Source organism: Bacillus sp. AFS023182, assembly GCF_002560575.1.
GTDB lineage: Bacteria > Bacillota > Bacilli > Bacillales > Bacillaceae_G > Bacillus_A > Bacillus_A arachidis.
The window spans coordinates 1-50,256 of record NZ_NTRO01000065.1; the positions used below are offsets into that span (position 1 = coordinate 1).

General features: G+C 33.5%; 54 protein-coding genes, 6 pseudogenes and 1 other annotated feature. Of the genes and pseudogenes, 9 read left to right on the forward strand and 51 right to left on the reverse strand.

Annotated features, from left to right (window positions below; all coding sequences use genetic code 11):
- Positions 1–77: 77 nt before the first annotated feature.
- From CN288_RS22760 to CN288_RS22770, 3 genes are all read right to left on the reverse strand, one after another.
- Positions 78–509 (reverse strand): deaminase domain-containing protein, encoded by a 432-nt coding sequence (locus CN288_RS22760; RefSeq protein WP_098303151.1) that lies wholly within the window; start codon positions 507–509, stop codon positions 78–80.
- A gap of 20 nt (positions 510–529) precedes the next feature.
- On the reverse strand, positions 530–1,555 hold the full coding sequence (locus tag CN288_RS22765; protein WP_098303152.1) for an ADP-ribosylglycohydrolase family protein: 1,026 nt from the start codon (positions 1,553–1,555) through the stop codon (positions 530–532).
- 366 nt (positions 1,556–1,921) lie between these two features.
- Positions 1,922–2,260: a hypothetical protein gene (locus CN288_RS22770; RefSeq protein WP_090689055.1), complete on the reverse strand. Its 339-nt coding sequence runs from the start codon at positions 2,258–2,260 to the stop codon at positions 1,922–1,924.
- 333 nt (positions 2,261–2,593) lie between these two features.
- Between CN288_RS22770 and CN288_RS22780 the strand changes: the two genes are divergently transcribed.
- From CN288_RS22780 to CN288_RS22790, 4 genes are all read left to right on the forward strand, one after another.
- Positions 2,594–2,899 (forward strand): hypothetical protein, encoded by a 306-nt coding sequence (locus tag CN288_RS22780; protein ID WP_098303153.1) that lies wholly within the window; start codon positions 2,594–2,596, stop codon positions 2,897–2,899.
- Positions 2,900–3,051: 152 nt separating this feature from the next.
- Positions 3,052–3,309: a hypothetical protein gene (locus CN288_RS22785; protein WP_098303154.1), complete on the forward strand. Its 258-nt coding sequence runs from the start codon at positions 3,052–3,054 to the stop codon at positions 3,307–3,309.
- A 197-nt stretch (positions 3,310–3,506) separates the two neighbouring features.
- Positions 3,507–3,629 (forward strand): hypothetical protein, encoded by a 123-nt coding sequence (locus CN288_RS29800; RefSeq protein ID WP_255260035.1) that lies wholly within the window; start codon positions 3,507–3,509, stop codon positions 3,627–3,629.
- Positions 3,626–3,982: an SMI1/KNR4 family protein gene (locus CN288_RS22790; RefSeq protein WP_098303155.1), complete on the forward strand. Its 357-nt coding sequence runs from the start codon at positions 3,626–3,628 to the stop codon at positions 3,980–3,982. Before CN288_RS29800 ends, CN288_RS22790 begins: the two co-directional genes overlap by 4 nt.
- A gap of 230 nt (positions 3,983–4,212) precedes the next feature.
- Here CN288_RS22790 and CN288_RS22795 read toward each other — a convergent pair whose 3' ends face one another.
- From CN288_RS22795 to CN288_RS22840, 9 genes and pseudogenes are all read right to left on the reverse strand, one after another.
- Positions 4,213–4,761 carry a suppressor of fused domain protein gene (locus CN288_RS22795; protein ID WP_098303156.1) on the reverse strand — a complete coding sequence of 183 codons (549 nt, stop codon included), beginning with the start codon at positions 4,759–4,761 and terminating at the stop codon, positions 4,213–4,215.
- A gap of 2 nt (positions 4,762–4,763) precedes the next feature.
- Positions 4,764–5,063 carry a hypothetical protein gene (locus tag CN288_RS22800; protein ID WP_098303157.1) on the reverse strand — a complete coding sequence of 100 codons (300 nt, stop codon included), beginning with the start codon at positions 5,061–5,063 and terminating at the stop codon, positions 4,764–4,766.
- Positions 5,064–5,790: 727 nt separating this feature from the next.
- Positions 5,791–6,426, reverse strand: a complete 636-nt coding sequence (locus tag CN288_RS22810; RefSeq protein WP_255260036.1) for a hypothetical protein — start codon at positions 6,424–6,426, stop codon at positions 5,791–5,793.
- An 11-nt stretch (positions 6,427–6,437) separates the two neighbouring features.
- Positions 6,438–6,677: a hypothetical protein gene (locus CN288_RS22815; protein WP_026593059.1), complete on the reverse strand. Its 240-nt coding sequence runs from the start codon at positions 6,675–6,677 to the stop codon at positions 6,438–6,440.
- A pseudogene (locus CN288_RS22820) lies at positions 6,641–6,820 on the reverse strand (FAD-dependent oxidoreductase); the annotation flags it as partial. The gene CN288_RS22815 and the pseudogene CN288_RS22820, both read right to left, overlap by 37 nt.
- 170 nt (positions 6,821–6,990) lie before the next feature.
- On the reverse strand, positions 6,991–8,286 hold the full coding sequence (locus tag CN288_RS22825) for an MFS transporter (RefSeq protein WP_098303159.1): 1,296 nt from the start codon (positions 8,284–8,286) through the stop codon (positions 6,991–6,993).
- A 118-nt stretch (positions 8,287–8,404) separates the two neighbouring features.
- Positions 8,405–9,621, reverse strand: a pseudogene (locus CN288_RS22830) (MerR family transcriptional regulator).
- 70 nt (positions 9,622–9,691) lie between these two features.
- Positions 9,692–9,955: pseudogene (locus CN288_RS22835) on the reverse strand (amidase); the annotation flags it as partial.
- 171 nt (positions 9,956–10,126) lie between these two features.
- Positions 10,127–10,594, reverse strand: coding sequence for a GNAT family N-acetyltransferase (locus tag CN288_RS22840; protein ID WP_098303160.1), 468 nt, complete (start codon positions 10,592–10,594; stop codon positions 10,127–10,129).
- A gap of 235 nt (positions 10,595–10,829) precedes the next feature.
- Between CN288_RS22840 and tnpA the strand changes: the two genes are divergently transcribed.
- Together tnpA and CN288_RS22850 are read left to right on the forward strand one after the other, a co-directional pair.
- Positions 10,830–11,228, forward strand: a complete 399-nt coding sequence (gene tnpA / locus CN288_RS22845) for an IS200/IS605 family transposase (protein WP_098303161.1) — start codon at positions 10,830–10,832, stop codon at positions 11,226–11,228.
- Positions 11,229–11,239: 11 nt separating this feature from the next.
- Positions 11,240–11,628: pseudogene (locus CN288_RS22850) on the forward strand (helix-turn-helix domain-containing protein); the annotation flags it as partial.
- A 599-nt stretch (positions 11,629–12,227) separates the two neighbouring features.
- Here the strand turns inward: CN288_RS22850 and CN288_RS22855 are convergent.
- The 24 genes and pseudogenes from CN288_RS22855 to CN288_RS22950 all read right to left on the reverse strand — a co-directional run bounded on the left by CN288_RS22855 (position 12,228) and on the right by CN288_RS22950 (position 27,285).
- A complete protein-coding gene (locus CN288_RS22855) occupies positions 12,228–12,587 on the reverse strand; it encodes a hypothetical protein (protein ID WP_026593065.1) in 360 nt (119 codons plus the stop codon).
- A gap of 359 nt (positions 12,588–12,946) precedes the next feature.
- Positions 12,947–13,366 (reverse strand): glutamate ligase domain-containing protein, encoded by a 420-nt coding sequence (locus CN288_RS22860; RefSeq protein ID WP_098303162.1) that lies wholly within the window; start codon positions 13,364–13,366, stop codon positions 12,947–12,949.
- 20 nt (positions 13,367–13,386) lie between these two features.
- Positions 13,387–14,046 carry a Mur ligase family protein gene (locus CN288_RS22865; protein WP_176527721.1) on the reverse strand — a complete coding sequence of 220 codons (660 nt, stop codon included), beginning with the start codon at positions 14,044–14,046 and terminating at the stop codon, positions 13,387–13,389.
- A gap of 415 nt (positions 14,047–14,461) precedes the next feature.
- Entirely contained in the window at positions 14,462–14,620 is a 159-nt protein-coding gene (locus CN288_RS28995) for a hypothetical protein (protein WP_176527722.1), read from the reverse strand.
- 665 nt (positions 14,621–15,285) lie between these two features.
- Positions 15,286–15,504, reverse strand: a complete 219-nt coding sequence (locus tag CN288_RS22870; protein WP_098303164.1) for an alpha/beta-type small acid-soluble spore protein — start codon at positions 15,502–15,504, stop codon at positions 15,286–15,288.
- A gap of 159 nt (positions 15,505–15,663) precedes the next feature.
- The gene (locus tag CN288_RS22875; protein WP_098303165.1) at positions 15,664–16,035 is read right to left on the reverse strand and encodes an Imm3 family immunity protein; all 372 of its coding nucleotides are present in this window, start codon (positions 16,033–16,035) and stop codon (positions 15,664–15,666) included.
- Between the two features lie 11 nt (positions 16,036–16,046).
- Positions 16,047–16,562: pseudogene (locus CN288_RS22880) on the reverse strand (deaminase domain-containing protein); the annotation flags it as partial.
- A gap of 1,059 nt (positions 16,563–17,621) precedes the next feature.
- Positions 17,622–18,077 (reverse strand): DUF6630 family protein, encoded by a 456-nt coding sequence (locus CN288_RS22885; RefSeq protein ID WP_018782240.1) that lies wholly within the window; start codon positions 18,075–18,077, stop codon positions 17,622–17,624.
- A gap of 16 nt (positions 18,078–18,093) precedes the next feature.
- Positions 18,094–19,068, reverse strand: coding sequence for a hypothetical protein (locus CN288_RS22890; RefSeq protein WP_098303166.1), 975 nt, complete (start codon positions 19,066–19,068; stop codon positions 18,094–18,096).
- Between the two features lie 17 nt (positions 19,069–19,085).
- Positions 19,086–19,529, reverse strand: a complete 444-nt coding sequence (locus CN288_RS29005; RefSeq protein WP_243765333.1) for a hypothetical protein — start codon at positions 19,527–19,529, stop codon at positions 19,086–19,088.
- Positions 19,530–19,986: 457 nt separating this feature from the next.
- A complete protein-coding gene (locus CN288_RS22900; RefSeq protein WP_098303167.1) occupies positions 19,987–20,343 on the reverse strand; it encodes a hypothetical protein in 357 nt (118 codons plus the stop codon).
- Positions 20,344–20,361: 18 nt separating this feature from the next.
- A complete protein-coding gene (locus CN288_RS29010; protein WP_098962601.1) occupies positions 20,362–20,550 on the reverse strand; it encodes a hypothetical protein in 189 nt (62 codons plus the stop codon).
- Between the two features lie 94 nt (positions 20,551–20,644).
- Positions 20,645–21,112, reverse strand: a complete 468-nt coding sequence (locus CN288_RS22905; protein WP_098303168.1) for a DUF6985 domain-containing protein — start codon at positions 21,110–21,112, stop codon at positions 20,645–20,647.
- Between the two features lie 17 nt (positions 21,113–21,129).
- Positions 21,130–21,748 (reverse strand): annotated as a pseudogene (locus CN288_RS29805) (HNH endonuclease).
- A gap of 713 nt (positions 21,749–22,461) precedes the next feature.
- A complete protein-coding gene (locus tag CN288_RS22915) occupies positions 22,462–22,917 on the reverse strand; it encodes an SMI1/KNR4 family protein (RefSeq protein WP_098303169.1) in 456 nt (151 codons plus the stop codon).
- Between the two features lie 18 nt (positions 22,918–22,935).
- Positions 22,936–23,376, reverse strand: a complete 441-nt coding sequence (locus CN288_RS22920) for an SMI1/KNR4 family protein (RefSeq protein WP_090688999.1) — start codon at positions 23,374–23,376, stop codon at positions 22,936–22,938.
- The gene (locus CN288_RS29810; protein WP_255260038.1) at positions 23,373–23,510 is read right to left on the reverse strand and encodes a hypothetical protein; all 138 of its coding nucleotides are present in this window, start codon (positions 23,508–23,510) and stop codon (positions 23,373–23,375) included. The genes CN288_RS22920 and CN288_RS29810 overlap by 4 nt, the downstream gene beginning before the upstream one ends.
- A 59-nt stretch (positions 23,511–23,569) precedes the next feature.
- Positions 23,570–23,818 carry an HNH endonuclease gene (locus CN288_RS29815; protein WP_255260039.1) on the reverse strand — a complete coding sequence of 83 codons (249 nt, stop codon included), beginning with the start codon at positions 23,816–23,818 and terminating at the stop codon, positions 23,570–23,572.
- Complete coding sequence (locus CN288_RS29820; protein ID WP_255260040.1) at positions 23,779–24,279, reverse strand: hypothetical protein; 501 nt, start codon at positions 24,277–24,279, stop codon at positions 23,779–23,781. The genes CN288_RS29815 and CN288_RS29820 overlap by 40 nt, the downstream gene beginning before the upstream one ends.
- A 423-nt stretch (positions 24,280–24,702) precedes the next feature.
- The gene (locus CN288_RS22930; protein ID WP_098303170.1) at positions 24,703–25,260 is read right to left on the reverse strand and encodes an RNA 2'-phosphotransferase; all 558 of its coding nucleotides are present in this window, start codon (positions 25,258–25,260) and stop codon (positions 24,703–24,705) included.
- Positions 25,253–25,612, reverse strand: a complete 360-nt coding sequence (locus CN288_RS22935; RefSeq protein WP_098303171.1) for a hypothetical protein — start codon at positions 25,610–25,612, stop codon at positions 25,253–25,255. The genes CN288_RS22930 and CN288_RS22935 overlap by 8 nt, the downstream gene beginning before the upstream one ends.
- An 18-nt stretch (positions 25,613–25,630) precedes the next feature.
- Positions 25,631–26,143, reverse strand: a complete 513-nt coding sequence (locus CN288_RS29825; protein ID WP_244525363.1) for a hypothetical protein — start codon at positions 26,141–26,143, stop codon at positions 25,631–25,633.
- Positions 26,144–26,319: 176 nt separating this feature from the next.
- Complete coding sequence (locus tag CN288_RS29830) at positions 26,320–26,526, reverse strand: pre-toxin TG domain-containing protein (RefSeq protein ID WP_255260041.1); 207 nt, start codon at positions 26,524–26,526, stop codon at positions 26,320–26,322.
- Between the two features lie 336 nt (positions 26,527–26,862).
- The gene (locus tag CN288_RS22950; RefSeq protein WP_090689970.1) at positions 26,863–27,285 is read right to left on the reverse strand and encodes a hypothetical protein; all 423 of its coding nucleotides are present in this window, start codon (positions 27,283–27,285) and stop codon (positions 26,863–26,865) included.
- A 78-nt stretch (positions 27,286–27,363) separates the two neighbouring features.
- On the opposite strand from CN288_RS22950, the gene CN288_RS29835 reads away from it, so the two are divergent.
- Positions 27,364–27,492 carry a hypothetical protein gene (locus CN288_RS29835; RefSeq protein WP_255260042.1) on the forward strand — a complete coding sequence of 43 codons (129 nt, stop codon included), beginning with the start codon at positions 27,364–27,366 and terminating at the stop codon, positions 27,490–27,492.
- On the opposite strand, the gene CN288_RS29840 is transcribed toward CN288_RS29835, so the two are convergent.
- The 15 genes from CN288_RS29840 to aspS form a co-directional block, all read right to left on the reverse strand.
- Positions 27,489–27,764, reverse strand: a complete 276-nt coding sequence (locus CN288_RS29840; protein WP_255260043.1) for a hypothetical protein — start codon at positions 27,762–27,764, stop codon at positions 27,489–27,491. The genes CN288_RS29835 and CN288_RS29840 overlap by 4 nt on opposite strands.
- Complete coding sequence (locus CN288_RS29025; RefSeq protein WP_098303172.1) at positions 27,739–28,008, reverse strand: hypothetical protein; 270 nt, start codon at positions 28,006–28,008, stop codon at positions 27,739–27,741. The genes CN288_RS29840 and CN288_RS29025 overlap by 26 nt, the downstream gene beginning before the upstream one ends.
- A gap of 590 nt (positions 28,009–28,598) precedes the next feature.
- Positions 28,599–29,831 carry a PoNi-like cognate immunity protein gene (locus CN288_RS22965; protein WP_098303173.1) on the reverse strand — a complete coding sequence of 411 codons (1,233 nt, stop codon included), beginning with the start codon at positions 29,829–29,831 and terminating at the stop codon, positions 28,599–28,601.
- 27 nt (positions 29,832–29,858) lie between these two features.
- Positions 29,859–30,716, reverse strand: a complete 858-nt coding sequence (locus CN288_RS29845; protein WP_255260044.1) for a hypothetical protein — start codon at positions 30,714–30,716, stop codon at positions 29,859–29,861.
- 661 nt (positions 30,717–31,377) lie between these two features.
- Entirely contained in the window at positions 31,378–31,818 is a 441-nt protein-coding gene (locus CN288_RS22980) for a hypothetical protein (protein ID WP_098303174.1), read from the reverse strand.
- A gap of 12 nt (positions 31,819–31,830) precedes the next feature.
- Positions 31,831–33,264: a WXG100 family type VII secretion target gene (locus tag CN288_RS22985; RefSeq protein ID WP_098303175.1), complete on the reverse strand. Its 1,434-nt coding sequence runs from the start codon at positions 33,262–33,264 to the stop codon at positions 31,831–31,833.
- 60 nt (positions 33,265–33,324) lie between these two features.
- Positions 33,325–33,759, reverse strand: coding sequence for an SseB family protein (locus CN288_RS22990; protein WP_098303176.1), 435 nt, complete (start codon positions 33,757–33,759; stop codon positions 33,325–33,327).
- Positions 33,760–33,829: 70 nt separating this feature from the next.
- Entirely contained in the window at positions 33,830–36,616 is a 2,787-nt protein-coding gene (locus tag CN288_RS22995; RefSeq protein ID WP_141528001.1) for a hypothetical protein, read from the reverse strand.
- Between the two features lie 26 nt (positions 36,617–36,642).
- A complete protein-coding gene (locus CN288_RS23005) occupies positions 36,643–39,315 on the reverse strand; it encodes a tetratricopeptide repeat protein (RefSeq protein ID WP_026593077.1) in 2,673 nt (890 codons plus the stop codon).
- A gap of 82 nt (positions 39,316–39,397) precedes the next feature.
- On the reverse strand, positions 39,398–39,667 hold the full coding sequence (locus tag CN288_RS23010) for a WXG100 family type VII secretion target (protein WP_026593078.1): 270 nt from the start codon (positions 39,665–39,667) through the stop codon (positions 39,398–39,400).
- Between the two features lie 119 nt (positions 39,668–39,786).
- The gene (gene essC, locus CN288_RS23015) at positions 39,787–43,797 is read right to left on the reverse strand and encodes a type VII secretion protein EssC (protein WP_026593079.1); all 4,011 of its coding nucleotides are present in this window, start codon (positions 43,795–43,797) and stop codon (positions 39,787–39,789) included.
- 33 nt (positions 43,798–43,830) lie between these two features.
- A complete protein-coding gene (locus tag CN288_RS23020) occupies positions 43,831–44,196 on the reverse strand; it encodes an EsaB/YukD family protein (RefSeq protein ID WP_026593080.1) in 366 nt (121 codons plus the stop codon).
- Between the two features lie 26 nt (positions 44,197–44,222).
- Positions 44,223–44,993: a protein phosphatase 2C domain-containing protein gene (locus tag CN288_RS23025; protein ID WP_098303178.1), complete on the reverse strand. Its 771-nt coding sequence runs from the start codon at positions 44,991–44,993 to the stop codon at positions 44,223–44,225.
- 15 nt (positions 44,994–45,008) lie between these two features.
- The gene (locus CN288_RS23030; protein WP_098303179.1) at positions 45,009–45,773 is read right to left on the reverse strand and encodes a vWA domain-containing protein; all 765 of its coding nucleotides are present in this window, start codon (positions 45,771–45,773) and stop codon (positions 45,009–45,011) included.
- A gap of 236 nt (positions 45,774–46,009) precedes the next feature.
- Positions 46,010–47,308: an aspartate--tRNA(Asn) ligase gene (aspS, locus tag CN288_RS23035; RefSeq protein WP_098303180.1), complete on the reverse strand. Its 1,299-nt coding sequence runs from the start codon at positions 47,306–47,308 to the stop codon at positions 46,010–46,012.
- A gap of 105 nt (positions 47,309–47,413) precedes the next feature.
- Positions 47,414–47,625 (reverse strand) — a binding site (T-box leader).
- A 273-nt stretch (positions 47,626–47,898) separates the two neighbouring features.
- On the opposite strand from aspS, the gene CN288_RS23040 reads away from it, so the two are divergent.
- Both CN288_RS23040 and CN288_RS23045 read left to right on the forward strand, forming a co-directional pair.
- Positions 47,899–48,378 (forward strand): hypothetical protein, encoded by a 480-nt coding sequence (locus tag CN288_RS23040; protein WP_098303181.1) that lies wholly within the window; start codon positions 47,899–47,901, stop codon positions 48,376–48,378.
- Positions 48,379–48,659: 281 nt separating this feature from the next.
- A complete protein-coding gene (locus tag CN288_RS23045; RefSeq protein WP_098303182.1) occupies positions 48,660–50,153 on the forward strand; it encodes an NAD(P)/FAD-dependent oxidoreductase in 1,494 nt (497 codons plus the stop codon).
- Positions 50,154–50,256: the final 103 nt, after the last annotated feature.

The following is a 50,256-nucleotide window of genomic DNA, read 5'->3' on the forward strand; positions in this document are numbered from 1 at the left end:
TTTCAGGGTTCACTTCATTTGGTAAACAAGTGCTTTAAATTCATGTATTTTTTAGTTTGTATATAACCAATTTATACTTACAATATGATACTAAATAACTTTATTTTACCTTTTGTCTCAGTATTATTTCCAAATTTGTTAGCTATATCATTTAGAATTTTATACTCAGTATCAGACTCTCTTGGGTACTCAATTCCATTCTTATCTGCTGCTATTGAAGCTTTAAAAGTTGTGTTATTAGGCTTTAATATAATATCCGCCACTCTTTCCTCTAACACACCACTTAATTCATTTATACTACTTTGAGCATAAAATTCTTTCCTATTTAGCCCCATGACATCTACTTCTACCAAAGCAAAGTTCCCAGACTTTTTATATCCATTAGTTAATTTCCCTCTTAGCTCTTTCACTCTAACAATTATATGTGCTTCTGCTACTGGATCAATTTGTTTTGTAGGATATACTTTACCTGTCCTTCTATCCACCCCCCTCTCCCCAGTCTCTTTCATAAACTGATACACATCATCTTTCAGAGACTGCTATATTCCTCAATAATCGCTTTGTCTGCACAATATTTATTGAATCTATTTATCAATTCATCAACATCTTGTTTTCTTACTATTTTCCCTAACCATTCTTCTGGAATTTCATCCATTTTATAGTACATACCTGCTAAAGTTCCTGTTATTGCAGCTATAGTATCTGTATCTTCCCCTAAATTTACCGCTTTTAAAACAGCCTCTTTAAAGGTTGTTGAATTTCCAAAACACCAAATTGCAGCTTCTAAAGTATGTACTACATATCCATCCGACAATATTTCATTTTTAGGTAATCTAAAAAAATCATTTTCAAAAAGCCTTGAATAATGCTTTAGTTCTTCTTGATATTTATGACTTTTATCAAAATTTTTATCAAATAATCTCTTAACTACTTCTAAGGATTCTTGAGGAGTATTATTATGATAAAGTCTTACCAAACATTCAATATAAATAATAGAACCTACTATAGCACGAGGATGTGCATGAGTAATCTCGGTATATTTTTTTATCATTTCTACTTTTTTGATAAAATCAAACTCATTGTATAGTACAAAGGCTAGTGGTGCTATCCTCATTATAGCGCCATTTCCATTATCAAACTCAGCTTTGCCACCACATTTTTCTAACGGATACCCTTCCTCAAAACGAATAATAGCCTCATCTGTACTTCTTCCAATATCGAACATTTTTCCAAAAGGAGTCCAATACCCCTCCTCTTTATATTTAATAAATTTGTTCATTAAACAAAATATACTTTCTTCTTTTATTAAATTTTCCATTAAGCACAAAGTCAATGAAGTATCATCTGACCATGTTCCAGGTGGTTGATTATAGGTTCCGTAGCCACTAACATTGTCTATGTAAAAAGTATCCCTTTTCCTAAATTCAACTGGAACACCTAATAGATCCCCAATAATCCCTCCATATATTGTGGGTAAAACTCTTTGGTGAATACTCAAACTAAGAAAAGACTTGTTATCATCTTCCCATCTATCTACCATTCTTCTACCAACCATTTCTGTCACCTACCCTAATAAATCTAAAACAAAATGTATTTTTCTAATACTACCAATACTTACACTCTTTATAACCATTTCTTTTCCTGAATTTAATAGTAATTCTACTTCACAAGGGAACTGACTAATTTTACGTACGAGTACCTTTAAAGACATTAATTCCCCAGTGACATTCTTTATAAGCATAATATATCTATTAATTTTCAACCTTTTTTATTAAAAACTCTAACTTTAAGATATATGGGTGCGACTCGTTATTTAGTTCCTGCAAGTCTTGTGCATACATCTTAGATTTCTCTAACAATTCATTTCTAAAGTCTTCCAATGGTACAAGTTTAGAATTCCAACTAGGATAAGTTATTCCAACTATATTACTACATTCGACTGCATGGCTTCCTTCTGGTTTATTTGCATAAGCTTTGCTAATAGAAATATAATCACTATTAGTTTTTTTAGCTCAATCCAAACTTGTGGAGTTTCTATATCACTTATATACACTTGCTTTTCATTTTTTAGTAGTTCTGTTGCTTCTAAAAAATAATAAAACCACCAATATACCGATACAGAAAACACATCTAGTTCCTCTGAAAGAAATAATCCATAGTTTCCATTGTCCACTTGTATTTGAAAATAACCGTCTGCTCCTTTTAATTCATGATCATCATATATTTCATCAAAAAATACTTTATAACGTATAGAGAACAAAGCAGATTCCTCCTTATATGTTCATACTTTTAACTGTTTGAACTATAAAAGTTTGCTTACCATAAACAGCCCCCAATTTTTTATCGATATATAAATAGATGTTAGCAAGTTCATTTGCAAGCTTGTTAGCATTTTTTTATGTTTTAAAGCTTATTTTAATTTACATACATATATTTTTTACTTTATTTATATATTTACGTATTTATCCTCTCGGTTCATAATGTTATTGGGGAGACCTTGGAACGCTCCTGATACAGAACCTATGAGTCCGCTTGATGAACATTTTAAAATCCCTTTAGCTAAAGCATTTGATTAATCAAGGAGTGTATTAGAATGGGAAGATATCCTGCGATTGTAATAACAAAAGAGCTAGATAATTGTGATTATGCCATTTATAGTTTTGGTCCTAGTATTGAAATGTGTAATGAGTATCCAGAAATGTGTGAAAGATGGCGTTTTAAGCTATTAAAAGATAAGCTTACTGTAGAAGAAGGTTATGTTTTACTTGATTACATACCTAAAAAACATATTTCATTGTTCTATAAGTGTATCATTAAAATCCATAAACAAATTGAAAATGATGGTGGAATGAAAAATTTAAAAAATATTGATCTTCCAAATGACATTTCATTTTCTTAAATACTATATTACTTTATTTAGCTTAGCTTCAATATGTGGGAAGTAACTAAATTAAAACAACGTATAGAGAAGCACATGATGCCACTGTGAGATCTGGTAGACCATAGGATGTGCCCAAAATAGATAAAGAATAAATAAGGAGGTCTTTATATATGGCAGTATGTTTATTAATGACTAAAGAATTGGAAGATGAAGAAATTGTTGTTTATCAATACTACCCTTCTGAATCCCCTGATAAAATAGGAAAAATGTATTATAATAAAAAAGAACGAATGTTTTATGACTTAAAGCAAGCTCCAGTGGATTCAGAAACAATGAGAGGACATTATTTTAATTGTGCATGTACTAGGATTGTGCGATGTCTCAAAAGAAACGAAGACTTTCCTGATAGCATGGCATATGAAGCATAATTAAATGAACAAATATATAAGCCGGTTCCTTGAAGTTCACCTCATTTGTTAAAACGCTATCTCTCTAAAACATAATTAGTATTTTCATATTCACCACCTCTTCTCTTTCCTATATAATTTTAAAATATTATTCGTAGGTCGGATAGTCCGGCTAGAGAAATTCCCCTAGGAAGATAGATTAAAAAAGGAGAAAAAATATGAGTAATTTTCATTTTCTAAAACAATATGTGATTTTACCTGGAACAGAAATATCTTCTGATGATAAACATGTATTTTATCCAACTGGAACAGACGAAATAAAATCAATCGAAAATGAATGAGGGGGAAAAAATTCCCAAGAGAGCTTAAGCAATTTTATAATGAGATAGGTTATGGTTTTGTATGTAAATCTATTGAATCGCGTTTTAATAGAATAATGGGACCTGGTAGTGTACTTGATTTTATTAATGGTGAAGACATTTATCTGGATGATATTCGATTAGATCATTATACAGATGAAAATGAATTAGTATTTTATGAAGTATCAGAACTTTCTTGTTTAGTAATGAATTTAGATGAAGAAGATACAGATGGTTGTTGTCCGATTTACTATGAGGGAGATTTAATAGCGAATTCTCTTGAAGATTTTTTAAGAAAAATGAATAGAAATCCAAATTATTATCTTAAAAAGTAGTTATATGATAGCTTCAAAATAACTTTTTGATAAATATAATAAAGTAACACTTTCCTTGAAATAGCAACCAAAGACGATTCTTAGTTTGAATCGTCTTTGGTTATTTAATTTTTAATGTTCTCTTTCACATATACATATGCAATATAGCTACAGTGCATATTTGTTAATCCATTTTTCTAAATTCTTCAGGTGTGTATTGAATTTCTCCCTCATGATCACAGAAAACATATTTATACTAATTTTTTTCTCTTTACATTATATAAATCAAAACCTTCCCTTTGCCAAAACTGCTCCAACCCTATCGTTTGATATAATTTAATCTCTTCACTATAGATTGGATACATACCAACTAAATGTATTGATCCCTCAGGTGTTTTGATTTCCGAGTATTCTTTACTTAGAATTGAAGGAGCAAAGACAAAGAACCCAACCATTTCAGATTCTTTTGAAATAGGAGTATCTAAAGTAAACAGTGAACCGTAAGAGAAACTTTTTTCTCCTTTAAATTGTGACGCAAAATACGCTGTTGCTAATCCCCAACTTTCATCTTGAGTCTCCAGTGTTAGAATAATTTCTGGTTTTCCGTTTTTCCAATTTGGATGGTTTGCTTCTGATAGTCCATAAGTAATAGATGTCATCATACCTTCTTCAGGTAAATCACGATAAAAAAACACATGAATTGGTGTATCTCCATTTTTAGTATTAATCTTTTTTATTGCATCTGCTTCTCCAAACAACTCTTCTAATCTCTCTATAAAAACTTTGGTATTGCTCTTCATAATTATCCTCCAATAAAATTATCTAGTTTATTTAAAATCTGCAATTGTTGCTCTGTAGTTAGTTTCTCAAACTCTTCCATACTGTCAATTTTATCCATCGATACAATGTGGTTTGCTTCTAATTTTTTGGTTATAATTTCTCCTAGTGCAGAATCAGTTTTTCCCTTCATATCATTAATATCTTTATTAACTAATTCTCTTAACTCCTCTGTTGGTGTTTGCTTACGTAGTTCGTCGTACAGCTCATCCGATATTCTTCTATCTCCATATCTAAGAGCTCCACTACCAAAAACCCTCTCCACAGTCTCTTTCGTATACTGATAAGCATCTTTCAGAAAGTGTGATCCTCCGCCTGTTAGTGAGAGAGAAGGTTATCCTCCAGGAATCCACTTATAATCCAGTAAGGCTTTAATCGCATGTTTTATCTGTTTATATGCTTGTACAAAGGCATTTTTAACTGTTGTTTTTCATTTGTTCCACAGATCTCCTATTTTATTTGCAAAGCCCTGTGCTTTTGATTCACCAAAGGATACCCTTCTTCTAGCTTACTTGACACTTTATTCGCCCCATCAAGAAGGATTTTACCAGCTACTTCTCCTACTTGATGAAACTTTTGAATGGAGTTTCTTAACTTTTCTAAATGTTTTATATTTCCTTCTGTTAATTATATCTATTTTTTTGTTAAATAAAAAAGGGTATGCATAGCATACCCTTTAAAATATCAAAGTAGTGATAATATAAATTATTCATGTCATACACAAACATTATTAAAACAAAAAATTCTGTCATCCTATATGCCAGAGATAAGTGTAACCAAATGAAATTTCTTGATTTAATATTGATCACATAAAAAAACAGAAGATTAGTTATACCTTACAATTCCATTTGTTATTTCCCACTCACCCAATTGGACGAGCTCTTACCACCTTAAAAACATATCACATCGAATTATCTTTAACTATAAAACTATAAAATTATTTTAGTTATAAAAAACTTAAAGATACATGACGATTCAAAGTATTAAAACGACTATTTAATTAAGTTCTTTACTTTTTTGCAAACGATTTCGGCATCATGTTTGTGTTTAGAATTAAGTAGAAGATTATCCAAGAAATTCTCAATAAAACATTTAACAGTATGATTAAACATTTCAATTGATATATATTCAATTCCATTAGAATGAATGAAAATGATTCCTTCCGAAGAATACGTCGATTCATTATTCCATGCAACCTCTATATTACCGTTAACCCCTCTGAAAAATACATCGGGTAAAAAAGATCCACCTCTACTTGAAAACCAAGAGTGTTGAAACTCCCATTCTTGCTTTTTATCAAACCATGCATCAAATTCATCATCATTGTCTGAATCAAACAACAAGCAATTATCTATAAGCTCAAGAGAATTTTTCCCTTCAACAGGAAGAGGGAATGGTTTATCACTCAAAATATACTTAAGATTTTCACTAAACCATTCAACAATATAAAGCAAATTCCATTGAAAAGTCATTACAATGTTCTCTCTTTCATATTGGCAAAGATCTTTTCCATGAACAAATAATTTAAAACTCCCCCATGTCTCACCAATCAGTCTATTTTCATGAAATGGATTCTCTTCAAATTCATATTGAATAGCAAATATATTCTTATCTCCATATATCCCCAAAAAAATGCACCTCATTTATTTTTTAATAGTCTTTTGTATTCTGCTTTCGTAAGCTTCTCATCTTTAAGTAACTGTCTTAATACATCAGCAGGTACTTCTTTAGCAGGATTCATAACTTCATATGGATGCCGGCCAATTTCTCCATCTGGTTGAAATTTTATAAGCTTTCCATCATAAATATTGTAAAGCTGCTTATTTTTAGAAGATGAATACGCCGTATCCAATAATTTTTGTACATCAGTGATAGCCAAGGACAGACAATCCCCGCTGCAGCATTCGTTGCTTGCCCTAAATCTTGACGATCAACCAATGTAACTCGAACTCCTGCTTTTGCAAGATGATAAGCAGTAGATGCCCCGAGAATTCCAGCCCCAATTACAATATACGTTTTCATTTCTAACACTTTTTCCTTTTTCATTCTTTCATACGTTCCAAAAATTTGATCTATAAATGATCAAATACACTTTTATCTTTCAGATAAATTTCTTTATTAAGTATACTGAAAGGGGATTTTTTCAACTATAACACTACTTTTATTACACAATAATCCGGCGTTATAGCAAATTAAATACTTATATTTTTTGAAATTAGTTCAAAGTTCACCTTATTCGCTAAACGCATATTTAATAGAAGGAATAACACTCCTCCTGCAATAGGCATGACATAAGAAGGAAGGATATTTAATAGAGCTCCTGATGAAATCATCGCTATAGGAAGCATGATTTTCGCGATACTAATGCCAATGCTTAGGACTCTACCTCTATATTCATCTGGAATCTCTTTTTGCATAAAATAAGCGAGAGGGATATCAATTAGCGCTATGAATAACCCAAACAAGAACAAGACAGCAATGAAATAACAGGTAAAAACGATGGAGTTCAGTTGTAAGCTTTTCAGCATAACTGGAACTCCTAATAAAATCATAAGAATCGATAAAGCGATGCTTATATATTTTAAAAGAATGGAATAGGAAATTCTTTCTGTGATTTTCTTTACTAATAAAGCTCCTATAATCATCCCTAGCGGAAAGGCCCCTTGGATCATACCAAACTCCTTTGCTCCAAACTTTAGAACTGTATTAATCATATACGGTAGTGGAACAGTCACAGCAAAGCCGAGAAAAAAATTAATTAATATTAAGAGCATAAACATGTTTTTAATACTCTTTCTTTCAAATATATAGTTAAATCCATCCTTCATATCTCTAATCAAATGAATTTTCCCAATTAAATGATCTTCATTTAATTGGTGATTGAAAAGCTTGAAATGAATAAACATCATCGATAATCCAGAAAAGAGAAAAGAAACTCCATTTATGATAATAAAAGTTCTCATATCAAAGATAGCAAAAACAATTCCGCCTAACATAGGTCCCATAATTGAAGAGATTGAGTCGATTATTTTACTAATGGAATTAATATTCATCAACATTTTTTCAGATACAATGTTTGGCTTCGCAGCTTCTAAACCTATTCCAAAGAAAGTAGTAAACACCGTCAACAGGAACGTAGTGACATAAATGATAAGTAAATTCAATTCATATTTCATACATAATATATAAACGGAAACCAACAAGATTCCGCTAAGAAGATCCATACAAATAACTAATGTCTTTTTATTGATCTTATCCGCAATCACCCCAGCAAACGGATTGATGATAACCATCGGAATAATTCCTAGTATAAGAGTAACTGCAAAGCTTAACGCCGAGCCCGTCTGCTTTAAAACGTATAATCCTAGCGCAAAGTTATAAATAGCCGTACCAAATATCGAGATAGTTTTTCCTGTAGAATAGAGAAATAGGTTTTTCATTTCTTTTTTGTTCTTTTCATTACTTACACTCATTTGTAGTGCTTCCATTAATCCTCCACCTCACTTAACTTTTTATACAACAAATGTTAAGCTGCCGGGTGAACCCAATATCAATAGGTGTAATCCATAAATTTTTAGGAAAAAATGAAAAAAGATAGGGTTAACCCTATCTTTTTCCCAAAAATGAATATGAATAAATTTCTTCCCCCGCACAAAGAAATTTTCGTACTTTCCACCTCGATTAATATATTCAGAAGTCCTTTCCTCAAGAGGAATATACTTTAAATCAGTGATGTTTCCCCTAATTTTTCTAGCTATAAAGTTATCTCTAAATCTAGCTTCGATTTTGCTTTTGGTGCTAAAATTTTTAAAAGCAATATATGATCCCAATATGTAACAATTAGGCTTAAATAGAAAATCCACTTCGCGAAGCAAAAACTCCTCATGTTCGAAGCTGTAATTACTAGTACCTGAATGATCAATCACGACATCGACAGATTGATCCTGTATAGGTATATGTAAAAAATCAGCGCAAATAAAGAGCATGTTTCTATTTAAACCTGTTCTCTCTAATACACCTTTTAAAAATCGATGCCGCTCTAAGTTGCGATCAACAGCAATATACAAGCAATTTTCCGGTAATTCCCGAAAAACATTTCGCAGAAAAAAACCAACTACGGATCCTAACTCAAGTAATACTTTATTATTTAAGTCTAATTGACCTAGTTTCCTCATTGACCATTCTCCAACTTTTTTCATATTTTCCAAATAAGCTGGATCAGTTTCATGTATATATTCAAGAACAAATTCTTCAAGATGGGGGCCAGAAGTTGCTTGAAATGCATTACCAATTTTTAAAATACCTGATTCAACAAGATATTCTTCACCACAATCGCAAATCAACTTTCCTTCCATAATTTGATTTCTATGAATGATCCCATCTTGAAGAATAAGTTTTTCGCTACACCTTAAACATTTCAGCAAATCAAGTACTTTTAAATCAATTCCCATCATTAAGCTTGGACCTTTAGATTCCGCTAATATTTCATCTAATTTCGCCTTTAAATTGTCCTTTATTTCTACTAAATTATTTATTTCCTGCTCAACCTGCTTATATTTATCCATAAACAAAGATTGATAGTACGTATCATTTTCATAATCCGTGAATTTACCAAAATTTTTATATGGAAAAAATTGTTTAATTTCGTTTAAACTAAATCCCATCCCTTTAAATTCCAAAATAATCTCTAAATCGTTTTGACAACTCTCATCAAAAAAATAATGCCCTCCCTTCTTTTCAGGTACAATCAATCCTAAGTCCATATAATGCCTAATTGTATTAATACTTAATTTATTGACCTCTCCAAATTTACCAATCTTCACTTTACCACTACCCATACATATTTTTTATTCATCAGTTCTGCTTTTCTTACATCAAAAACAACTATACTTTCTATATTAAACTAGGAGGTTTCCGAAATTTTATTGTTTGCTCAAAGGCATAACCAATCTTCATTAAAGTTCTCTCACTAAATGCCGTCCCAGCAAAAGTAATACCAAATGGACGCTCGTTTTCCATATATCCTGCTGGTAAAGCAATTGATGGATAACCTGCTTCTGCAGAAAGAGTAGACTCTACATATGCCGGGAATAAAATGGCATCTAGGTTATATGTTTGAAGCGCAAAATCTATTCCTTCATTTTGTGAGTAATAAAGTAAACGTCAAGTAACTCCAAAATCAACTTTTATTGTATATTTGGGAGTTACTCGACTTTTACACAAAAAGCACCTTTTAGTCTATAAATATTTTATAATGAGTGTAGTTTATTTAGAAAACACTAAACTACACTGTTTAATTTGGTTGTCGAATCTTTCACAATATCTCTCTTATAAATAATAGCTCATAATAATAAGTTCGCCTTTTTTCCCTATTTTTCGTACACCTTCATCAATAAAACCACATTTTTTATATAATAACTGTGCAGTAATGTTTTTCACATTTACCGCTAATACAATTTCATTAATATATGGATATTCTTTGCGTACAAAGTCAGGTAGTAACAATAATGATTGTTTGGCATATCCCTTTCCTTGATAATAATAATCCGTTGAAAACGCTCGTAATAACATAGCTTTTGGATTTTTAGAGTAAGGATTTACACCTGCATTTTCATGAAGCACGAAAAATGTTACAAGCTCATTATTTGCAAGAAATAATATAGAATGTCTGTCAGTATCAGCTTTTGATAATTCTACACATTTTTTTGGTGTACCTGTAAATTGTAACTGTTCCTCAGATAATTCATAGCTTTCTACTTGTTTTTTAAATCGTTCTTCATATTCAAATAATTCCATAATGCCCTCCCATTTATTCTCCCCGTTTGTTGAATAACTCTACCCCAAATATTAGTATAAGTAAAATAATTTGGCAGTATATCTAAAGTGATCTCTTTTATTAAATTTAACGCTTTATCCGAAAGAATTCTCCTTCCTCAAGCGTGTGCAGGGCGATAGCCAAAAAGTATTTGCTATTCTTTTTATTTTTACTCCGATATAATCAGTCTTATAAAGTATAAAGGCTGGTATATCAATGGATTTAGATAGTAATAATCATTCAGTATTCTCGCTTTATTATCATCTTATATTAGTTGTGAAATATAGAAGAAATGTATTTGATGATAATATGTCTAACTATGCAAAAGATATGTTTATAAGGCTCTCAGAAAGCTATAACATAACTTTAGTTGAGTGGAATCATGACAATGACCATGTCCATATTTTATTCAAAGCACATCCTAATATAGAAATAACAAAGTTCATCAATGCGTATAAAAGTGCTAGTTCTCGACTCATCAAGAGAGACTTTCCACAAGTGAAAAAGAAACTTCGGAAAGAGATGTTTTGGTCAAGAAGTTTTTACTTACTCACTACTAGTGGTTCACCAATAGAAATAGTAAAAAAGTATATCGAAAAGCAAGGGGAAAAGTGAGGTGAAATGATATGACAACACATAATAAAGCATATAAATTTCGTTTGTATCCAACAGAACAACAAGCGCATCTTATTCGTAAAACTTTTGGGTGTGTGCGATTTGTATATAATAAGATGTTGGCTGAACGAAAAGAAGTGTATGAGAAACACAAAGGGAATAAGGAAGAACTAAGAAAGCAAAAATTCCCTACTCCTGCAAAGTACAAAGAAGGGTTTGAATGGTTGAAGGAAGTGGATTCATTAGCATTAGCGAATGCTCAATTAAACTTGCAAACTGCCTATAAAATTTCTTTCGTGGTCAAAATGACTTCCCAACGTTCAAAAGTAAAAAGGATAGAAAATCTTATACAACGAATAGGGTCAACGGAAATATTATGTTGCTGAATGGTCATATCAAATGTAGTGTAGTGCTATCCTAAGGGGGAGTAAAAAATCCCTCTTGGTAATAGCACTATTTTTATACCGTAAACAGTTGTTTTTTATCTTTTAAAACACTTATTATTTGATTGAAAAAATGTTTTAGACTATAGAAAAAAGTATTAGACTACGGAGGTGTTTTCATAAAAGAAAACACCTCTTGTTCTTTTTCCCTCCGTTAATGTGGATTTAAAATACAGTTTAATCGTTTATTTCAAAGATTAACTGTTTATAAAAAAGATGCACCGTTTTATTCCTTTGGATTTACTTATCTATGGGGATATTTTTATTAAGAAAAGAAATAAAATATATGGTGAGGTTAATATGTGTAATTTTAATCAAACATTTTTATAAAAACCAATCTTAAATCTACTGGAAAAGAATCTATTTTGATTAATCTTTTTTCAAATTAGATTCTTTTTATATTCCGTAGAGTAAGGGTGGGAGTAAATATTTTTAATCAAACTTTATTTCCAACCAACAATATTACTAATATGTATCACCGTAAAAATTACTTAAATAATTCCAAACAAAAAACTCTGTAAAATTATTACAGAGTTTTTTCTCGACTTTTCATTTACTATTTACTTGGTGATAACGTCAAATCTCCAAATTTCTTTTTAATAGCTGGAGTTGTTGCCTTAAATTTATATTCATCACCATCTTTTTTAACTTCAAATACAATTGGCTCTTTCCCATCTTCTTCTAAACTAATTTCATCTTTGTTAATTTTATATGTAAACCCTCTTGTGAAAGCTCCTATCTTGAAAGAAACCGTATTTTTAGCGAATTCTGCTGTATATGATTCGCCATTGGTAGCAACGACATTCCACTTTTTAGATTGCAAATCGTCTGATGGATCTTTACCACAAGCACTTAACCCCATAATTGCTATAACTATTAATAAAACATAAATACTTTTTCTTTTTAAATCCTTCATACTTTTTTCTTTCTCCCCCTTTAAATAACAAAAAGGATATGCTTTAGCCCTTTAAAAGCTGAAAGACATACTCTTTCCATATTTTCCCTAAAACACCTTCCTATGTATATTATTTTACAATAAATTACAAAAACAGTCAAAGATATTCATATATTGTTGTAGTAAGTTTTATAAAAAAATTGGTCAACCTTTTTTATAATATTTGTACACTAATTCACAACAATGAATCTATTTTTGACCAATCTTTTTTCAAAATATGAAGAGTTCTTCTTTAATAAAAACAACATTTTTAGCATACTTTGAATCAAACTTTATTCAAAACCAACAGTTAACGGAGATAATTTATTGAGATTGAAATGTCATATTAATTCTTGGACTACTTCTTCTAATGCCATTCCTCTTGAGCCTTTTACTAGGACTGCATCTTCCAGATTACATACAGAGAGAATTTCTGTAATAGCTTCTTCTTTTGTAAGAAATGCTTTTACTTTTCCTTTTGTATATCTAAATTTTGCTTCTTGTACAATCATTTTTGCGCGTTCCCCAATTGTAAAAATATAATCTATTGTATTTGGATTTAGTATTTGACCAATATCCCGGTGATACTTTTCTTCTTCTTGACCTAACTCCAACATGTCACCTAACACAATAATTTTCTTCTTATATCCTACAAGTTGGTCAAATGTTTCTATTGCTGCCTTAACGGAAGAAGGACTAGCATTCCAAGCGTCATTAATAATCGTAGTTCCTGATTTTCCTTTTAACATTTGAAAACGCATTTCTGTTATTTCTACTTGTTTTAACCCTTTTTAATGCTTTGTTGATCTAAATTGAATTGCTGACCGACTTTTATAGCAATTATAGCGTTGTAAACATTATATTTTCCATGGAGAGGTATGAAATAAATTACTTCATCGTTTAATGTAAAATCAATCCCTGTTGAATGTTCTTTCATGGACACAGGATAAATGTCATTTGAAGAAGATTCACCAAATCTAATAAATTCAATGTGATTAGCATTAGGCAATGTGTGAATTCTTTCTTTTAAAAGTGGTTCATCCCCATTGTAGATAAGTAGCCCTTGTTCCTTTAAGTTCATTACTATTTCCAGCTTTGCATCTGCAATTGCTTCTCTTAAACCTAATGTTTGTATGTGCGATTGTCCAATCATTGTGATAACAGCTAAATTTGGCTCAGCAATTTCTGACAAACGTTGAATTTGCCCATGTTCACTCATCCCCATTTCTAATACTACTATTTCACAATCCTCTTCAATCTCTAGAATTGTTAACGGTAAACCGATTTGGCTATTCAAACTTCCTTGTGTTTTATGAACCTTGTAAGTTGTACCGAGTACAGAGTTAATTAAATCTTTTGTTGTTGTCTTTCCGTTACTTCCTGTAACACCAATTACATCAACAGACAGTTGCTTTCTGTAAGAACGTGCTAAGTGTTGCAAAGCTATCAACGTATCTCCATTGCTGATCACCTCTTATCTAATTTGGTCAATAAACCCTTTAAAAGTTCCATCCATATTTAAGCGAATTCAAAGTTTTAAAACAACTATTTAATTATGTTCTTTACTTTTTTGCAAACGAATTCGGCATCATTTTTGTGTCTAAAATTAAGTAGAAGATTATCCAGGAAATTCTCAATAAAACAATTAACAGTATAATTAAACATTTCAATTGATATATTCAATTCCAATAGGATGAATATAAGTGATTCCTTCCGTAGAATACGTCGATTCATTATTCCATGCTACCTCTATGTTACCGTTAACCCTTCTGAAAAATATATTGGGTAAAAAAGATCCACCTTATATAAATTACTAAAAACAAAACTAGTTTTTCTTACACTATCACCAGCACCACTTACTTCCCTACCAACATTCTTCTTACCGTTACAAAAAAACTCTCCACATTCTCTTTCGTATATTGATACGCATCTTTCAGAGAATGTGATCCTCCGATTTTACCTACGCCTGCTGCCGAAAAGGCATGCCCTCTAGGAATCCACTTATATTCTAGCAATGTTTAAATTGCATGTCGGATTTTCTTATCTGCTTCTATAAAAAACATTTTTAAATGAAGTAAAAGAAATCATACAAGTTACTATTACTATAGTTTATTAATTCTGCGCAAGACTCCTAGTCTACTACTCCTGCAAAAAGATGATGCACTTTTATTATCTTTTTATTAGGCTTTAATCTATATAAATAGAAATAGTTTCATATTGTGTTTATTCGCACTTGGTAATTAATCTTTTATCTGAAGATAATCGTTGCGTTACAGTTCATAAATTTGATTTTGGGCTAAAGTCACACAAATAAAATTCACAATCCATCAACTAATCCGATCACCCTTATAATTATTGTAGATAAAATTGAAATATTTTCAAATTCACTATATTCTTTCTTAATAGATAAATGAAGAATTTTATGACAAATTTACCTTTTGGCTCTAAATTAAACCTACACACGAATAACAGCACACCAAACCGCTCATTTTTCTCATAGATGAATTTTAATCATTTAGATACCTATGGTGTTATTCGTAGATTAAAAGTTCCGCACAAATAAATCTACGCATTCAATTTCCGGACTGGATGTTATATTTTTGAATTTAATGTAAAAATAAAGAAAAAAGTATCCATTAACGAAGTAAAGGATACTCTTTTTAATTGGATATGTACCATTTTAATGTAATCTATATTGTCCCATTAATTGTTCTTCACCCATTCGAACAAGACGCTTTGTAATTTCCCCACCTACGGAACCATTAGCACGTGCAGATGTCTCTGGACCCAGTGTAACTCCTAATTCACGAGCAATTTCATATTTCATCTGCTCGATTGCACTTGTAGCACCAGAAATTAGAATTTCATTATAATTATTATCATGCCTTTGAATATTCATAATTACACCTCCATTATATTTGTATATAACATGTGCTTAATTATGATATTTATACATAAAAGGAAATCATTTTATTAAACACGATTGAAACTACATGAATGCATTTCTCTCTTTACATATTCCCTTTCAACATTCTATTAATAATACTAACTCTATTTATTAATAATTATCAGCATTAGAATCATAGTCCTGTATTACGTTTTTAAGTTTATGATTGACATTACTTATTCTGGTCAAAAGATCCTCAACCTCTTCAGATACCAATTCCTTCTCTAATTCCTTCCTATCAATGTTTCCTAGCTCTTTTTTTATAGTATCAACTACACCCACAAAAACTTTTGGATGCGTCACTATTATCTCTCCAATGGCTAAGTGTACTAGTAAATTTTCTGTTTCACCCTCATTGCAGACTGTTTCGAATTCATAAAATGTTCTTGCAGTAGCATATTTATATCCTCTATCTTCATTTAACATATTATCATACACTTCTTTAACAGCCTCAATCAATTCATTATATTCCCAATCTTCCATTTATATCCCTCTTATAGACGTTTTAATCTGTTTCCGTTATTATGGATAACCTCTAATTCTATATTTTTATATTTTCCAGAAAACACCATCACCCTACTACAACTATCGCAAGTACCTAATTCTGTAAATAACTTTATTTTTCCTTTTGCCTCAGTATTGTTTCCAAGTCTGTTAGCTATATCATTTAGAATTTTATACTCAGTATCTGAATCTCTTGGGTACTCAATTCCATTCTTATCGGCTGCCATTGAAGCTTTAAAAGTTGGATTATTAGGCTTTAATGAAATATCGGCTACCCTTTCCTCTAACACACCATTTAATTCATTTATACTACTTTGAGCAAAAAACTCTGATTTATCAATATCCTTAACATCTACTTCTGCTAAAGAAAAGTTCCCAGACTTTTTATATCCACTAGTTAATTTCCCTCTTAGCTCTTTCACTCTATCTATTATATGCGCTTCTGCTACTGGATCAATTTATCTTGCAGGATATACTTTACCGGTACCCTTAGCAAGCGAAGCCTCAAACCCATGAATCTTACCATCCATAAACTTAGTACTCTCTGCATGGCGCGTATTAACCCACTCAGTAACCCTTGCCTTGCTTTGTTGCCAATGCACCGTTTCTAGCTACTTCAACACCTTTGAAGGTAGCTGTTACGTCATCTGCACCCTCGGCCATTTTTCCGCCGAGCTAATACATTTTGTCATTTCCGTATTTCTCCACTTTTAGGCCTGCTAGTTTCACGCAGTCAAGGGTAATATTTTTGCCGTCTCGCAATGATTGTACTATATTTAAATGAAAAGTAGTTTCTCCACTTCATCTTTTTGCTTATACTCCTAGGTTAATTATTATTTAAATCCTGTTTACAATTCTGCTCTACGGCCGTCATACACTGTACATAGCTGTTACAAGCCATAAAAATTACTATAAAAATTTAACACTTGGTGCATTTATAAAATTGTAATGAACCCTTTAAATGCTATGATTAAACGCAAAAAAGCACTCGTTATCTAATAGATAATGAAGTGCTTTAAGTTCATTTGTTTTTAAGTAGCATTAAATTTGTAAGTTTTATTGTAACAGTATGACACCATTATGCCATGACAACTACTACGTTAAAACTTACAAGCTTGTACGAATTCATTAGTTTTAAGTCCATTCCATGTCTTTTCAATAAAATGTCATCTCGCCTAATTCTCACGCTTTTCTTTCTAGCCCAGTTGTAAAAATAAAAAAGTCGATAGCCACTACGTTCTCCTAACGTCGCTATTGACTTCCTTTATTGAGCATATACCTTTGCCAGTGTTCAGGTAACCCACAAAATAGGCACATTTCTCAACTTATTTTTCTATTTCTAGTATCAAGCCTTCCAAATTCAAAACATCTTTATTATTTTGACTAATGTTCATGCGAAAAGTTTTAAATAAATTTGCAAGAACATGAACGATCACCGTAACACATTGGGTTTTTACAATTGTACATGGCCAAAAATAGCACATTCTAGGTAGCTATGCAATCTTGATATTAACTTATAAGAAAACCTTGACCGGAGTCAAGGTTGAAGACGTACAATCTTAGGTCTATCTATAATACTTGATACACCTTTCTTGAAAAGGGATTCTATCATCGAGCAACACTTCTTCTTGCAGCAATTTTGTTATATTCTCTATTTTTACAATGAATAGTGCGAAGAAGTCGCCCGAATTTGGATATGAAAATAGTCCATACCCCTTTGGTGACAGTATTTTGTTGGCCTCCTTGATCTTTTCAGGTAAAAATTCATAATGAAATGCTTCTAGTTTCTCGAGTTCTTCTTGTGTTGCTAATTCAATTTGGTGGGCAAATTCGTAATCAAGAATAAAATTGACAATTTCTTGGTATTGCTCACCTTTATAGTCAACGTATAAAAACTGTTTCGTCGTCAATCCATATTTTAATAGGTCTTCATGTAAGTCATAACTTCCTTGTTCCTTCAAAAACGTTTCCAAATCCTTGCTATCAGGAAATATAATCTGCGCTATCCCTTGATCAGGCATATTAGCTTCCTCCCTTTTATTGAAATAATTCTCCATGCTTGTTAGGAACATATTCTGGGTAGTTTTTACGATAAAATTGATCGATCATCTGAAGCACGGGATCCCATTCTGGGTATGGCTCACGTTCTCCAAATACCATTTTCGCTTCTGGAGTATTCATCAGAAAATTATCGATTTGAGTAGGTATTGGCAACCCTAGTTGTTTCCTTACATAGATCAAGAATAAGATTTCAAAAGGATAAAATCCGAATCCGAAATCACCAAATTCACCTAGCTGTCCGATTTCAGAAGCTAATGCAGAATGATACTGAGACATGATCGAAATTAGATGTTCTATTTCTTCTAAATCACCAGTCGACCAACGTCCCAGCACTTCATCATAAATGTTCAGGTCTTCAGGGATTAAATCGTACCGTAGTTCAGCTTCCTTAAACTTATTTATCACGGCTAGATGCAATTTTTCATTCGTTCCCATGATGGTTTTATTTTTATACTGCAAGTACAGCTCTAGCAAAAACCAAATATGTCTATCCTCTTCATTGGCATCCATTAAATGTCCACCGAAGTGATGAGCCATAAAATCATATAATATATTTTCTTCTTTCTCCCATCCATACATTGCAAAATGAACTAATGTGAAGACGACTTCGCTAAACGAATATTCCAACATCATCCCAGGATACCTGATTGTATAGAGATCCTGTCCCATGCACTGGTAAAATAAGACCTTCTGCATGTTCTTTAATCCTTCTACATTGTTTCCACCGCTGATCAATACATCACTTTTCCATAGTGACAAGTGATATGAAGAAATTGGGCTTAGATTTATTAATAGTATGTGATCTTTCTCTGTTTCATTTTGCTCAACGATTTCCTCAATCTCTCTTCTACTAACATTATATTCATCTTTAACATCTTCAAATTTGATTCCATCCACAAAATTTTTGCTATATCTTTTAAAAGCCATTTCTAACTTTTTTTGGTTTATCATTGTATCCTCCCTATGAATTAATCTATTTTCTTATTCCAGTCCTTTACCTGTAACTCATCAACGCCGAATCCAATATCAGTGATCTTGATATCTGTTTCAACTCTAATAAAATCGAATTGTAGACCAGGATTCTTCTTCCTCAGTTCCGCTAAGTTACCTCTGAAACTGGCATACCTAGGATCTTTGCTTTTAACCATGTCTTGGAAGTACGTATCTCCACCCTTTTTCTGTTTATCTGAGTAACTAAAACTAGCGGAATCTGATGCCTTCGATTCAATAATCGTTAACTTTGGCGGCGGCCCTTCCGATAGGAACGCTGCATCTATGCCGTTTCTCCCCACTTGGAATAGATCGGAAACGTCTTTACCTAAATTATTTTGTCTAGCTAAGATTTTTGTCACTTCTTCCCCAAAATCACCTTTATCATAAGAGAAACATTTAGAATTATCGATTTTTTTCATACTCCTTTGCAACCTCCAAGTCATAATGATCACTAATAACATCTTTCGTATCCAACTTGTTGTCCAATTTATTTCTTTCTCGCGTTAATCTTTTGACTTCTTTGTCATTTTCCTCTTTTTTCAATCTATTTATTTCTTTATCTAACTTTTTAATTTCTTTTGAGATACTGTCTGAAATATTACTGCCAGGGCCACCCTTACTCGTACCCTATGTTGTAATCTTAAACCCTCACAATAAAAAAGCAAACCATGTAAAACCTTATTAAACTACTTCTTTTTCTTTCCACCTCAAAAATACATTCTTTTTCATTCATTTGTCTTATGTGCTTTTGTATTTTCAGTTTTAGAACCATGAGCTTTATCACCCGCTTATGTTACTTTACTAACACAAGCTCCTAACATATATTTTCACAATAATAATTATTAAACCCAATTCATAGCATTTAATTTTTTTAAATTAAACTTCGTTAGACAAAGCATCATCATAATCCTGTAATTCTCCCATAATTTCTTTTAATCGGTCAATATTATTAATAAATTCGTCGTAAGAAATTTCTTGATAATTAAAAATCCCTTCGCCATATTCATCACTGGCAAATATTTTTACTTCTGCACCTAACTTCAACAAATTATCAACTAACCCTTTTAAATTCTCCATATCATCAATATCATTCGTATCCGTTCCGGCAAAAAAATCTTTGTTTTCAACTTTATTTTTTATTTCTGTAACTCCTAAACCAGTATACTTCCTTAAGGATACTGCATATTTATTAAATGGACCATTAGGGCTTATTTTAATTGCTATTTTACTCATCTATTATTCTCCTTTCCATTAAAATTCTTCTAAATAATTTAGATGAACAGTTCTTTTATGTATGATGCTTACTGACCTACGCTGAACCACTACTAATATATCGTTTCCAGCTGGTTCATAACCCTTAAAGGGAGGTAATACACGGCTCCCACCCTCGGCCATTTTTCCGATAGAAATAACCTTCAAGATTAATTTTTCCGTTTGCATATAAAAAAATAGCAGAGATTTCTAGTATTTATCTCTACTGTTTTTTTCCGTTAACTTCCAAAACGAACTAATCTTTTATGTGTAATAGTGATATTTAAATTGCAGCGTCTTGGTATCCTACCCTAGCTACTTCTTCATTTATTAGACGAATGCCTACCCCATTTTCCATGTCCCATGTACAGTCAAATGTTAGTCCAATATATCTGCCTTCAAAGCGTCTAACAGATAGGACATAAATCCCCACAAGCCTGATCTTTTCAAGAAGTTGATCAATCGTTTCAATTAAAGGATAATTTTCATTATATGAAACATCATACCCAAGCTCATGTCGTTTTTGTTTGTAATAATATAGAATTGGTTGCAAAATACTTTGTTGAAGATGTCCCCAATTTTGTATTAAAGAATTATACGAAGCATACTGTTTTTCACTAAATTCTCCATCTTCTTCACCATCTATCATCAAAGCAATATCGGCTTCTTTTCCACAAAACTCAATGGTAGTATCTCTACTCCAGACATAATCATATTCAAGCTCACCAAAAACTGCATCATTTATTTTCATTTTGAATTTCCCCCTTTCTATTTATTGACAAATCCTCCTAACTTAAACGCTCCTGCATTTATCTCTCCTACGCCGCCAAGATGCCCAAATTTGCCATTTATTTCTGTACAAGTTGGATAGTCTTCACATCATTTAATTCATGCCACGTAAACCTGTATTCTTCTCGATAATCTGCAATGTCTCCTGCTTTAATTTTCCCAGAAGTCATTCCAAACTTGCTTACCAACTCTGGTGAATTGTTAAGTTGTTCAGCCAACTTTTGATCTGCTTGTTTAAAATTAATAGTTCTAGCTTTTGTTCCGTTCTTGCCGGTCTTGCTAACATGTATTCAATCTCAATTTGCGCTTTTGCTACAGGTGGAATATCAGCATCTCTATTACCCGTACCCTTAGCAAGCGAAGCCTCAATCCCCTGAATCTCATCATTGATTTTGTTACTGCTGCCTGCATGATGCTTATTAACCCACTCAGTAATTTTCCCTGGGCCAACTTGCTTCCCTATCACTGTACCGTCTCCAGCTACTTCAACACCTTTGAAGGTAGCTATTACGTCATCTGCACCCTCGGCCATTTTTCCGCCGAGCTGATACATTTTTTCATTTCCGTATTTTTCTACTTTTAGGCTTGCTAGTCTCATACGGTCGAGCATAATATTTTTGCTGTCTCGCAATGATTATACTAAACTTGAATGAAAAATAGTTTCTCTATCTCATCTTTTTACTAATAATCCGAGGTTTGTTGTTATTCTGCTCTTTTTTACAATTGTTTCTCTACTATCACCATTACAATCTATTAAAACAGTAATAACAATTCAACACTGAGCGCACTTATAAAACTATAGTTCTCTTTCAATGTTTTTCATTTCCTATTATCCCCCTTGTAACCTGTTGGAATCCACGTGAACTTGTGGGTTTTTTCCGCTATTCATAAGTTCATGTCATATGCCATACTTAGTTGTTTCCCATGATTGGTCATTTTGTTGTATTCCATTGTAACAGTCAAATTTTCCTCCTTTGTTTTTAGCCATGAAAAAAAGCTCATTCCTCCTCATCGTTCAGTTGGAATAAGCCTTTGAAAGCTTAGCAAGCGTATTTATCAAATTATAAAGGGTTTGATTTGCTGATTGTATGTTCTTGTTGTCATGATGTAAATCCGGTCTATTTTTTCTGTACTTTACAAAGAGGTTATATGTGTTATTGGTTGAGTGATGGGTTCATTCGATACCAATAATGTTGTTTAACTTTGATTCAAATAATGGATTGTACAATCCGTCACTGTTCTTTTTCTACCTACTCAACCAAGGGTACCTAATGTCGGTATTTTAGAAATTCGCCCTCTGACAATACAATTCTATTTCTCAGAAAGTTTATTAATAAATTCCGTAAAGCTAGAAGTTATTTCCCTAATAAACTTTGCTTCTAATTCCTCTTCATTTTTTATCTGATAGGTATGACAGTGATAAACACTACCTATATCGCTACCTTGGATTGACATACATATAATGTTATCAGCTGGATCTTTTCCTATTGGAATAAGTCTAGAAGGCAATTTATTTCCCTTAATATAATAATTCAAATAATTTTGTAGATTATTTTCTGTTTCCTCTGATAGTGGAAAGAACATCATAATTGATGACGTAACTACATCATCTTTCGTAGTAAATCTTCTTCTATTAGATTTACCACCATTATCTCTTAATAAGAAACTCTTATAGTCCTCTGGTAGTTCTAATCCATTAAGTCTTTCAAAGATTTCTATATCTTCGGCTTTAATTTGTTTGAAAGTATATTCAAAATTAAGATTCATAATTCATCGACCTCCGACTCATTCGTTTTCACTAAAATGCAACGAATCTATTAAATTTGTAAAAGTACTGCAAATATATTCAATTGCTTGTTCATCACACTCATCGCTATCATAAAAAACTATTGTTGGTGAGTGTTTATCATTTCTAAAATCAAAACATATTTTATTACCGAATGGATCCGTAGCAAAGGGTATTATTCCCTTTGGGATGTATGGCGAGATAATATCATAAGTAACTGTTATGCTAATATATTCATTCGTGTAACTTAGTAGGCAATCAAAAACTCCTTCTCCTCCATCTTCAAAGAAGAATATATTCGGTACTGGATGACTACCGTTATATTTCATTACACAATTTTTGTAATCTTGAGGAAAAATCACATTAAACTTCTCTTCAACTTCTGAAATTATCTGCTCAGTAATAGGGTCATGTGTACGCTCCCATTTTATTCTTCTCATGAAAACAACTCCCTAATTCGATTTGCTATGTCTCTCTTTATTTTACCGCTTCTTCCATTCTTTCCTCCACCCCAATATGCTCTACCTACAGTATGTTTCGCTGCTTCATGCTCAAAGTAGTCGACTAATTGCATTTTACCTATATCTTGATGATGCCATGTATAAGTTACTTGGCTTTTTTACCTTCCTTGAATCACTCTAACTCTTCCTCTGTAAATTTTGATTTTAACTTAGGATCCTTCATCGCCTTATCGAACAGGGCTTTATTACAGAAAGTAAATTGTTCTGAATCACTGGATAAATATTTTGATTCAGGAAACGTTGTATCGAATTGAGCATTAAATATCGGATGTCCATTTTTGTCATACGTAACTTTGTATTCTTTACCGTTACTTTTAGAAACTACGGTATAAGTTGTCGTTCCATCTTCATTAATTTCCATTTTTTATAGTCTCTTGGTTGGATGGGCTTTCTATTATACTCTGGTTGATTTCGTCCAGCCCCTTCCATTGCTTTATCTACTTCCCTATCAAAATCCGTTTTTGAAAGTTTACCGGTACCCTTACCAAAAACCTTCTCCCTAGTCTCCTTCACATACTGATACGCATCTTTCAGCAGGTTCTTTCCTCCACTAGGAATCTTGCCTGCACCTTCCATTACAGGAGTAGGGCCTCCACCAAATTTCGGCACATACTCTCCCAATTTTTTCATAACATAACGGAATGCTTTATCTGCTTCTAGAAAATCGTTTTTAACTTTCGTTTTTCCTTTATTCCACAGGTCTCCTACTTTATCAGCAAGACTTTTCGTTTTAGAAGCAACGAAAGATACACCTTCTTTTACTTTACTTGGTACTTTCTTCGCTCCATCAAGAAGGGCTTTTCCAATCGGAATAATGTCCAAAAGCGTACAGCCTGCCGCAATGAGTCTTTCTTTGGTGGCGGGTTCTTTTACCTGTATATCCCCTGATATTGGTGTTTACATGTAAAAAATTATTTGCTATTTAAAACTTCTAAACAAATTTTCATCATTTTTCTAACTATCTTATATTTCTTTTTAATTATATCTATTTTTTTAGTTCAATAAAAAACTGGAAGACCAGTTACATCTTCCAGTTCAGATCGTATAGACAAAGGCTTCATTAAATAACGTTATAAAGTGGATATGTTTTCTTACCGGTGATTGAGAAACTCACCAAATAGCTCACACCTTGGCTGGTTCCTCAAACACTTTCAGCTTAACATGTTCACCGTTTGCTTTAACGATTTATCTTACTCTTCTAAAAATTACTTTCTTCATCCCCAGAATCTAGCAAAATAGGCTAAATCAATCCTTGTAAATTTTGATAAATTCACTAGGAATTCTGTCTGCTAACCAAACTTTTTCATTTCCTAAGTAAAACTTAATATCTTTCTCTCTAGCTTTTTCAGTATCTACTACCAGAATAACAGGATGATTATCTTTCCTTTTTCCTACCAAGTTTGCAGTTTCAACATCCTCGGAAAGATGAACATACTGCCGAGACATGGGAGATAACCCATTCAATTCAATAGAATTTATAAATCGAGAAGAAGTTCCATGATAAAGAAATCTAGGCGGTATAGCTTCTTCTTTTACTATTTTCATAGGAATAGAATGTCCATACATCGCACAGATTTTATTTCCTTCTATCTTATGTCTTTTTTTCTCTGATTTATCTATCATCGTCTTTAAATCCTCTACACTTACACCTTTCCATTTAATTGATTGATGCAGTGCATGTAGTAACTGGTCTACAGATACCCAACCATTTTCGTCTAACTCTAATTCATATTCCCATGGTGCATGACGTAGAGCGTATGAAATTTCTTTGCTCAAATTTGTATAGAATTTTTCTTCATTCAATTTCTTCACCCCGATTATAATCAATCATTTCTTTCATAGCAACTTCAACCCACTCCCAAAAATCACTAAATTCTTTTCTTTGTTCAAAACCTTCAGAAGTAAAATCGTGAATAAGTTGAACCTTGCTTCCTTTACCAATTTCAAAACAAGCAATATCATCACTATCATCTCTTCTAGCGAAAGGAATCAAACTTCGATTAGGATATCTTTCCTTCAAATCATAGTATCTTCTAGTAGCTTGTCCTGATTCAATTAAATACCATACATCAAAGTCAACTATGTTTAACTCAATTAACTTTTCATAAGATTCAGGATATTTATAAATAGATTCATCAATATAAAAAGTTTTCATGGTAGTCATCACTTCTTTCTATTTCATTTTTTCTAAGTCATATGATCCCATTGGATTGTTATTTCTAAAACTTGACTTTTGTTTTTGAATTCTTAAATCTAATGCTTCTCCCCATGTTTTAGGAACACCTTTTTGGGTTGTAAGTCTATCAACCATGTTTGCTGGAAGTGGATCATTATAATTTCTAATCGTTGCTTGAACTTCTATTCCAGCTTCTCTAGCCGCAGCAACCCTAGTATTATCAATAGTCGTAAGATTTCCATCTGTCATTCTAACAACATCAATCGGGTCTCCTTTCCAGCCATTAACTTTCATACTAGCGATAATCTCTTCTGAACCATTTACAGAAGTTTGACTGCATCTAATTTCTGAAGGATTAACATTCTTAACAATACTATTAAGTCCGCTAGCTCCCTTAACAACATCCTTCTCACCACTACCAAAAATCTTCTCACCAGTATCCTTCATATACTGATAAGCATCTTTCAACAGGTTCTTTCCTCCATTAGGAATCTTGCCTGCACCTTCCATTACAGGATAGGGCCTCCACTAAATTTCGGCACATACTTTCCCATTTTTTCATCGCATAACGGAATGCCTTATCTGCTTCTATAAAATCGTTTTTAACTTTTGTTTTTCCTTTATTCCACAGGTCCCCTATTTTATTACTTAGCCCTTTTGCTTTTGATGCCAAGAAAGATACGCCTTCATGTAGCTTTACTTAATACTTTCTTCGCTCCAACAAGAAGGGCTTTTCCAACCGGAATAATGTCCAAAAGCGTACAGCCTGCCGCAATGAGTCTTTCTTTTGTCGATAGCTCTTTTCCAGTGCTAGGGTCTTTTCCTGTAACTGCTCTGATATCACCATACACACTAAAACTCCAACTATTTGATAAAGATTTTGATAATATCACAGCTTTCCTAACAGATTTAAATCTCCTGCTATTCTTTTTTCATGTCAATAAAAAAAGAAGACTAAATAAGCCTTCCAACTGATTTTATTTTCCTCTTTTTTATCTAAATACAAAATACATCTTCAAATTGAGCAACCATTCAACCTCTAAACCTCTCAAAAGCCTAACTCGTAGGAAAACGTTCTGTGTAAAATAATTCTGCTAGTTTCCTAGGGAATGATTGCTTTTCAAATTATACCATAAAATAATCTTACAAAAATCATACAAGAACTCTACTTGTAAAGATCTATAACTTATATCTTATCGCCTAATTTTATACAAAATCCTTTGAGATCTTTATTTATACCTTTCTAGATTATAATATGGATTCGATATATTATCTCCAACCTCATCAATCGTTTCTAATATTTCTTTTAATATTAGATTATCTATATTTTTATCTTGATTTATACAATCCTTAATTTTTTGAAAACAATTCTTCAATCCTAGATTTACAACAAGTGAAAGAATTATATCCACATCATCATAAGAATCTGTATTCCATAATTCACTAAGAACCATGTCTATATGGTTTCTTACTTCACTTTCTAATAGCTCATAGGTCATAACTTGCCTATCCATCAATTCACTAAGAATGAGCAAAAAGTTTTTTGTATCTATTTTCTTTTGTTCAAAATCATTCAATACCCCTTGAAACATTGACACTAATGTTTCAACTGGTAATACATCAGGTAAATTTTCGTACTCTTCTAGATTCATTATCATTTCCCCCTTATTGGAATATGAACTTCATTTAAAGATTGATTTTTCGTCCAAGTCCCATCTATTTTTAATTGTTTGTTACCTATTTTTACTTGCGCTGTCCAGCGAGTACCTGATGCTGATCCTGGATACTTACTGGCAGCTACAGGGTCTGGTGCATGCCATCGTATTATTGCCTTTTGTCCATCGGCAAGTGTAAACTAATACTTCGCTCCATCTACAATTGTACCTGTGGATACAAATGAGTCTGGAATGCCTGAAGGAATCATTGATTTTAAATCAGATAGACTAATTTCTCCCCTCTCCAATAAATTTTCTGCCACTTGTCTGGCTTGGTCCCTTGTTAAAGTTTCAATCGAATTACTTGTAATCTTAGCACCACTACCCAGGAGACTCTCCCCAGTATCTTTCACATACTGATAAGCATCTTTCAGCAGGTTCTTTCCTCCACTAGGAATCTTGCCTGCACCTTCCATTACAGGATAGGGCCTCCACTAAATTTCGGCACATACTCTCCCATTTTTTCATCGCATAACGGAATGCCTTATCTGCTTCTATAAAATCGTTTTTAACTTTTGTTTTTCCTTTATTCCACAGATCCCCTATTTTATTACTTAGTCCTTTTGCTTTTGATGCCAAGAAAGATACGCCTTCATGTAGCTTACTTGATACTTTCTTCGCTCTATCAAGAAGGCCTTTTCTAACCAGAATAACGTTCAAAAGCGTCTAGCCTGTCGCAATGAGCATTTCTTTTATGGATAGCTCTTTACCTTTACAAGGATTTTCCCCATAATTCCTCTGATTTCATCATCCACACTAAAGATTCAGCTGTTTGATGTAGCTTTTAAACGATATTTCGTTATTTTTTCTAGCTTTTTATATTTTTCTTCTATTAATTATATCTATCTTTTCATTCAAATAAAAAACCGGAAGATATAACCAATCTTCCGGTTCAAATTATAAAGATAAACCAACAAGTAACACAATAAAACTGCTAACAGTCACTTCACTGTTCTAACACTACTGTTAATTTATTTTATTGGCATATGAATCAGATAGTTTAGTTCTTACGACTCTAGACCTATCTTCTAAAACTTTTCCAATAAGGTTACCCGTACCCTAAATTATAAAGTCAAGCCCACTAAAAAAATAGTGGTAGTCGGATTTTCCAAATACCCCCATTTTATCATTCATTCAATTTAACTTAGTTTACACACATTTATTAATATATCCCTTAACAGTACTCGATTGATTGAAAAGTTACTCATTAAAACCAACAAAATAGATCTTTTACTGGTTTTTAAATACATTTACTTTACATCTTTAACAATAACCTCATACATATTCCCAATATTTCCATCTATCGGTACCAATGCATAATAATTCTGATCATTATTTAATATAAATTGAACTAACTTTGTTTTTGAATCATTCCAGAAATTTTTGATACTATCAACGTAGTCCTCTAATTCCTCTTTATAGTCCAATTGTAAAATATAATCTCTTTCTGCAAGGGCAAAAACAATTAAACTTCCCAAGAGATTTTTTTGCTCATTTTCTTTTTTGTACTCTTGTAATAAAAACCAAATTTGATCTAGTCCTATCAGCTTTTTGTATTTTTCATAAAACTCACTATCATCTAGAATCTCATAATCATGTATCAATTCATTGACAAACGAATGCCATCTTGAAGGAATAATTTTTTCCAATAAAGGATTATTTTCAATTCCTTCTATTATTTCATCTATCTCTTCCATCTCATCCTCATTGTTATATTCACTTAAGGAGATGTGTTTGAATTTCATTGAATTCTTGTAATGCGCCAATTCATATGGATAGTGATTATTATTTACTAGGCTTGTATCATCAAGTTCTAATATCTTTGCCAGTGCTGCTGTCTCGAAGCTCCAAAACCCTACATATCCAGGTTCTTTGTGCGCATTTTTCCATTCATAATCATAATGTCCTTTAAACCATTCTTTTTCCATATACGTTTTCAATCTTTTAGATGCTTCTTTCTTATCTGATTGCGCAAGTTCTATAATCTCTCTTGTTTTTGCATATGGATTTTCTTTAAAATAAACATTGGTGATTTTTGTGTATCCGATATCACTAGCACATAATAAAAAATCAATCACTGAATCATTAATATTTTCCTTCTCAACTATCTTGGCTAAACTTACAATATTCTTTTTATCCGTTTCTAATAAAATTCCTAAAGATATCATCCAAATCAGATTTATATATCCAACTTCTCTTTTCCCTATATGCTCCAAATCAATAACGGCATTCTCAAAATCTACTTCCATTGTATTGATAGCTTCCCCTAAAGAGTATTTTGCATTAATATCCTCCAACTCATAAATAAAATTTGATAGATATCTTCCTTCTATAATACTTTTATTATCTTTAGGTTTTCTTTGAATACCATTTTTTTCATCTTCTTCTAAACTTTTAATATCCTCTCTATTTTCTTCAATAAATTCTTTATTATATTCAATTCCTTCTCTACATTTTTCTTCTATACATAAATGATCTCTCATTTCATTTGATTCCTCCTAGCTTCTAAATTATGGCCATTCTCCAATAATATCTCCCTTTGCATCTATTCTATATGTTTTCACATTTCCACTACTATCGACTTTTGATAGTACTCTTTCAACTTCATCATCTTCCAATGCTTTCGTAATCTTATCTGCTAATCGCTTATCTCCATCAACAGCTTTCAATATTCTACTTTTTTTAGTTTTCGTACCTCTCAACCAATCATTTGACATTTGTGATCCATCTTTAGTTTTTCCTAATTGTGAACTACCAAACTTAGATTCATCAATAACATATTTGATCTTTGATTCTGCACTTGTATTTTCGTATAATCCATCAATCCCTTTTACTATTTTATCATCTATGGTTGATGGTAAATCCCTGCCTATTACCTTTAAGTCATATCCAGCATCTTTTATACTTTGATTGTTTAATAAATTATCACCTGATTTTATTTCACCAAAATTACCTTTTTGTTTAGCTGTAGCTGTTTCCGCATTAAAGTCATCCACATTTGTTTTTTTACTTCCACCAGAACCAAAAAACCTCTCCCCAGTATCTTTCACATACTGATAAGCATCTTTCAGCAGGTTCTTTCCTCCACTAGGAATCTTGCCTGCACCTTCCATTACAGGAGTAGGGCCTCCACCAAATTTCGGCACATACTCTCCCAATTTTTTCAGCCCATAACGGAATGCCTTATCTGCTTCTATAAAATCGTTTTTAACTTTCGTTTTTCCTTTATTCCACAGATCCCCTATTTTATTACTTAGCCCTTTTGCTTTTGATGCCAAGAAAGATACGCCTTCATGTAGCTTACTTGATACTTTTTTCGCCCCATCAAGAAGAGCTTTTCCTCCTTTTTCTATTGCTCCTATGACCATTTTTCCGCCATACTTAATTGCTTTTCCAGCAAGGCTCGCGGCTTTTCCAATTGGTACAAAGTTTAGTAGCGTCCACCCTGCCGCAATGAGCCTTTCTTTTGTGGATCGTTCTTTTCCAGTGACGGGATCTTTTTACCTGTAAATACCCTCATACTGTCGTTTACATTGAAAAATTCAGTTACTAGTTAAAACTTTTAAACAATTTTTCATAGTTTTTCTCATTTTTCTTATATTCCCTTCTTTTAATTATATCTATTTTTTCATTTAAATAAAAAAACTGGAAGATTATCTACATCTTCCAGTTTAAATTCTCAGCCATTTTCTAGATTAACCTTGCTACCGTTTGCCTTTACATCTTATCTTGCTAGTTTACTCTCATGGTCTAGCAAACTAACAATACCAGTCACTACTACAAATATCTTATAATTGTAGAATCAAAATCTATATTTTTTAACGTTGAATTACCAAAATCCACCTAATATAAATTACTAAAAACAAAATTAGTTTCTTCTATTCCTTTTGGTTACTCCATACTGCATTATTAATATAATAGAGTAAACACTCTTCTTTATGTTGTGATTTAATTATTTTTCGTTTTAATTTATAAATTCAGATGATTTGTAGTTTTACGGTAAAATTATACTCCTTATGTTATAACTTCTTAAGATTTTTTTAATTTCCTCATTCCTTTAATAAAGCTTAAAATGGAATCTTTACTTAACATCAAATTGCTTAGGTATAGTAAAAAATCAAATTCATCCTCATCATCGCCAAAAGTTAAAACAAATGGACTTATATAAGGTTTATATGTAATATTACATACAATCTTATTCATTATTTTAACTTTAAAGTTACGTTTTCCATCATCTGTTCTCTCATTTATACAGATTATCTCATCAGGAATTGCCTCATATTTCTTCTCATTATGTATAAAAAAGAATTTATCTGAATCAACATAAATGCCTAACAATTGTCCATCTTCACTAAATCCTCCTACACCTTGTCTTAATAACTTTATTTTATTTTTTTCAACTATTGAATATCCGCTAGGCTCTAATATAATATATGTCCCAGCCTTAGAATAATTATTCAGTATTATCATAAGTTCCCCCTCCTAATGTACTAATCCTAATAGTGTATTTATTACATCATCTTTTTGCATAGATTTTTGAATAATAATTCCCCACACTTGTTCATCTGATTCATAAATCCCTTTATCAATGTATGAATCTTTTATCTTATTAAACATACTCTCAGCTGTTGGTCCTATTGGATTACCGTATTTTTTAATATTTCTTTCCTCTAAACCAGCTCTCTCCGTAGCGGTCATATCTCCCCTTGCTACAATTTTTTGCTGATTACGTGATTCTACAACATGTCTAGCTATATCTTCTTTAGAAAACCCTTCAGATGTCATTCTTTCTATATTACTTTCTAATTGCTTAGATGCATCAAGATAATCTTTTCTTATATTTTGCATTTCTTTTGTCCATTCAACATTTGTAAAATCATATTCCGGTTTATGGTATGCAGTCCCTCCATTTGGTAAATATCCATATGCTCCCTTATCATCAGCATGTATCTGTTTAAGTACATCTGGCTTTACCTCTTCTAAAGGTATCCCTTCACCGGTTTTACCTATGCCGGTTTTTCTTACACTATTACCATTTACTTCTATACCAACATCCTTCTCACCACTACCAAAAACCTTCTCACCAGTATCCTTCATATACTGATACGCATCTTTCAGCAGGTTCTTTCCTCCACTAGGAATCTTGCCTGCACCTTCCATTACAGGAATAGGGCCTCCACCAAATTTCGGCACATATTCTCCCATTTTTTTCATCGCATAACGGAATGCCTTACCAGCTTCTATAAAATCGTTTTTAACTTTCGTTTTTCCTTTATTCCACAGATCCCCTATTTTATTACTTAGCCCTTTTGCTTTTGATGCCAAGAAAGATACGCCTTCATGTAGCTTACTTGATACTTTCTTCGCTCCATCAAGAATTGCGTTTCCAACTTTTTTCCCAACAAATTTAATTCCTTTTCCAACTTTTCCAATCGGAGTAATATTTAAAATCGTCCAGCCTGCCGCAATGAGTCTTTCTTTTGTCGATAGCTCTTTTCCAGTGCTAGGGTCTTTTCCTGTAACTGCTCTAATCGCATCGTTTACACCAAAAAATTCAGCTGCTTCATCTAACCCTTTTTCCCACCACGATTTTTCTTCTTTCTTTTTCTTTTTCGGTGTTTCTTTTGCCTTTTCTGCTTGTTTCTTTTGATATTCTTCATCTGCTTGACGAAACTTTTGGGCAATGCGCCGTAAATCTTTTTCTGTTTCTTGTAAGTTATGTATATACCTTTCCATTAGTTTCGTCGATCGCACATACTCCCCATAAAAACGCTGACTCGTTGCTCCTTGCCACTGCATTTGAATACTGAACATCGCTTGATTAAGATCTTGTTGTACATTCTGGCTGTGTCTCTGCATTTTTGAGATGTTTTTGGCAATTTGTTCGAGTTGTTCGGGTTTGACTTTAATCTCCAAACCTTCTCCCACCTTCCTCTATTTTATACCAAAAAGAGCAGGAACTGCATCCATTATTACTTATACTTCTTTAGAAAAAATATCAAAGATACTACCATCACAAATGGCTTCGATTTCTTCCTTTACAAATAACTTTTGAAATGGTGTCCCTAGATTTAAAATCACATTCGCCTCTAAATCTACTGTCTGTAATAATTCAACAGCATTCATACATACATAAGGACATTCTTCTGGAATTACCGTTTCTAAATGCTTTAAATCTGAATAAAGCGGTAACATTAATCCCTCTTCCATTTCAAAATAATGAATTTGCAATTGTGTATTGTCTGTAGAAATCAATTTGCCGTCTTCATCTGTATTTGTATCCCCTTCTATGGAAGCAACAACGTATAAATTTGATTTTTGTAAAACATCGTAAAAATGCCCTCTTTTTTCTTCGTTCTGCAATGCTTCTACTAGCGCCTCATCTAACGGACAAATTTCTAGTAAACTCATTCTCTTTCACCCCTTAATGAGAATAGGTTCGCCATCTTACTTGAGATAAGATGGCGAACTTCACAAATATTTACTTTTGAGCATCCATTTTCTTAATATCTTCTAAATAATTCATAGCTTTTTGTCGCAATTCTCCATCAATAGTTGTTGCATATTGTGGACGAGTTAAAAACTCAAAACATTTATATGCGTCATTGAAATTTTTTCCTTCAAAGGCTGTTTTTCCCGTCTCCAGCATAGTAGTAGCGGCCGACGCCATAAAGTCTACTGCTATTTTTTCTTGGTACCCTGCCTTCATTGCTTGATCCGTTAATTCAATTACTGAAGCTAAATCCTCAATAGTAGTTATTTTCACTGCTTTTTTATTTGCAGCATCAAATGTGCCCAAATAATCAATCGCATATTTCACTTGATCTTTAACTCCAGTTATTTCAATTCCTGGTGTTTTATATAGACGTTGATAAATTTTTAAAGCACCACTATAATCAGTTTTTTCTGCCTGTTGTGCTTCTTTTAATACACCATTTGCTACATTAGTAAATCCTTTTGTCTCAATAACGCCACGGGAAGCCGCTTGACCATAATAATGTAAAGCGTTATAAAGGTGCGTTTGTCCGTCTTTATTTACTTCTGCACTCGCTATTTGGATAAGTTGAATTCCCTCTACTTTTTTAGACGCAGGATCAATCATATTCATACCACTAATTTGTTCAATTGTTTTATCAATATCTTTTAACTGTGCCAGTAATGTGTATGATGGTAGCACCGTTTTCTCTACTTTCTTTTGCCAGCCTGTTGTTCCATTAATTTTTCCCCATTCGATCTCTGTACTTTCCCAAAGTTGATTCGCATAACTTACCATTTCTTCTCTTGAGCGCTCTAATGGATGCTGTGTACGGATCGCATTCGCGATATTTAATACAGCTGTATAATATTCTCCTTTTGCTGCAGCCTCATTTGCTTTCATTTCAAACATAAATGGCATCAACAATTGTTTTGCTTCATCTTGAACAGATTTTTCTACTCTTGTTGTACCATATAATAATTTCGCTTTCTTTAAAGCATCTGTAACGGAAACGTTAGGATCTTTCATTTGTACTTGAAGACCAGCAACAGCTGTATTAAATTGCTGAGTTAGTTTTTCTTGTTGCTCACCTTTTGCTTTATCAATCCATTGATCCGCTAATAATAAAGCATTTTCGTATTGTAAATTTTCAGGGTTGAAATATGTTTCAATTTGCTCAATTACTTGCTGAGTTTGATCTGGTTTTTCTGGTTTCTTTTGGTCACTTGTGCCTTTGTTACCTTTTTCTTCCTTAGTATCTTTACTCTCTTTGTTCTCTGTCTTTCCTTTCACAAGTTCCCCTTTTGCCCCTTGCTCACTAGACGCTTCGATTGCTTCTGTTTTTGCCGTATTATCTTCTTTTGTTTTTGTTTCTTCGTTGCTACCTGTTTCTTTAGCAGCCTCTTTTGAAGTTTCTTCTACCACTGGCGTTTGAATGTCCATATTCTTCAATTCTTCTTCGAGTAGCTTGTAGAAAATCTTCTCTACACGTTGATTTGCATCTTTTACTAAATCAGGATCCACACTTTCAAAAACTGATGTAATCAAATAATATTTACTTAAAGCTTGTTCTAAAGATGCTGTATTCCCATTATCAAGCCAATCCTTTTCTTCTATTGTCGCTGTTTTATACACTTTTTTTGCAACTGATTGAATGTACGCTTTCTTATTGTCATTTAAATAAGATTGCAGCTCTGTTTGTGTTGTAACCGATTCATTCAATACATTAATTTGATTGCGTAAATAGAATAACTCTCTATGATTTGAATAATTTTTATTTGATGAGCTCAGAATTTGGTCCAAATTATCTAATGTTAACTTATGTTCAGCTACCGTCTTTGCTTCTGATTGTGTATTCAATTGGCTAACGAGCTTCCAGTCTTCTTTTTCTGTAGAATACTTAGTTAGAGTATCTAATGCATTGGCATCCTGTCCTTTTTTACTGCCATAATAATCATTATAGAATACAGATGAGTAATATTTTCCATCTCCAGCAATCCACTCAACTAAAATATCACCTGTTTTTGGTGATACTGTTATCGTTGGACGTGGTGTAGGCTCTGGCTCTGGTTTTGGTTTCTCTGGTTTTGGTTTCTCTGGTTCCGTAGTTCCATCGCCTCCACCGTTTCCAGTATTTCCGTTGTCTCCAGTATTTCCGTTGTTTCCAGTATTACTGTTGTCTCCAGTATTTCCGTTGTTTCCAGTATTACTATTGTTTCCAGTATTACTATTGTTTCCAGTATTACTATTGTTTCCAGTATTACTGTTGTCTCCAGTATTACTGTTGTTTCCAGTATTACCATTACCCTCTTGTTCTTTCGGCGGCTCTATAGTAGTTGGATTCTTCACTGGATCCGGCAAATTCTTATTCGGATCTACCACCGGTCCTCCCATATTAGTCGGTAGCTCAGGCTTTGGCGGTGCTGGTGCATCTGATAACCTAATATCAGGATCTTTTTTTTCAATCTGCACTTCGTTTGGATTATAGGTTACTGGTGTAATCGGTGATTTATTATTTCCAATTAGGTCTGCTAAGTTAAAGTTTGGTTTTTCTCCTGGCTTTTCATCTTTTTTTGCTGGGTCACTAATTAAATTAGGAAACATAGATTGTAAACCGTTTCCACCGGTAATACGATCATCCTTTTTCTCTTCTGTATTACTTGCTAATTTTACTGCTTCTTTGTCAGCTTTATTGAAACCTTTATCATAAATAAGATATCCGGATGTACCTAATAAAGCTGCTGACATAATAGATATTGCTACTTTCTTACCTAAATTATTATTTTCTTCCATATCGCTTTTCTCCCCATTCCCCATCTTTATTGGATCCAGCCATTTGTTTTCATTTCTGCTAACTTTTCTTGTGCCGTTTGCACTTCAGCTTGGTTTTCATTAGCTTGTACAGTTTTTCTTAAGAATCGACTTGCTTCTTCATATTTCTTTTGCTTAATTTTAAACATTCCATACGCAAAGTTCACATGTGGGTCTTCATCATTTTGCGAATATGCTTCAGAGAAAAAACGTTCCGCTTCATTTCCTTGTCCTATTTTGTCATATAAAATCCCTATATTAACAAGTGTATTTATGTCGCGCATACCGCTAGTTACAACCCCGTTATATGCCTTTAAGGCCTCTTGATATGCAGCATTACTCTTGCCACCATCACGCGTTTCATAAAACTGCCCCGCCTCGTAGTAAACGATTCCTAATTGATTTAATAACTCAATATTTTGGGGATTCTTTTGGATTGCATTTTGCAATACTTGTGATGCTTGCTGGTAGTTGCCTTCTTTTTTTGCACTATCAATTAAATTCGTCTTATTCCAAAGTACATATAGATTGGAAAGTTCAACTACATATGTAGTATTTTTATCGTCTTGCTTAATAGCTTCTTTAAAGAATGCTTCAGCTTTATCTAATTGGACGGTTACAGTTGCTAACTGTCCTTTTAAATAAGAAACGATTGCCTTATCTTCATCTGTATTTGTACTCATTTTAACGATTACATTTTCTGCCTTTTCAAACTCTTTCATTTTCATGTGACTAACGGCTAAGTCACGCATCGCATCTTTTTTATACATTTCAATTCCTTTTGCATTGTTTGCAAGTGCCTGTTCAAAATTCGGTACTGCTTCTTGGTATTTTCCAATCCGAAAGTTTGCTGTGGCTAATAAATATGCTGCTTCTTTATTGTCTTTATCAATTTCCCGATCTTTTATTAATTTAGTAAGATAGTCGATAGCGATTTTATTTTTTCCTTCCGCAACATAAACTGTCGCTAATTGAAGATGTGCTTCATCTTTTCCTTTTACTGCGATAGCATGGGTTACAGCTTCTTCTGCTAATTTATATTTTTTATCGTGATACGCTTGCTGTGCTTGTTCCATAAATTGTTGGTATTTTGAGTTCTTTGTGTAGAAATAATACGACAATGTCCCCCCAACAACTACAATTACAATGGACCCAACAATGAGTATACGCTTTTTATTTTTACCCCACCATTTTGAGAATGCAGATGGTTCTCTTTGTTCATGTGTTAATGTGAGCGGTTGATTCGACGCTTTGGCATTTAAAATTTCATCATCTATATCATATTCAACTTGTTTCTTTGTCTGTTTACGGTTTTGCAAAATGCTATTTGGAACTGTTGTAGCAGCTACTTCTTCAGTTACATTTGCCTCTTGTTGTTCTGTTATCTCTTCAATGATACTCTCAATTTCCTGTTTTAGCGCTTGATCAATGTTTGGAAATTGTACGATTCGTGAATAGACGAAACAAGCAAAATGTGCATTGTTTTCTCTCTCCAATTCAGTAGCTAATTCCAAATAACCATGTAGCACCCGTTTGTGATTCATTTCAGGTTCTTGACTCTCTATCGTCCGAATGATATAAGCTAGTTCTTGTTTTAGAGCAGTTGATGGATGTGATGAATTGAAAATCGTTTTATACTCAAATAACGCTGCTTGTTTAAAGCCTTTCTCTTCTAGTAATCTTGCAATTTCCAAACATTTCGATACAAAAAGAGACTGCTCTTCTTCTAGTTTTCTCTCCGCATCAATTTTAATCATATCTCTAACACTATTAAATGCATCGTACCATTGTGCAAAACTCGGACATCCTATGAAATTCTTACTATTCCATGCTTGATCAAATAACTGCGCAAGTTGCTCATTCCATTGATTACGTAATACCTGTTTAATCAATGTATATCGTTCACATTCTGTCTGCATTTCTTCCGTTTTAAAATAGCTAGCATCTGTCCATTTCTTATTTCGTACCTCTTCACTACACCAACCTAATATTTCACTTAGTAAAACGGCTCCAGCAAAGCGATCTGCTTCTTTTTGCCATACACCCCCCTTTAAAAATTGTGGCGCATAGCCTGCTGAACCTGCTGGTAACAGAGAAGGCCTTTTGCTTTTTGGGCCATACATTTGCTCAACGTCAACAAGTTCAATATGATGTTGACCTTCAATTGGATTCTCACTTAAATAAGGAATTAATATGTTACTAGATGATAAATCATTATGTGCAATTTCATTCTCTTCCATTGTTTTTAACGTTGTAAGAAACGCCTCGGCAATCGAAAAACATTGTTGCTTTGATAAGAATTTTTGTTCTTGTAAAATATCTGCCCAGGTTGGTCCTTCGATCCACGGCATCACAATACTATTAGCAAGTTCTTCTGACTTCTCAATAGCTGCTGTGTGTTCCTCTTTCGTAACAATGTAACGTGAACATACTTTAAGCCCTACTAGATGAGAAAGCGGCTTTAAAAATGCCAGCTGGTGTTTTTCATCACGATAGCGTTCTTTAAAAACTTTTAATGCAATTCTTTCTGGACTATTTTCATGCTGGAGCTGGTATACAATCCCTTGTCTACCTTCTTGTCCATATGGCATTTCAATACCAATAACTGCTGGATGTTTTGTAAAGCTATAAACATCTGTATGAAAAGATATTTTTTCTCCTACTTCTGGTCGAAATCCCATTTTATCCCCTTACTCTCATATGACGATTTTTAAAGAAAAGACCAGGAACAATAGCTCCTGGCCTTTTGCAATTGTTCTACTATTAATATGAGTTATCCACGTTACGGAAGTTAGTAGCAATCTTTTTCAATTCATCAGAAATGTGTTGTAGAATTGGAATGTATTTGTTCATTTCTTGTTTAGCTTCATTAAAATTCGCATTGAATTTTGCTTGTGTTGACCCTGACCATTGACCATTTAAATTACCAATGTCATTTCCAAGGTTATTGATTTGTTGTTGTGCTTCACCTGCTGCTTTAATAAAGTTACCAGCAATTCGATCAAGTTCTTCAGGCGTAATTTTAATTTCCATCCTGTATTTCCCCTTTCAATCAATTAATATTGTAACAATTAGATTATAAACTATATTCACACAATATTTAAAGGGGTAATTTACAAAAAAATAGTATTTTTTTGTAAATTACCCAAGTTTTACACTCTTTTTGTCGATCCTATCCATTTTCTAGCAATCTTTTGCTTTAAATCTTGAAGCAAATGTAAAGGCGTAAAAGCACATTTTATTTTAATCTGCTTCCTGCGTACAAAATACCCTTCACCGCTACTTAGCTCTCGGTCCATTTCTACATGTGGTAGTTTTATATTAAAGAAATACAAGTCGTTATTTTGCGTAGTACCTAATAAGTAGCTAAAGCTTCTTTTTCTAATTTCTGCAAACCATTTTTCATGAGAGTAACTATTTACACTTGAAGTCGTAGCAGCCGTAATAAAATGAATTCCTTTATTTCTTCCGTTTTGGACAATTTGCTCAATTTTATTTTTCGCATCAAAATCAGCAGATAATAACGCCAATATTTGATCAATATCATCAATAACAATCATAATCCTCGAGTATGGAAGTTCTATTTTTTCATTTGGATTCAAAGGTGGTGTTACGACTTCTCTGCTATTTATTATTTCAAGTAACTCATCTAACAGTTCTTTTAATTGCATGTCATTAGTTATGCGCTTTTTAACATGAGGTAAGTCTCCTAAAGCCAAAATACCTGTTGTTCTTTCGCTTAAATCAATCATTATTAATTCAATTTCTTCAGGTGCATATTGATAGGTAAGAGAAAAAATCAGTGTTTGTAATAATGATGTCTTACCACCTTCAATTCTTCCACCAATAAAAATATTTGTCATTTCTTCTAATGAAAAGCTTTGTAAACGAATATCTTCTGTTTCAATACCAGCACAAATTTGTGAAGGTTCTGATTGCTCTAGCACTTCTTCAACGAACAACTCTTTTGGAACCATTGGAATTGCCTTTGCTTTCTCTCCATTCCAAGCTCTATCCATTTTTTGAATAATTGTTTTTAACTGCTGAGAATATTCTAATTCATTCTCCCCAATGAAAGGTAATGCTGCTTGGAATAATTCTGGCGGTTGTCCTTTTGCTAAACCACGACCAGATGGCACATCAATTAATGGGAAGTTCGGTCTTCCAACTAAGCTATAATATTCAGTTCTATCTTGTAATTCAAACGAAATTGCCATCGGAATGTTGTTACGAACACGGTCAAACATGTCGGTTGTTTGGTTGAGCGAAAAATAAAAATAAATACCATACGTACTTGATTCACGTAATAATTGCTCTAAAATTTCATTTTCCTTCTCATACTCACTTCGGAATCTAATATAACCATCTATCATGATGACAATAGCTGGAATCTTTGTTTCTACCATTCGGTTATACATCGCGAAAGATTTTGCTCCCATATCAGAAAAACATTCTTTTCGATATGTGACTTCCTTCTTCAAAAAGCTGAACAACCGTTTCATTTTTTCAATTTCGTCTTCTTGTACAATTCCACCCACATGTGGTAAATCTCTAAAGTCTAAAAACATGCGACCGAAATCAACCACATAGAAGTTTACTTCCTCTGGTGTATGAGACAATGCTAGAGACATAATAATTGTTTGTAACAAAGTCGTTTTCCCTGTACCTGGCATGCCATAAATATTTAAATGGCCCTCTTGTAAATCCAATTTCAAAGGATATTGCGCTTGGTTTGCGACATCATCAATCAATCCTACTGTTACCTGCAAATCTTCTTCTCTTTGTTTCCATAAATCCATGTTCCAATTCTCTATTTCATAGAATCGATTTAATAATAATTTCTCTGGTAAAGGCGCCAACCAAGGTCCTGGCAATGGTTTAATATTTTCTTTCTCAGATATTGTTTGTATATATCGAATAAATGCTTGTAATTGCTTTGGACTATTCGTCATAGATTTCGGTCGCTTTTTCACTTTTATTCGTTTACCCGAAAGCTTTACTTCTGTGAAATCAACGATCTCTACAACCTTTTCTTCATCTGGACTATATGGCGCTCCACTCCAAGCTGATTGGAAGAGTTCTAGTATCTCATTACTACCAACTTGTAAATATCCACGTCCAGGAACATTAATTTTAGATGCATCTGGAATTTTTAGCATTTCACGACTATCTGCGTCATCTTGTACGCGCAAACAAATGCGAAAACGAGAGTTACTCCAAATTTTATCGTTGACAACTCCAGATGGTTTCTGCGTTGCTAGTAATAAATGTACCCCTAACGTTCTACCTATTGCAGCGACGCTGATCAGTTCATCCATAAATTCTGGTTGTTCCTTTTTCATTTGGGCAAACTCATCAATAACAATAAATAAATGCGGCAATGGCTCTTTCTCGCGCCAAGTTGTTTCATAGTATTCGTCAAGATGTTGGACATTTCCAGCTTGAATGAACAGTTTTTGTCTTCTTTCTAACTCCGCCTTCAATGAAATCCTTGCACGCTCTATTAAATTTGGATCTTCTAAGTTTGTAATCGATGCAATGATATGCGGTAACCCCGAAAATGTATTGGACATTCCCCCACCTTTATAGTCAATTAGCATAAATGCCATTTCATGAGGGTGATAAGTAACCGCTAAGGCTGCAATGATAGACTGAATAACTTCACTTTTCCCTGATCCTGTCGTACCAGCCATTAGTCCATGTGGTCCGTGTCCTTTTTTCTCAATTTTGTCATGGATATTTAAAAATACAGGTTTGCTTCCTTCCCTTACTCCAATTGGTACCGGCAATGAAGTTGGATAGCGATTTTCATTCCATCGATCTAAAACTTGTAATTCTTCCATTTTTTTCACTTGGAATAAATCTAAAAACGTTAATACTTTCGGTATGTTAGCTGCTGTAGAGCTTTTCATTCGAATCGGTGCGATACTACGAGCGCCTAATTCACAACGTTCAAACGAAAGACGATCCACTTTAAAACTAGCACGTGTTGTTCCACTATTTTCAGCCGAGTTTGAAAATGTTTCAACTAATTCACCGTTTTCTCCATTTAAGCTAATAACAATATCACATTCCATTGGCAATCGTTCTTTTTGTTCTGCAAATACGAATGTAGAAGCGCCCACACTTTCTCCTTCTCTGAGCAACATAGGAATAAGAGGATCATCTTCTAAAAATTCTCTTGCAGATAAGAAGAAAATATACATTGGAATTAATGGTACTTTCTCATCTGCTTGTGCTGAAGAATTATAGATTCGACGCATATTAAGCGGTGTAAACAATGATTCTGCTAACTTTTGAGCATTCTGTTCATTTTCCGCTAAAAAACGCATGCTTCGTTGCTCGTCCCATACATGTGGAAGCCACCTCATCCAATCCCATTGTTTTTTCTCTCTCTCATGATAAAACGCTGCTATTTTCACTTCATTTGGAGCATGATGCGTCATAATTTGTGTTGTTACAGTTCGAATAAAGTTCAATCTATCTTCTTTATTCCCAACTACACCAATTACATCATTTTTTTTCAGAGAGATTGAAATATGCCCATTAGGAATTGTTGTAAAGTCCCTTTTCACATTTTGGGCTTCTGTAACTAATGTATTTTCTTCATAACCCCTTTGTTCGGGAACTTTTAATTCAACTAAAAATGGTCTTGATCCTGTTCCAATACGAATATCTAAAAAGTCAGGACTTTCCGGAGTTCTTTCCCATAAATTACTTTCTCGATTTTCAATTCGTTGCACACTTTTTAACGGACTTGGATTTTGAGTAATCAAATACTTCGCTTGTTCAACCTTTAATGTATCTAACTCTACTCGGTGTTTTTGAATTTGTTCTAAGTATCTTGTTTTCAATTGTTCAACCATTTGACGATGTTCTTTCCTATTACGTATATACCCCATTCCTGTAAATATATAGGATCCTAACATCGGGATACTAGAAATCATCATAAGCGGCAAGTAGCTTGAATTCATTTTCATCACTTTCATCATCACAAAGTATAATATAAATGTTAAAAGTGTCATCGCCGCTGGCAATATGATCGTTTCAATTGAAAACTTCGGTTCTTCCGGTATATTTGGCGGATCATGAATGACGATATTTCCAGTTGGTATATCTACTTTCATACGCGGAGAGCGCTGAAAATATGGTGATTTCTGCACAAAACATTTCTCCTTCCTCTTTCACAAAACATTCTATTCAATCATTTTCCATACATAACCTTCATCTTCATCAGAAGGCACATCAGGTATGACAGATTCGTTATGTTGCTCTTTGGCTGGTAACATCTCAAAAGAAGGAATGATTGCTCCTTTTTTATGCAACATAATATATTGACCATCCCAGACATCATTATCTCGCAAAGTCGCATCATTACGAATAGAATGCCAATCTTCTTTATCCTTTGCTGCTCGAATTTCATAGATTCCACTTAATGTTTCATCTATCTTTTCATGATGTAAAATCGCTTCAATAATTTGTTCCGCTTTTACATCATTGGGAATCGCAATATCTATTTCTTCATTTGACTGCTTTATGTACGTCACAATAATTTCTTCCAACTTTATTCACCTTTTTCCTCATGTTCTTACCAAGAAATATCAAGGAATGAAATATCATCACTTGTCGGAGAGCTCTGTGCCCGTTTGATTTCCTCTGTTACTTCTTCAAAATTATAATGAAGGAGTGGCATCAAACCATCCGAATGTATAACAAGCCGATTTGCTTCTTTTCTGGCTAAGGTTTTCGAAATAACTTCCAACTCCCCACCAAGTATTCCGCGATGAGTAGACCATCTATTTTCTGTATTTCTCTCATACTCTATCAAATCAAGACACTTCTTATCCTCTTGAAATAAATGCAAGAATGAATCCCCATGTGCAACTACCATGATATTCACTTCATTTCGATTTGGAATTACTTCAATTGTTCCACCAATAAACATGGATTCACTGCCATGGTTTCGTTTTTCTTCCAATACATCCCGGAGTAACCAAGGGGTATCTTGTGGCAACCGAAACGCTTCCACTTTTTCTATCGCTTCTTTCTTCCACTCTTGTAAACTCTTGTCTAAAATAGTGGAAAAATCTTGTTTCTTATCCAAATAAGTTTCAAATAACTCTAATAATTTTGTCCCAAGAAATTCGGCTGCGATTTCTCCATGAAAAGACATACCAACACCATCACATAGTACAAATATAAAACGATTTCCACTTACTTGGAACGCTAAAAAATCCTGTCCGGTTTCATTTAACTCTTGTGTTTCCTTCGCTCTAAAATAGCTATAACGATATGTAAAATATTCCGTGCTCTGCTTCTGCAACAGCGTTTCTTTCACTTGCGGCAAAGTATGTATCACCTTCCCTTCCACCTCCTATCGAACTGGCGTAGCAGCGGACATTTGAAACCCAAGTGATACTAAATCAGCATTCGTACCAGGCAGCATCATAAGTGCTCCATCCGCAATATGAAATCCATGTTCAATCATCATTTCACGATAACTTTCAGGAATAGGTGAGGAAAGACGCTGGAGCTTTGCACCATATTCGTCCGAAATGTTTGTATCTGGCATAATGCCTTTCCATTGTTTAATATTTGAAATCGGTTCTTGTATCATTTCATCTGAAATAAATATATTTTCAACGAGTACCTTCCCATCTGGTACTGACATATTCATAATCCGTTGTACGATTGATTCCGGATCTTCACCTGTTGATGCTCCATCTGTCATATGACAAACAACGGGAGCTGGTCCTTCTTGCAAGTTTGGTAATTCATTTTGCAATAATTTTTCTACTACTGAAAAAGCTTTTGCTGTATCTGTTAAACGATGCGTTTGGATTTTTTCTAACGGACGTAATCTCGCGACTTCATCAATTGTTTTTACGCCTCCTAATAAATCAAAGACATGATCGCTATACGCTAAAATAGATAGACGATATCTCGGCAACAAACGACTACCTTTCGTAGAACGAAACACCATTTGGCGAATTGCTAAAGAAAGAGCATCTGTCACAATATCAATACGTCGCTTCTCCTCTCCTCCTGCACCCATCATCTGATTCATTGATGCACTCACATCAAGTAGGTAAATAATATACGCTGGTGTTTGCTGTGTTGCTTGTGTTTGATATAACATTTTCCATACCCTTTCTCACAAAAAATTATACAAGTATTCTCTATATTCATAGTTTATTATAACGTATGAATTTTCTATTTCTCAATGCATAATAGAATTTTTTTCCTATTATTTATCAATATAATAATTTATGATTAAAAGAATACATCTTCCACGGACAAATGTTATTTTCCATTCTCAACTTCTTTCTCAAATACAATAAAAACTCTCCATTATATGAAGAGTTTTTATTATGGTTATGGCACAAGACGCGTACAATCTCTCGGGAATGCACTCGCTTCTCGCACATTTGATAATTCTAAAAATTTATATACAAGCCTTTCTAATCCAATTCCAAATCCACCATGTGGCGGACAGCCATACCGGAATGTATCGATATATGACTGGAATTTTTCAGGATGTAATCCTTTTTCTTTAAATGAAGCAAGTAACATATCATACTCATGAATTCGCTGCGCGCCTGATGTAATTTCTAATCCTTTATACAATAAGTCAAAAGAATCCGTAACAGCCTGATTTTCTTTATTCGGCACCGTGTACATCGGTCTCGCTTCTTTCGGATAATGTGTAATAAAGACAAAATCACTTCCGTACGTTTCTTTCACATATTTTCCAAGGAGTTTTTCTCCTTCTGTATCTAAATCGCCTGCTGGTGAGTCTTTTCGATACTTTGTTTTTAACATACGCTGCGCTTCTGTAAGTGTAATCTTTGGAATCTCTGTAATGATTGGAACCATAACTTGTAAGAGCGATAATTCCTTTTCACATTTCCGGCCTACTTGTTCAAACATATAACGTAAAACATCTGCCTCTAATGCCATTACCTCATGAAAATCATGAATAAACCCAAGTTCTACGTCTAAAGAAATATATTCATTCAAATGACGGGAAGAGTTGTGATGCTCCGCCCGATAAACAGGAGCGATTTCAAAAACACGTTCCAAACCACCTGCTACCATCATTTGTTTATAAAACTGTGGAGATTGCGCTAAATACGCTTCTTTTTGAAAATAAGGGAGTTTAAAAACATTCGCTCCCCCTTCCGCTCCTTGTGAAACGATTTTCGGCGTAAATATACGTGTGAAATCGTTCTCTAGTAAAAATTCACTAAATGCCTGTACGAGCGTAGATTGAATCGTAAAAATAGCCTGTATCCGTTCATGCCGAAGCGATATAACGCGCTCATTCAACATTTGATCTAAACCAACTTGCAGTTTTCTTTTATTCACTTCAAAAGGAAGTGGTTCAGAAGTATTTAACACCTTTACTTCTTCTACAAGCAATTCGAAACCTAATTCTGTTTTTGTAGTTTCCACAAGTTCGCCAATAATTTGAACAACACTTTCTACATCTACTTTATATCCGGCCAAGTCTTTTTCTAATACACATTGAATAACACCTGTTCGATCACGTAACAATAAAAAACTGATATTCCCTAAATGACGAATTTTTTTCACCCAACCTTGTAGTAAAACTACCTTTTTACTACATGTTTTGCATTCACGAACGAGTGACCGCTTCATTGTTTGACCCATTACTTTCCCCTCCTATATTCTCATATTTATTTACATTATTGTTGTCATCGTCATCATCCACAGCCACTCACCTCCTTTCAAAAAATACAAAAATCCGCCCCTATAAATAGGGACGGATTTTTCCGCGGTACCACCCAAATTGTCATACTGACCATCTTAAACCTGATAACGGTAGGTACCGTTTGTTTTTACTAATCATCACGTTCAAAACAACGCTCACAGGTGTCTTTCCATCATGCGGTATCGCAATCTTCACAGCAATCGATTGCTCTCTGGAGACCCTTGCATCATGTACTTTTCCTGTTCATCGCTTTTTATATTTACAGAGTATTCTATTCCTTTAAAAGAGAAAATGCAAGGTGTTTTTTTATTATTTTCTGAATTTAATTCTAAATTCATTCCCCGTGATCCTTTTCCTATATTCCCTTTTATGAAAAAATATCCGTACTTGATCTTTTGGATACATTCATTCAAATTCTTGTAATTTTTTTAGATCATGAATCCCATTCTTCTCAAAAAACTCTTATTTCACTACATAACAATTTGTTTTTCACACATATTATTAGTAAATTTCTCCTGGAGGTCTATACATGAAAAAAACAGTCAGTTCCTTACTCTTGCTATTATGCATGATTACTACAAATCAAGTGTACGCCTATTCCCCACAATCACTACCCAGCTCACAGAATTCAAAACAATGGAAAGTCAATATTGATGAAGTAAAGAAAACCGAAAAAGGCATGTTACAATCTAAAAAAGGTGTTTTTCACACCTATCACTTCTCCGTACAAAACATCGGAAAAACTGAAGTTTATAACGTTCGAGTAGAAGTATTTCGAAATGAACCAAAAACAGAGACAAAATATGAACTGTTTTCTTTAAAAGAAGCTCGATTAGCAAGTGGGAAAACAGGATTTGAACATGCGAATTTTCCTGTTTCCGTAAAAGCAGATAAAGTAGATGTGATGATTACATGGCAAGAGCATCCTTTCCGTACAATGCGAAGTGGTCAGAAAGTGGAAGGGAGAAAGTTTAAAGAGCATTTTGTTTTTAAGGAATCTCAAAAATGAAATTCCTCTATAAGAATAGAAAAATTCTTTGTAATAATCTTTAAAATACATTGCGTTGTTCTTTCTAAACAATATTAGGAGCGAATAACGCTTTTTTTATTTCATTCTTTTTCCTTTCAAAAACTTTACCTATCTTTCAGCTACCATTCTAGCTTCTTCAACTGGCCTTAATACAGAATATTCAATTTAGCAAGCAGGAAAAAACTCAGCCAATCTCTAATAACCAGTGTGGAATGAAAAATACTGATTAAAATTCACCTAATAAATGGAGGTTGAAAATTATGACTCATACCAACTATGCACTAACAACAGGCAAAACAGAACGAGCGATTATCATTGGGGGTGGTATTGGAGGGCTACTAACTGCAAGAGTACTTTCGACCTACTATAAAGAAGTGCTTATAGTCGATAAAGATACTTTTCCAGAAAGACCTGACAACCGTTCTGGTACTCCACAAGCCTTTCATCCACATCGTTTTACCCAGCGTGGTAAATTAATTACTGACCGACTCTTCCCAGGATATGAAAATGACTTAGTAGCACAAGGTGCACCCTCAGTACTAAACAAAACCATCCACAACATGAACCAATATGGCACGATAGAAATGCAATATCCACGAAATGATGTTAAATTCAGTAGGGCTTTGCTTGAATGGACGCTTCGTAAACAAGTACAAAAAATTTCTAATGTTAGTTTTCTCACAAATCATAACGTAATGGATTTATTAATGACAATTGATCGAACAGTTGTTACAGGAGTCAAAGTCTCAGAACGTGGAAAATCTGAACAAGAACGTTCACTGCATGCTGATTTGATAATTGACACGAGTGGTCGCTCCTCTAAACTCGTGAATTGGCTTCAAAATTACGGCTATGATGTACCGGAATCAGATCGTTTGAAAGTCTCTCTTGGATATAGTACCCGCCGCTATAAGGTTCCTTCCCATCTCCAACATCTCACAGAAAAATGGGACACAATTAACATTGCAGGGCAGCCCACTAAAGAAACTTTTACAGGTGTCTTTTCCTTTATTGAAAATAATATAGCCGAGGTGCTAATCTATCGTCCTGGTGGGCATTATCCTCCTACAAATGCCGGGGAATTTGAACAGACTATTACCCAGCTCCCAAGTCCGATAATCGGCGAGATTTTGTACGATTTTGAACCAATATGCTCCCCTCGAAGTTATCGTGTTCCAGAACTGTTTCGTCATCACTTTGAACAAATGGAGCGATGGCCCTCTGGATTGTTAGTCTTAGGTGACGCATTCTGTATTTACGATCCTATTTTTGGCCAAGGCATGACCGTTGCTGCAATTGAAGTAGAAGTGCTCGAGTCTTGCTTGCAAGAACAACAACATAACCCTACCCCTCATTTCGAACAAAGGGTTCTCAAAAAAATGCAAGATGTAATCGAACCAGCTTGGTGGCTCAATTGTGCTACTGATTTACAGTGGAAAGGTGTCGAATATGTGAGTTCACAGCAATTGAAAGGCATCTCTTTTGGCCAAAGATATATGGATTTATTTCTTAAATATGCAACAACGAAGCGTGATTTCAAACTATACGGAATGTATTGGTCAGTAAACTCATTAGCAGTCTCACCGTGTACTATATTTGATCCACAACTAGTTAAGACCATTCTCACTTCATCTAACGAAGGGAAGCGCTTCCTTGATGAACTTTTACCCGCCTATGGTCAATCATTAGATAAAGTATTAAATCAGATTATACCTAATTTCTCTCAGACAGCCTTTGCATCAGTAAATCAATAAATCTGGAAAACTCCTAGATGAATAGATAGGTAATTTTTGATAGTAAATACAAGTAATAAAGAAACCCCGGCATAATCGGTGTTATAAAGTGAACCCCATTAAT

Bases quoted from the DNA above. Each gene is read 5' to 3' on its own strand.
- CN288_RS22915 (WP_098303169.1), bottom strand. From the start codon at position 22,917: ATGAATCTTAATTTTGAATATACTTTCAAACAAATTAAAGCCGAAGAT.
- CN288_RS29840 (WP_255260043.1), bottom strand. From the start codon at position 27,764: ATGGAAGGTGCAGGCAAGATTCCTAGTGGAGGAAAGAACCTGCTGAAA.
- CN288_RS22965 (WP_098303173.1), bottom strand. From the start codon at position 29,831: ATGAGAGATCATTTATGTATAGAAGAAAAATGTAGAGAAGGAATTGAA.
- CN288_RS29010 (WP_098962601.1), bottom strand. From the start codon at position 20,550: ATGCAAACGGAAAAATTAATCTTGAAGGTTATTTCTATCGGAAAAATG.
- CN288_RS22935 (WP_098303171.1), bottom strand. From the start codon at position 25,612: ATGAAAACTTTTTATATTGATGAATCTATTTATAAATATCCTGAATCT.
- CN288_RS29815 (WP_255260039.1), bottom strand. From the start codon at position 23,818: ATGGAAATTAATGAAGATGGAACGACAACTTATACCGTAGTTTCTAAA.
- CN288_RS23040 (WP_098303181.1), top strand. From the start codon at position 47,899: ATGAAAAAAACAGTCAGTTCCTTACTCTTGCTATTATGCATGATTACT.
- CN288_RS22875 (WP_098303165.1), bottom strand. From the start codon at position 16,035: ATGGAAGATTGGGAATATAATGAATTGATTGAGGCTGTTAAAGAAGTG.
- CN288_RS22765 (WP_098303152.1), bottom strand. From the start codon at position 1,555: ATGGTTGGTAGAAGAATGGTAGATAGATGGGAAGATGATAACAAGTCT.
- CN288_RS22790 (WP_098303155.1), top strand. From the start codon at position 3,626: ATGAGGGGGAAAAAATTCCCAAGAGAGCTTAAGCAATTTTATAATGAG.
- CN288_RS22860 (WP_098303162.1), bottom strand. From the start codon at position 13,366: ATGCGTTTTCAAATGTTAAAAGGAAAATCAGGAACTACGATTATTAAT.
- CN288_RS23030 (WP_098303179.1), bottom strand. From the start codon at position 45,773: ATGTTATATCAAACACAAGCAACACAGCAAACACCAGCGTATATTATT.
- CN288_RS22855 (WP_026593065.1), bottom strand. From the start codon at position 12,587: ATGAAGGATTTAAAAAGAAAAAGTATTTATGTTTTATTAATAGTTATA.
- CN288_RS29845 (WP_255260044.1), bottom strand. From the start codon at position 30,716: ATGGTCATAGGAGCAATAGAAAAAGGAGGAAAAGCTCTTCTTGATGGG.
- CN288_RS22980 (WP_098303174.1), bottom strand. From the start codon at position 31,818: ATGATAATACTGAATAATTATTCTAAGGCTGGGACATATATTATATTA.
- CN288_RS22950 (WP_090689970.1), bottom strand. From the start codon at position 27,285: ATGAATCTAGAAGAGTACGAAAATTTACCTGATGTATTACCAGTTGAA.
- CN288_RS23045 (WP_098303182.1), top strand. From the start codon at position 48,660: ATGACTCATACCAACTATGCACTAACAACAGGCAAAACAGAACGAGCG.
- CN288_RS22995 (WP_141528001.1), bottom strand. From the start codon at position 36,616: ATGGAAGAAAATAATAATTTAGGTAAGAAAGTAGCAATATCTATTATG.
- CN288_RS22870 (WP_098303164.1), bottom strand. From the start codon at position 15,504: ATGAATATTCAAAGGCATGATAATAATTATAATGAAATTCTAATTTCT.
- CN288_RS23010 (WP_026593078.1), bottom strand. From the start codon at position 39,667: ATGGAAATTAAAATTACGCCTGAAGAACTTGATCGAATTGCTGGTAAC.
- CN288_RS22785 (WP_098303154.1), top strand. From the start codon at position 3,052: ATGGCAGTATGTTTATTAATGACTAAAGAATTGGAAGATGAAGAAATT.
- CN288_RS22885 (WP_018782240.1), bottom strand. From the start codon at position 18,077: ATGCCTGATCAAGGGATAGCGCAGATTATATTTCCTGATAGCAAGGAT.
- CN288_RS22900 (WP_098303167.1), bottom strand. From the start codon at position 20,343: ATGAGTAAAATAGCAATTAAAATAAGCCCTAATGGTCCATTTAATAAA.
- CN288_RS22795 (WP_098303156.1), bottom strand. From the start codon at position 4,761: ATGAAGAGCAATACCAAAGTTTTTATAGAGAGATTAGAAGAGTTGTTT.
- CN288_RS23005 (WP_026593077.1), bottom strand. From the start codon at position 39,315: ATGGGATTTCGACCAGAAGTAGGAGAAAAAATATCTTTTCATACAGAT.
- CN288_RS22760 (WP_098303151.1), bottom strand. From the start codon at position 509: ATGAAAGAGACTGGGGAGAGGGGGGTGGATAGAAGGACAGGTAAAGTA.
- CN288_RS22920 (WP_090688999.1), bottom strand. From the start codon at position 23,376: ATGAGAAGAATAAAATGGGAGCGTACACATGACCCTATTACTGAGCAG.
- CN288_RS22905 (WP_098303168.1), bottom strand. From the start codon at position 21,112: ATGAAAATAAATGATGCAGTTTTTGGTGAGCTTGAATATGATTATGTC.
- CN288_RS22990 (WP_098303176.1), bottom strand. From the start codon at position 33,759: ATGAGTTTACTAGAAATTTGTCCGTTAGATGAGGCGCTAGTAGAAGCA.
- CN288_RS29005 (WP_243765333.1), bottom strand. From the start codon at position 19,529: ATGAAAAAAATCGATAATTCTAAATGTTTCTCTTATGATAAAGGTGAT.
- CN288_RS22840 (WP_098303160.1), bottom strand. From the start codon at position 10,594: ATGGAATTATTTGAATATGAAGAACGATTTAAAAAACAAGTAGAAAGC.
- CN288_RS22825 (WP_098303159.1), bottom strand. From the start codon at position 8,286: ATGGAAGCACTACAAATGAGTGTAAGTAATGAAAAGAACAAAAAAGAA.
- CN288_RS29825 (WP_244525363.1), bottom strand. From the start codon at position 26,143: ATGGAAGGTGCAGGCAAGATTCCTAATGGAGGAAAGAACCTGTTGAAA.
- CN288_RS22780 (WP_098303153.1), top strand. From the start codon at position 2,594: ATGGGAAGATATCCTGCGATTGTAATAACAAAAGAGCTAGATAATTGT.
- tnpA (WP_098303161.1), top strand. From the start codon at position 10,830: ATGGATTTAGATAGTAATAATCATTCAGTATTCTCGCTTTATTATCAT.
- CN288_RS29800 (WP_255260035.1), top strand. From the start codon at position 3,507: ATGAGTAATTTTCATTTTCTAAAACAATATGTGATTTTACCTGGAACA.
- CN288_RS29810 (WP_255260038.1), bottom strand. From the start codon at position 23,510: ATGCAATTAGTCGACTACTTTGAGCATGAAGCAGCGAAACATACTGTA.
- aspS (WP_098303180.1), bottom strand. From the start codon at position 47,308: ATGGGTCAAACAATGAAGCGGTCACTCGTTCGTGAATGCAAAACATGT.
- CN288_RS22890 (WP_098303166.1), bottom strand. From the start codon at position 19,068: ATGATAAACCAAAAAAAGTTAGAAATGGCTTTTAAAAGATATAGCAAA.